We start from the raw sequence: 57,671 nt of genomic DNA, 5'->3' as shown, positions 1-57,671 counted from the left end.
CAACCCGGCGTCCGCGACTTTTATCGCAGACACCCTGGGACTATCCGCTGCAGGCGTCCGCCGTCATATTGACATTCTGGTGGACGAAGGTCTTGCCGAAACCGCTCCGGCACCCAGCACCGGCCCCCGGGGCCGAGGCAGGCCAGCAAAGTCCTATCGCCTGACAGATCGGGGCCGCGCTAGATTCGGGCACGCTTACGACGATCTTGCCAGTGCAGCTCTGACCGCACTGCGCAAGGCCGGTGGTGAGCAGGCAGTTGCCCAGTTTGCCCGTCAGCGCATTGATGACATTCTGCTCGGCGTCACGCCAGTGGGGCAGGACGCAGAGAAGGAAGAGGTCGTAGAGGCCGTCGTCGATGCTTTCCGACGGGCCGGGTACGCGGCAACTATCAACCAGAACACTGGCGGCGTGCAAATTTGCCAGCACCATTGCCCAATTAGCCACGTAGCCTCCGAGTTTCCGGAGCTCTGCGCGGCGGAGCATGAAGCCGTTAGTAAATTATTAGGTCAGCACACCCAACCGTTGGCGACTATCGCTGATGGAAACGGTATCTGCACTACGAATATCCCACTCACTCCCGTAACAAAGACACTTACTGAATCGCCACAAGAAAGGAGCGGAGAATGACCCTCGCCCATGAGAACTCCACCGACGTGGCTGAATCCACGAAGGCTGCCACTCCGCAGACTGACGAAGAGATTATCGAGTCCATTGGTGCCTACCAGTTCGGTTGGCACGACCCGGATACCGCTGGCGCTTCCGCGAAGCGTGGCCTGTCTGAAGCGGTCGTTCGCGATATTTCGGCTAAGAAGAACGAGCCGGAGTGGATGCTTGAACGTCGCTTGAAGGCTTTGGAAATCTTCGACCGCAAGCCGCTGCCCACCTGGGGCGCGGATTTGTCGGGCATCGACTTCGACAACATTAAGTACTTCGTTCGCTCCACCGAGAAGCAGGCCCAGACCTGGGAAGACCTGCCGGAGGATATTAAGAACACCTACGACAAGCTCGGCATTCCGGAGGCTGAGAAGCAGCGCCTGGTCGCAGGTGTCGCCGCTCAGTACGAGTCTGAGGTTGTCTACCACCAGATTCGCGAGGATCTGGAGGCCCAGGGCGTTATCTTCCTGGACACCGACACCGCTCTCAAGGAGCACCCGGAGCTGTTTAAGGAGTACTTCGGCACCGTCATTCCGTCCGGTGACAACAAGTTCTCCGCTCTTAACACCGCAGTCTGGTCCGGCGGCTCCTTCATTTACGTGCCGAAGGGCGTCCACGTGGACATCCCACTGCAGGCATACTTCCGTATCAACACGGAAAACATGGGACAGTTCGAGCGCACGCTCATTATTGTCGACGAAGATGCCTACGTGCACTACGTCGAGGGCTGTACCGCTCCGATTTACAAGTCCGACTCGCTGCACTCGGCTGTTGTGGAGATCATCGTGAAGAAGGGTGGCCGCTGCCGCTACACCACGATCCAGAACTGGTCGAACAACGTCTACAACCTGGTTACCAAGCGCACCAAGTGCGAAGAGGGCGCAACCATGGAGTGGATTGACGGCAACATCGGTTCCAAGGTCACCATGAAGTACCCGGCAGTGTGGATGACCGGTCCGCATGCCAAGGGCGAGGTGCTGTCCGTGGCTATGGCTGGCGAGGGCCAGTTCCAGGACACCGGCGCCAAGATGGTGCACATGGCTCCGCACACGAGCTCCAACATCGTGTCCAAGTCCGTGGCCCGCAACGGTGGCCGCGCTGCCTACCGCGGGCTGGTGCAGGTCAACAAGGGTGCCAAGCACTCGCACTCCAACGTCGAGTGTGACGCACTCCTGGTGGACACGATTTCACGTTCGGACACGTACCCATACGTGGATGTCCGCGAGGACGACGTCACCCTCGGCCACGAGGCAACGGTTTCCAAGGTCTCTGACGATCAGCTTTTCTACCTGATGAGCCGCGGCATCGAGGAAGAAGATGCAATGGCCATGGTCGTGCGCGGCTTTGTCGAGCCCATCGCCAAGGAGCTCCCGATGGAATACGCCCTCGAGCTCAACCGCCTCATTGAACTGCAGATGGAAGGTTCGGTCGGTTAATACCAATGACTACGACGATTAACAACGAAAACCAGGCTGCTCATAGCCGCCGCGTGCTGGCGAACAAGGGCGACGTTTTCTCATCCTTCAACGTGGAGGACTTCGCCGTGCCGCATGGCAAGGATGAAGAGTGGAAGTTCACGCCGCTGCGTAAGCTCCGCGGTCTCCACAACGGCACCGCAGCAGAGCCGGTTGCAGCCTCAATTTCGGTCGAGACTGCTGGTCAGGATGGCGTCGCTGTGGACGTCGTCAAGCGTGACGACGAGCGCCTTGGTCGCGCCGGCGCCCCAACGGACCGCGTGGCAGCACAGGCGTACTCCAACTTCGACGATGCGCACATCGTGACCTTCGCGAAGAACTCGGTTTCCAAGGAGCCTGTCGTCATCGACATCGACGGTCCGGGCGAGGACAACGTGTCCTACGGCCATATCGTCATTGACGTGCAGTCTCACGCCGAGGCCGTCTGCGTCATTAACTACCGAGGCAGTGGCACGTTCGCGGACAACATCGAGTTCGTAATCGGCGACGGCGCCAAGCTGGGTGTCGTGACCATGGTGAACTGGAACGAAGATGCCGTTCATGGTTCGGCGCACCACGTTCATGTCGGCCGGGATGCTACGCTGCGCCACACTGTCGCAACGTTTGGCGGCGAGGTTGTCCGTATCGTTCCGCGCGTTGCTTTCACGGCACCCGGCGGCGACGTCGATCTGCTGGGCGTGTACTTCGCCGATGCCGGTCAGTACTTTGAAAACCGCATGCTGGTCGACCACGCTGTGCCGAACTGCCGCTCCAACGTGATGTACAAGGGCGCGCTGCAGGGCGAGCCGAATGTCGCTCATCGTGAGGCCCGCACCGCGTGGGTGGGAGACGTGCTCATTCGTGCAGAAGCGACGGGCACCGACACCTACGAGCTCAACCGCAACCTGCTGCTCACCGAGGGCGCGCGTGCCGACGCAGTTCCGAACCTGGAAATTGAAACCGGTGAGATTGCCGGTGCCGGGCACGCTGCCACCGTTGGCCGCTTCGACGAGGAACAGCTCTTCTACCTGCTCTCGCGTGGTATTCCGGAGCTGGCCGCTCGCCGTCTGGTGGTTCGCGGCTTCTTCAGCGAGGTCATCAACCTGATTCCGGTCGAGTCCGTTCGTGAGAAGCTTGAAAAACTCGTTGACGAAGAGCTCAACACCGCTGGCTTCTAACCGCTTATCTTCTTTCTCACCCTTTCCGTCCTGTCACTCCGGAAGTGCCGGGGGACAGGCCACTTACACCGATTAAAGGAAAAGATTTCACTATGAGCACTTTGGAAATCCGTAACCTCCACGCGCAGGTGCTGCCGACCGACGAGTCCGCCGAGCCCAAGGAGATTTTGAAGGGCGTCAACCTGACGATTAAATCCGGCGAAACCCACGCTGTGATGGGGCCGAACGGCTCTGGTAAGTCCACCCTGAGCTACACCATCGCAGGTCACCCGCGTTACGAAGTCACCGAGGGCGAGATTCTCCTCGACGGCGAAAACGTGCTGGAGATGAGCGTCGACGAGCGTGCTCGCGCTGGGCTCTTCCTGGCAATGCAGTACCCGGTCGAGGTCACCGGCGTGTCCATGTCCAACTTCCTGCGCTCTGCAGCAACCGCTGTCCGCGGCGAGGCTCCGAAGCTGCGCCACTGGGTCAAGGAGGTCCGTGAGGCAATGGCTGACCTGGAGATCGATTCGTCGTTCTCCGAGCGCTCCGTCAACGAGGGCTTCTCCGGTGGCGAGAAGAAGCGTCACGAGATTCTGCAGCTCGACCTGCTGAAGCCGAAGTTCGCTATCCTGGACGAGACCGACTCCGGCCTGGACGTCGACGCTCTGCGCGTTGTCTCTGACGGCATTAACCGCTACCAGGACGAAAACGACGGCGGCATTCTGATCATTACTCACTACCAGCGCATCCTGAACTACGTGAAGCCGGACTTCGTCCACGTCTTCCACGATGGTCGCTTCATCACCTCCGGTGGCCCGGAGCTTGCAGACGAGCTGGAAGAGCACGGCTACGAGAAGTACATCAATGCCTAACGCCGAACTACTCAGCCCATCACTCCGCGAGGACTTTCCGATTCTGTCGCGCACTGTCCGTGACGGAAAGCGGCTGGTCTACCTGGACTCCGGAGCGACCTCGCAGCGCCCCAAGCAGGTCATCGATGCTGAGGTGGAGTTTCTGACTCATCACAATGCACCGGTGCACCGCGGCGCTTACGAAATCGCTGAGGAGGCCACGGATGCATATGAGGACGCCCGTGAGGCGATTGCGTCCTTCATCGGCGCCGACTACGACGAGCTGGTCTTCACCAAGAACGCCACCGAAGCGTTAAACACAGTGGCATTCGTGCTTGGCGACGACCGCGCAGGTCAGTACCAGGTCGGCGAGGGTGACGAGATTGTCGTCACTGAGCTGGAGCATCACGCGAACTTGGTGCCGTGGCAGGAGCTGGCTCGCCGCACTGGTGCGACACTGCGTTGGTATGGCGTGACTGAAGACGGCCGCATTGATATGGACTCGCTGGAGCTCAGCGAGAAGACCAAAGTTGTGGCCTTTACCCATCAGTCAAACGTCACCGGTGCAGTAACCGATGTGAAGGAAATGGTGCGCCGTGCTCGCGAGGTCGGAGCGCTGGTAGTCCTCGATGCCTGCCAGTCGGTGCCGCATATGCCTGTCGACGTCAAGGAGCTCGATGTGGACTTCCTGGCGTTCTCCGGCCACAAGATGCTCGGCCCCAACGGGGTCGGCGCGCTCTACGGTCGCCGGGAACTGCTCGAGGCACTGCCGCCGTTCCTCACTGGTGGCTCGATGATTGAGGTCGTCACCATGGAGAAGACCACCTTCGCGGCGCCTCCGCAGCGCTTCGAGGCGGGTACCATGATGACCTCCCAGGTCGTCGGCCTGGGTGCTGCGGTGAAGTACCTGGATGCCATCGGTATGGATAAGGTAGCTGCTCATGAGCACCACCTGACCGCGCTCGCACTGGAGAAGCTGCAGGAAATTGATGGCGTGACCATCATCGGTCCGACTACTCCAGAACAGCGTGGCTCTGCAGTCTCCTTCAAGGTTGAGGGCATTCACCCGCACGATCTTGGCCAGGTTTTAGACGACCAGGGCGTGTGCATCCGCGTCGGTCACCATTGCGCGTGGCCAATTCACCAAATCCTCAACGCCCAGTCGACCGCCCGGGCATCCTTCTACATCTACAACACGGAAGAGGACGTTCAGGCGCTTGCCGACGCAGTGCGCCATGCACAGAAGTTCTTCGGTGTCACCCCGTAACTTTAAGAAAGGAGAAGGACATGAAGCTCGAGCAGATGTACCAGGAAGTTATCCTGGATCACTACAAGCATCCGCAGCATGCGGGTTTGCGGGAGCCTTTCAATACGGAAGTGCATCACGTCAACCCGTCGTGTGGCGATGAACTCACGCTTCGCGTCACTCTGAACGACGACCTCACCGTCGTCAATGACGTCTCCTATGACGCCGTGGGCTGTTCTATCTCGCAAGCCTCCACCTCAGTTATGGCTGAGGAGATTGTCGGCAAGACTGTCGACGAGGCCATGGCCAAGCTTGCCGAGTTCGAGAAGATGGTCACGTCCCGAGGCAAGATTGAGGGCGATGAGGACATTATCGGCGATGGGATTGCCTTCGCTGGAGTTTCTAAGTACCCCGCCCGCGTGAAGTGCGCACTTCTCGGATGGAAAGCTTTCCAGGCCGCAACCGCTGAGGCCCTGGCCAACGCTGCTGAAGGCAACGGCGTTGGTACCGCGACTGTAACCGTTACCAATGACGAGGAAGGCCATCGCCATGACTGAACCAATCGCTAATGACGCCACCTCGCCCGCACAGCCTGATGCTGTCGACGAGGACACCATGACTACTGGTGCTCCCATTGATGAGGGGGATGAGTACGAGTCCATCACCGTCCCGCCGGCACCGGAGCAGACCGAAGCCGATAACAAGCTGGCTATCCAGGTTGAAGAGGCAATGTACGAGGTTGTTGACCCGGAACTCGGAGTCAACGTCGTGGACCTGGGCCTGGTATATGACATCTGGATTGAAGAAGGCGACATTGCCGCTATCTTCATGACACTCACGTCCCCGGCCTGCCCGCTGACCGATATGCTCACCGACCAGACTGCCTCCGAGGTTATGAAGGTCGAGGGTATCCGCGACTTCCGCCTCAACTGGGTCTGGTCCCCGGCATGGGGCCCACACATGATCACTGAGGACGGCCGCGAGCAGATGCGCGCTCTCGGTTTCTCGGTCTAGATGATCAGTGACAGCGGTGATTAGAGAACCGCTACGTTAAAAGTGCTTGGCGACGAGCTCCTGGCTCGTTCAGCTAGGCACTTTTTCGTTTGTTTTTTGAGTTGCTGACTGCGTTTATGGCCGGGATCGGTAGGGCGATGCGAGTTACTGACTGCATTTATGTCAAAAATGGCTCAAAAAATGGCCTGAAAGCGTCATAAACTTGCACAGTTTCACATCTGCAGCCCGTATTCACACGAGCATCCCCGCAATTTTTTCAAGCTGTCCGACTCGGAGCTAAAAACGACCCCACCTGGCACTGAAAAGTGCCAAGCGGGGTCGCTATTGTCTTCGACTGCTAATCCAAGTTGTGAGAGTTAGATGCGAGATGCATAGCTACTCGCATCTATTCACAGCTCTTCGCAGCTATTCGCGAGTCATGTCTGCGGTGGCCGGGTCAACGAGCTTGGAGCCCGTGACCTTCTTATGGATAAACCACAGCAGGACGAAGACCGGGATACCCAGGTACGGAGTGAGGATAGCGAAGATATTCTCGCCAGTGCGAATCGGATCAAGTGCCTGTCCGGCCACCACAAAGAAGCACATAATCAGTGCCAGCACAGCACCGGCGGGGAAAAAGTTCGCCTTGTAGGGAAGCGAATCCAACGGGATATTCTGGGCCTTCAGACACTTGCGGAAGCGGTAGTGGCTGAAAGAGATACCAAACCAGGTGATAAAGCCCGCGAGCGCAGACAGCGTCAGCAAGAAGGTGTACGCCACACCATCGCCTACCAATGAGGTAATGAAGCCAGCCATACCGATGACAGCGGTGGCAATCAGAGCGCGCAGCGGAACGCCATGCCCAGAAAGCTTGCCAAAGTAACGCGGAGCGTGTCCCTGACGGGCCAGGGAAAACAGCATACGAGTGGACACATACATACCGGAGTTACCCGCGGACAACACCGAAGTCAGAATAACGGCGTTCATCAGGCCAGCGGCAATCGCGATACCTGCGCGTTCAAAGACCAGGGTGAACGGTGAAATGGAAATATTGTCCTCGGCGGCATTCAGAAGATTCGGGTCCGTGTACGCAATAAGGAAACCAATAACAGCGATGGCACCGATGTAGAACAGCAGGATACGCCAGAAGATAGTGCGAATCGCGCGGGGAATCGTACGCTCAGGATCTTCAGCCTCACCTGCTGCTACGCCAACCATCTCGGTGCCCTGGAAGGAGTATCCAGCTACAACGAAGACAGCCAACAGTCCCATTCCGCCATTGACGAATGGGGCGTCGCCCGTGGTCCAGTTTTCGAAGCCGGGGGAGGACCCACCCAAGATGCCGAAAATCATGCCGACACCAAGAACGAGGAAGACGATGACGGTAATGACCTTGATGGTCGCAAACCAGAACTCACCCTCGCCGAATGCACGTGCGGACAGGGCATTCAGCCCGAATAGAATCGCGAGGAAGAGCGCGGACCAGATGATTGAAGGCACATCCGGGAACCAATAGCGCATCACCAGCGCAGCAGCGACGAGCTCTGCGGCCACAGTAATCGCCCAGTTAAACCAGTAGTTCCAGCCCATGGCAAAGCCGAAGGATTCTGAGACGTATCGGCGACCGTACTCCTGGAAGGAACCGGGCACCGGCAGGTAAGCGGCCATCTCGCCGAGAGACTGCATAACCAGCCACACCATGATGCCGATAAGAGCGTAAGCGATAAGCGCACCGCCTGGACCGGCCTGCGAAATGGTCGCACCGGAGGCAACAAACAGGCCCGTACCAATGGCACCACCAATGGCAATCATGTTCAGGTGGCGAGCTCTCAGCCTGCGCTGAAGCTTATGGTTTTGTGAGGAAGTCTCCTCAGATTGCGTCGAAGTCATTCATTTATCATAAGCGTTTGTACTCCGGTGAATGCAAAAACCACACCGCTTTAATTGTTGGTATCACCCCACAAATCGGCTGATGTATATACTCCCGGTCAACGAGTTCTCCATCTCCCAGGTCCCCGCACAAACCCTGCGATGAGCTTTCCGCACGTACGCGGACTCATTTTCAGCAAAGGCACGGCCACTTTCGCCATAGCGCGAAGCGTCGTCAGTGGGGATGTCCCTATCAAATAGGCAAACACGTCCTTTTCCGGCAACGAAAAGAACGCCCGAAAAAACGCACCCGTCTGTCGTGCATCGAACCCCAGCAACGCCGCGAGCCCACGTTCGCGTAGCCATCGCTGCAATCGCATGCTTAACGACGTCCCCAGCGTCCGGCTTCCCTTCTTTTCCATATCGGCCAAGAAGCGGTCGACATCTTCGATAACCGAACCCACCGAGTAACCAGTGGCAGGATGCATCCAACCACCAGCAAAGCCGAAGAGGGTGCCCATGGATGGTCCACTGTGCGTCAAGGCACCACAGCGAGAGGGAAGGTTTGCCAATAGGGGAAAGGACACCACTTCTTCGTCGATGGCCAGATCTTCCGAAAGCCCCAAGGACTTCAACCGTACACTTTGGCGTCTACGCAACAGCGCTAGAAGTACGGAGTCATCGGCCTCACCGCCGCTGCCGACTGGCGCACCGGCTTCGCCACGATACCCGTCAACCATAGGAGTCGGAGTAGCGAGGATAGTCTCTTCAATGAGGAAGGTCCTGTCATCCAAGAAAATGCGATAGGAGAAACTAGCCGGCTCTGTCGCTGGGTCAACCGGTTCAGCCGGAGTGAAGTCCATGAGGACTGCGCGGCGGTGGTCGCTGGGGACGTCGTCAAGCGAAAAGATGTGCCCGATGGCGAGCTGCCGTACCTGCCCACCTCGCCCGACTGCGGCGTGCGTGCGCCCGGTGGTGACAATTGTGATGTCAGTACCCGTGGTTTCGGAATCGGTGAGTGCGCGGCGTTCTATGTGGAAACCGCCAAGTTCTTGCAGGCAGTCCTTGTTAACAACGCCGTAGTTGCGGGCAAGCTGACGTTCGGTGCCGTCGGCAAGAATGACGCTGGGTTGAAAAGTGGCGGCGAGGAAGTCGCTGGGCAACCAGTCGGGGAGTTGGTCGCACCACAAGCCGATCGTCGAGGGCAGTGTGCCACCGGCGGGGTCATAAGCGGTGACATCCCAGCCGCGAGCGGATGCGCGGTGGGCGGCGATTCTTCCGGCGGGCCCGAGGCCGACGACGGAGGCGGTCACGGGAAATGAAGTCATAACTGGTAGGCTACTCGTTCGTGATTGTGACCCATGACCTTGAAGTCCGAGTCGGCGCCCGTACCCTGCTCACTGCGCCGGGTGAGCAGCTGCGCGTCCAGCCGGGAGACCGGATTGGACTCGTCGGGCGAAATGGTGCTGGCAAAACGACGACTATGCGTATTCTCTCCGGTGAAACTGAACCCTACGGCGGTTCAGTAGTGCGCTCTGGCTCGATTGGTTACCTGCCACAGGACTCGCGCGAGGGCAACATCGACATCTCCGCCCGCGACCGTGTGCTGTCGGCGCGAGGTCTTGACCAAATCCGCCGCAGCATGGATCGCCAACAGGAGATCATGGAGACCGCGACCACCGACACGAAACGCGATGCGGCGATTCGGAAGTTTTCGCGTCTCGAGGAGCGCTACCACGACCTCGGCGGCTACGAGGCGAACGCCGAGGCAGCCCGCATTTGCGACGCGCTGGGGTTGCCGGAGCGCGTACTCGACCAGCCGCTGAAGACGCTTTCGGGTGGTCAGCGCCGCCGCGTCGAGCTTGCTCAGATTCTCTTCGCCGCTACCGAAGGCTCGGGCAAGTCCGCCACGACGCTGCTTCTCGACGAGCCGACGAACCACCTCGATGCGGATTCGATTACCTGGCTGCGCGAATTCCTCAGTAAGCATGAGGGCGGCTTGATCATGATTTCGCACGATGTCGAGCTGCTCGAGGCCGTGTGTAACAAAGTCTGGTTCCTCGATGCGGTGCGCGCCGAAGCTGATGTGTACAACATGGGCTGGAAGAACTACCTGTCGGCACGCGCGACCGATGAGGCTCGACGTCGCCGTGAATTCGCTAACGCGGAGAAGAAGGCCAGCGCACTGCGCAAGCAGGCCGAGAAGCTAGGCGCGAAGGCGACGAAGGCTCGTGCGGCCAAGCAGATGGTGGCTCGTGCTGAGCGCATGATGGACAGTCTCGACGAGGTCCGTGTCGAGGACAAGGTCGCCCACATCTCCTTCCCAGAGCCTGCGCCCTGTGGCAAGACTCCGCTCAACGCCACGGGACTGACCAAGATGTATGGTTCGTTGGAGGTCTTCGCCGGTGTTGATCTTGCGATTGACAAGGGTTCCCGCGTGGTTGTCCTCGGCTTCAATGGTGCTGGTAAGACGACGCTGCTGAAGCTACTCGCCGGTGTGGAGCGCACCGATGGCGAAGGCGGCATTGTCTCCGGCCACGGCCTGCGCATCGGCTATTTCGCCCAGGAGCACGACACGATTGACCCGGACAAGACTGTCTGGGAAAACACGGTCTACGCCTGCCCTGACGTCAACGAGCCGGAACTGCGGAGCCTGCTCGGTGCCTTTATGTTCTCCGGCGACAAGCTGCAGCAGCCAGCGGGAACCCTCTCCGGTGGTGAGAAGACGCGTCTGGCGCTGGCGACGCTGGTTAGCTCCCGCGCAAACGTCCTGCTTCTCGACGAGCCCACTAACAACCTCGACCCGCAGTCCCGCGAACAGGTTCTCGATGCACTTCGCACTTACACCGGGGCCGTCGTTCTGGTTACCCACGATCCAGGTGCGGTCAAGGCGCTAGAGCCCGAGCGCGTCATCGTGCTTCCCGACGGCACCGAAGACCTCTGGAGCGACGACTACATGGAAATCGTCGAGCTGGCTTAAGACGGATCCATTGGCCCTGGCAGGTAACCGTCCTGCTGAGCGAGCCTATACATCTCCGACTTGTTAAGGCTGTTCTCGGCCCGGCCAGCTGCCGCATACTTGGCTCGAATACGACCCAAGTAGTCCAACACGGTGTTCGGTGTCAGCCCTGTCATCGACGCGACTCGCTTCGTCGACTCACCGGAGGCGTAAAGCTCCAGTACCTCACGCTGGCGTTCTGACAGATCGACAGAGTCGAGCAGGGGATCAGAGTCAACTACCGATGCCCATTCTGTAGTCAGCGCGCCCTTGCCAAGTGCCGCCAGCCGTACTGCAGACACGATTGTCTCCGGGGTTTCCGATTTTTGCACAACCCCCATCACTCCGGTACGCACTGCCTTTCGGACAAGGTATGGGCTTTCAGCTGACGAGAGGATGAGCACGTGATCGGTAACCAATTCCAGCGAGAGAACGTTCTGCGCTGGATCTGAATTATCCGCCAGCCGTAGATCCAGCACGACCACATCCAGGCGGTCATCGGTGCCCACATCGGCCAGTAGCTCCGGCACAGTTTGATAACAGCCGACGAGCTCAAAGTCTGGCTCTGCAGAAAGCAGGGTTTCGAGCCCCTGCAGAGTCAAGGCATGATCATCAATCGCAGCAACGCGAAGCAAACGATCCGACTGCACGCTGTAATCTCCGATGTTGTCGGAGTCAATTGCAGCCGAGACGTCGATGGAAGCATTGCTCATTCCCGCAATATTCTCCCTAGTCACGTGACATCACTATCCTCTCACCGGCTTCATCAAACCTTTGCACTCCATTGTCATCAGAAATAGATGCAAATGCACGTCTGCCCGGGGGCAATAGGCGAATTGTTACCGATCCTTCTTCGGCGTTATCGATTGCTTCGAGGAAGTTCGGCATCAACTTGGCCACCGCGGAATCGTCGTCGACAAGCGGGATACGGCGCACATCGGTGCTATCGGAAACGGCCTGCGTGTGATTGCGGTCATCGAGGAGCCGGACATGAACACCTCTTGCGCGGGCGTCCCAAACAGCTTGGTGAAGGGACCCAACATTTAGATGCGGCGAACGTAGGACGTCTCGGAGAAGCTGCTCTGTAAGCCGCGCACGCAACTGCAGTCGCGGGGTCGGTTCTTCCAAAACTGCAGCGGCGCTAAAAATGGGGCCGACCCGGCGCTGCAGCCATTCGTAGTTACTCTGGCTGCTAATTTCGTACTCTTTGGCGGCCCCGGCAGCGTACAGCGCACGATTATAATCCTGAATAGACTGCGGAACGGTGCGCATAAAAAAGCGGACCATGATGGACGTCAAAATTCCCGCGACCAACATCACGGAGCGAACTAACAGGTCAACTCCAGAGATACTGATGTGGGTCGTATCCGAGGGGGCAAAGGGGAAGAACTTGAGAAGCTCCACCATGATCGCGCCACCGAGCACTGAATTCAGCGCAACCCAGGGGCGGCCGCGGATGGCGAGCAATGCAGATGCAAAAGAAATTAAGCTAAAGTGCCAGAAATACGACCATTCCAAATTATTTGGAATGGGCTGGTAGAGCCCCACCACAGCTAATACAACGATCGCGACACCAGTTACGATTGCACGGGCTAACGGCAATTGTGAATGGCGGCCATACATAATCAGCCCGAGAAGGCCGATCGCTAATGCCAGACTGATTTGCCCGGCCGCGGTAAATAATTGTCCATTACTGACTAGAACCATGAACAACACGCCGACGATCGCGCCGTAGAACTGCCAGGAAAAAACAATTGACATTCCCATGAGGTCATACAGCGATGTCGTGTGAGCGGAGGAATCGACTACATCTTCCTCTTCCACAGGAGAGGTATTACCGTGCCATTTGAGAATAACCTGAGTACCTTTCCCAGGCGTTGAATTAACGAGAGCATCTCCACCGCGAAGGGCCTCCATTCGCCCTTTAACGCTCAACCGGATACCTGCACGATGCGGGTCAATTCCCTCGGGGTCGAACCCGGTGCCATCGTCACGAAAATCAATGGACGCCTCTCCTGAGGCAACACGAATGTGGCATTTCTTTTCCGCTCCGGCACCTGCGTGACGCTTGGCATTATTTGCCACCTCGGTTGCGGCTAATAGGAACGTGTTAGCAACTTCTCCTGGCAGCCGAACTGGACCGCCTTCTTCGCTGGTGTCTAGCGTTACCGAAATGTCGGGGCTCACCGACATCAATTGCGCCCGTACAGCCTCAGCAAAAGTTCTACCGCTTACTGTTTGCCGAGGCGAGAAAAACAGCCCAGTCTGCTCGTCTAGCGAGAAGTCAATCTTAGAGCCCTTACCAATTGCAGACAATGCGGCCAATACATAGTCATGGACATAGGCGTTGAAGCTGCTCATCGCCTCGCCGCGGACACGCATGCGCTCCGCTCTCTCATTCACCTTTCGAGAGTTCTCGTAGGTGAAGTCAATAAGCCTTGCGACGGGTTGTGCAGAGCCCGCAATAATCACAAATGGAAAAGTGTTGATGAGATTGAATCCGACATCCGACAACATGTCGAGCCAAAAAGTGTGTCCCAGCAACCACGAATTAATGACCGCAATAAGTCCGGGAACAAATACCATCACGGACAAACTGATGTGGAGTGGCACTGTCAGAGCAAATGCAGCGAGGGCTAAACCTGAAAATGGGCTATACCAGAGCGCATTTCCAACGACGTTATGAGGGAGATCCCAATAGGTTGAAACCAACATCAGGAAAACCAACATGATGTACATCGGCACACGCAGTGCGGTAATAAGGCCTCGCCGCGTATTATTAATCACAGCCCAAATCAGCAACATATCGCTGAGAATGAATATGAGCAGTGATGCAAAAGGGAACCAGTGGCTCAGAAAGTTTTCAAAGGGGACAGAACGAACAGCCGATTCAACCTGCCACAAAAAGCCGGTGACGGCAATAATAATCGCGCCGGATCGCAGCACAGACATTTCAATTGATGGTGACTGTCCGGCAAGTGCCGAATCGGGATTCCACCTCTCCATGCGACAATCACATTCCTTTTGCTTATTGCCACTAGATAAAACTAATTAGTCTCTACATGCGGTATGAAGCCGAGCGAAATTCTGAAGAATACGCCCACTTCGAGCAACATCCAACTGTCGCGCGGCCGACACCGCTTTAAGATCTGTTCCTGGTAAATAGTAGCCCTCATTTGCGTAAATCTGGAGACGCTGGGCAAACGTGTTGGCATCTAATTCCGGGTGAAACTGCGTCGCATATGCATTGCGGCCCAACCGAAACATCTGTACGGGGCAGTCCTTTCCAGTTGCCAACAACGTAGCGTCGCCAGGCAGTTCTTCGATGGCCTCCTTGTGGCCGACGATGGCGTGAAAGTGGGCCGGTAAACCATCAAGAATTGGATCTGATTCGCCATCTGGAGTTGCAGCTACTTCGATTACAGCTGCCTGCTCCCCGTGCTTGCGGGAGACACGGCCATGGCCAGCAGTACCGAGCAGGCCGACGCCATAACAAGCTCCGAAGAAGGGGAAGTCTCGTTCGAGCACTTCTGCCAACAAATCCTCGAACCAGGTCTCGACTTCCTTCTGTAGATAGCTCTTATCGTCATCAGAGGCGTTAAAGGGTCCTCCGCCAACGATTACGCCCGAGTAGTTATCTAGATTCAGATTCCCCGGACGAGACTGTTCCAGGCGAATTTGATGCAACTTTGCCGGCGCCAATGCACACCTCCTGGCAAATGAGAGATGTTCAGCGTGAGCTGCGGCATCTTCGCCGCGTGTGGAAAGCAAGAGGAAGGGCTTGGCGGAGGTAGACATTTGCGGGAACAAATTTCGTGAAAAAGGGAGCTAGAGGGGGACGGAGACTACTGCACCACTAGCAGGCTCGGATTGGCTGCATGCGTACATACGTGCATAAATCGGGGGATGATTGACGAGACGGCCTGGAGGTCCACATCAGATACCTTTAGTCGAATCGCGTCGACTTCCAACGGGTCAAAGTAACCGACGTCGGTGTAGAAAGACATTCTGCGGAGCAGTCCGTTAGCATTCATCTCCGGATGAAATTGGGTAACCCAGTTATTCGATCCGATCGAGTACATCTGCACCGGACAGGTTGGACCTGTGGCAAGCAAAGTTGCGTGATTGGGAAGTTCCGCAACGGATTCCTTGTGGCCAGTCAACGCATAAAAAACCGGAGGCAACACCGAAGCTATTGGATCTTGAGTGGCGGCTTCGGTGAGCTCTACCCGGGTAGAACCCGCTACTTCGCCGTGGCGCAGGTTAACCAAACCACCCGAAGTAAAGGCTGTGTAGCTAGCGCCGTAGCAGATAAGCAGTGCGGGGACAGGACTCCTAAGTACGTCGTAAAGCACATCGTGCGAATACTTCTGCAAACCCGAATGCTCAAGGTCGGTGATGTTAAATGGGCTGCCTCCGACAAATACGCCGTCATAGGAGGTCAGGTCGGGCAACTTAGCGCCGACAGCGTCGATGGTAAACAGATCCAACTGGCTGGGCTCAAGCCCGGTGGAATCCAGAAAGTCCTGGTACTCGGCTTGCCCCGCACCATCTGCGGGGCGGAGCGCCACCAACAAAAACTTACCCACACTCATAAATAGACAGCTTAGTCCATATTGAGTGAAATCTATGCATCTTCACCGGTCAAACGGGGTAAATGCACGGCAGAAAGCCGAAACCCGCTCCCGTATTAGGGGAGCGGGTGGTACGTAACGCTATCAGGCCTAGCCTGAGTGGCTAGTCCTTGCGCCGTAAGCTGTCTTCAACTAAATCAAGCACGGAATCCAATTCGTCGACAGTGCGACCAGATGCCAGACGAACGATGATGCCATCGAGCATCAGCTCGAGAAAAAGCTGCATCGTGCGAACCGAATAATCCGACCGTAGGGAGCCGGATGAGGATGTCTGGGTCAATCGGTGGGCAACAGCGTCATCCAATTGATCCTGATGGCCCAACCATTGGCCCTTAAACTCCGGATCGCTGCGAAGGCGACGGGCAATCTCAAGGCGAGTTCCCAGCCAGCCATGCTTGTCTGGGTTCGCCACGATATCACGCATTACTTCCACTAAGCCGGAAGCCTCCGCGACTTCCGCCATATTTGCGGCATCTTCTTCGGCCAATGCTAAGAACAGACCTTCTTTGGATCCGAAGTGATGGAAAATAGCACCGCGAGACTTACCGGTAGCGGACTCCAGACGAGAGACCGTTGCGCCGTCGTAGCCGAATTCTGCAAAGCACTGCCGAGCGCCGTCGAGAATTTCGTGCCGCCGTTGAGCTAAATCCTGGTTACTCACTTTTGGCATAAGGAAACTCTTTTCTTGCCGGCGACGCCCAGGGACATGTTTCACTGCATGACGTGGCAGCGCCATTCCTATACTTCCCAAGCCTCATTTTGGTTGGGGTAGAGAAACCCGAGGCCGGCAGGGCGCTAGCCCGTGGGGTATGAATCCGCGGGCTAGCGCTACCTACCGGCCTCTAGAAGCGCTGCTTGTAACAAGCCCTAGCGCGCACGAGTCAAAGGGAAACTAGTTGCCCTTGATCATGTTGCGCAGGACGTACTGCAGAATACCGCCGTGGCGGTAGTAGTCAGCCTCACCAGGGGTATCGATGCGGACCACAGCGTCGAAGTCGAAGGACTCGCCGTTTTCCTTGGTAACCGTAACCTTGACGGTCTTCGGGATGGAGCCGTTGTTCAGCTCCTCCAGACCAGCGATGTCGAAGGTCTCAGTGCCATCGATACCCAGGGACTTCCAGGACTCACCCTCCGGGAACTGCAGCGGAACAACGCCCATGCCGATGAGGTTCGAGCGGTGGATACGCTCGAAGGACTCAGCGATAACAGCCTTGACGCCCAGTAGCAGGGTGCCCTTAGCTGCCCAGTCACGGGAGGAACCGGTGCCGTATTCCTTACCACCAACGACGACCAGCGGAGTGCCAGCCTCCTTGTAGTTCATGGCAGCGTCGTAGATGAAGGCCTGCGGGCCACCCTCCTGGGTGAAGTCGCGGGTGTAGCCACCGGTAACACCGTCAAGCAGCTGGTTCTGCAGGCGGATGTTAGCGAAGGTGCCGCGCACCATGACCTCGTGGTTACCACGACGGGAACCCAGGGAGTTGTAGTCCTTGCGCTCAACGCCCATGGAGTCGAGGTACTGAGCAGCCGGGGTGCCCGGCTTAATGGAGGAAGCCGGGGAGATGTGGTCGGTAGTCACCGAGTCACCCAGGGCAGCAAGGACGCGAGCGCCCTTGATGTCGGAAACCGGTGCCGGCTCCATTTCCATCTCGTCGAAGTACGGTGCCTTGCGGATGTAGGAGGACTTGTCGTCCCAAGCGAAGGTCTTGCCCTCCGGGGTCGGCAGGTTCTGCCAGCGCTCGTCACCAGCGAAGACATCCTTGTAGTCCTCGTCGTACAGCTCGGAAGAGATGGAGGCCTCGATGGTTGCTTCGATCTCTTCGGTGGACGGCCAAATGTCGCGCAGGAAGACATCGTTGCCCTCTGCGTCCTGACCCAGGGCGTCGGTTTCAAAGTCGAAGTCCATGGTACCGGCGATCGAGTAGGCGATAACCAGGATCGGGGAGGCCAGGTAGTTCATCTTCACGTCAGGGGAGATGCGGCCTTCGAAGTTACGGTTACCGGACAGAACCGCGGTAGCAGCCAGGTCGGCCTCGTTGATGGCGGAGGAAATCTCAGCCGGCAGCGGACCGGAGTTACCGATACAGGTTGCACAACCGAAGCCGGACAGGTAGAAGCCCAGAGCCTCGAGGTCCTTCCACAGGTCAGCACGCTTGAAGTAGCCGTTAACAACCTGGGAGCCCGGAGCACAAATGGTCTTGACCCACGGCTTAGCCTGCAGACCCTTCTCGACTGCCTTGCGTGCCAACAGACCAGCACCAATCATGACCGACGGGTTGGAGGTGTTGGTACAAGAGGTGATGGAAGCGATAGCGACCATACCGTGGTCGAGCGTGTACTCGCCGCCCTTCGGGGAAGTGACGGTAATCGGGGAGCTCGGGCGACCTTCAGCGCCGTTAGCGGCGGACTCGCCGTGGCCCTCGCGGGACTCGTTGTAGTCTGCGGCCAGCTCGGAGGTCGGTGCGGAAGCCTTGACAGCGCCCTTAATCTCGCCGTCGGAGTAGTTGTGCAGGTCCTTGCGGAACTGCTCCTTGGCGGAAGCCAACTCGATGCGGTCCTGCGGGCGCTTCGGGCCAGCGATGGACGGAACGACGGTGGACAGGTCCAGCTCGAGGTACTCGGAGTACTCAGCCTCCGGAGTGTTCTCGTCCAACCACATGCCCTGAGCCTTGGCGTAAGCCTCGACGCGCTCCAGGGTCTCCTTGTCACGGCCAGTCAGGGCCAGGTACTTGACGGTCTCATCGTCGATCGGGAAGATTGCGGCGGTGGAACCGAACTCTGGCGACATGTTACCGATGGTCGCACGGTTGGCCAGCGGCAGCTTGGAGACGCCAGCGCCGTAGAACTCTACGAACTTGCCGACGACGCCGTGCTGGCGCAGCATATCGGTGACGGTGAGCACAACGTCGGTTGCGGTAACACCCGGCTGAATGTCGCCAGTCAGCTTGAAGCCAACGACGCGCGGAATGAGCATGGAGATTGGCTGGCCAAGCATTGCGGCCTCAGCCTCAATACCACCGACACCCCAGCCCAGGATGCCCAGGCCGTTCTGCATGGTCGTGTGAGAGTCAGTACCAACACAGGTGTCCGGGTATGCCAGGCCGTTGTTCTCGAAGACAACGCGAGCCAGGTACTCGATGTTGACCTGGTGGACAATACCGGTTCCCGGAGGAACAACGCGGAAGTTGGAGAATGCGCCAGTACCCCAACGGAGGAACTTGTAGCGCTCATCATTGCGCTGGTACTCAATTTCGACGTTCTTAGCCAGAGCGTCTTCGCTACCGAAGGCCTCGATGATGACCGAGTGGTCGATGACCATCTCTGCCGGGTTCAGCGGGTTAACCTGATCCGGGTCGCCGCCGAGAGTCTTAACAGCCTCACGCATGGTAGCCAGGTCAACAACACAGGCGACGCCGGTGAAGTCCTGCATAATAACGCGAGCAGGGGTGAACTGAATCTCGATCGACGGATCAGCCGAAGGAACCCAGTTGGCGACAGCCTTGATGTGCTCCTCAGTGATGTTGGCGCCATCTTCGTTGCGCAGCAGGTTCTCACCGAGAACCTTCAACGAGTAAGGCAGCTTCTCCATACCCGGCACGGCGTCAAGAGCGAAGTAGTCATAAGACTTGTCTCCGACCTCAAGCTTGCGCAGGGCGTTGAAAGAGTTCTTGCTTTCAGCCACAGTCAGCTCCATTTCTATTCGGGTGAATTGTCGCCTTAACTGAAGAGTCCGGCACTCGAATTTCGGCTCTCCACAAGGCATAGGTGCGATCACGCCGCCCCTTATCAACCAATTAAAGCAATAATCACGACGCGGGGCACACGAGCCCACACACACGTTTTTAAGGAAGCGTTACCGTCCTTGCATCAACAATAACAGTACGAACGTTCTGTATGTAGATTGCTCGCGGCGCGCCGAGTCACGCTACCCCCGTTCACATCCAGAGCAGGCCATTATAGATAGGACAAACGAAGCAGCATCTCCGCCAAATTGGGGCGCGTGGAAACCATTCTCACGCAAAACAGGAGCACGATACGGAAGGCAATTAATGCATACGCCAGCAGATTCACAGGCAGCGAAAGAAACCGTCGCGAAGGTGGTCGCTCAGCTACGCACCGACAACATCGTGACAAATAACCCACAGCTCCGAGAAGCGGTCCAGCCAATTGTCGACGATGCAGCAAATCGGGGGGTGCCCAATTTCAATATCATCTACCTAGATAGCGAGAAGATTTACCCCGTCGCCGAACAAAAGAACACCGACATCTTTTCCTTTGCCCGCCAAGTAGCGGACCAAGTCGGCGGAACGACTGTCGTGCGCACACCGGGCAATGTGGCCACCGCATCTGCCGATTTCCCCCGCGCAGCCATTGAACGCGCCGACCACGCAATGATGGAGACTCCGCGAGACTATCCGGCGGGTCTCGATGCCTATTTGCACGAGCTCACTAACTACGTCGTTCCGTGGACTCTTTACAGCCTCATCGCAGGCGTCGTTATCGTCGCACTCTTCGTCGGGCTGACGTTCTACTGGCTACACACACGCCCAACCGCCTAAGAGTTCGCTTTACGACGGACGCTGGAGTTAACGGCCCCACTGAATACATTCACCGTCCCCGGTTTTCCACCCCACGGCAAGGGACAGGGTAAATGCCCCAAAAACTGGTAGCAGTGGAGAACTCAGTCACTATCTCAATTGGATAACACTGTTGCAGTCGCCGTAACCGTGTCAACGATTTTCGCCAAGGTCAAGCATGAGCGCTTGACCTTTTCTTATGCCCGTTACCCCAGGTAAAGGTCCGCGGCAGTCCGGCACGCCGATAAGTCATCACATAGTGACATAATTCACACAGAAAACTGGGGCTCATCATAACCGCAGGCCACGGCATATAACGAAACGGTTACAAAGTGGGGGACAGTTGGTAATTTTGTTACTTATGTTTTTTTAGAGCTTTTTGACCCGTAAAGTGCTTCGTGATGCCAATAGTGGACTCAAGGGTCCAGTATTGACCAATGAAAACTCGCGGGAGCGCCGCTGTTGCTTTTGGTTCTGGTTTCGGTTCGACGTTTTTCGATGTTCCACTCAAGACCTGGAGGCAACAATGGGAAGATATCCAACGATGGGGAAGTCGCTGGTGTCGATTCTGAGGCGTGAACGCACCCATAGGAGAAATGTAGGAGTAACGCGGTGCCGAGTAATCGCAAAGTCCGTGCATCATATTGGACTCGTCCAATTGCCGGTATTATCACGGCGGGTCTTCTGGCGACGAACACTCAGGTCGCAGCTGCACAACCACTGAATCCGAGCGACGCCCAGATCCGTCAAGCGCGTGAGGCGGCCTCTAACGCCGAGTCGTACTTGCAGTCCCTGGTCGCCGAGGTAACTTCCAGCGAGCGCCGGGTATCTGACCTCGAGCTACGCATGGGCACTCTCCGCGAGGATGTCAACAAGGCCATGGTGGACCTTGAGAACGCTCGAGATGCCGCTAACCGTGCGCGCGAGGCGGTCGACGAGGCGCGAACCCAACTCGACCGTTCCCGCGCTGAGCTCGCTAGTGCCCAGAAGCAGTTCGACGAGCTAGCCCGCACCATCATGCGCCAGGGACGTTCCAGTGGCTCGATTCTCGAGGGTGCGCGAGATGCATCCGAGGCTATTAACCGCCTGTCCGCCTTGCGTCGCGAAGCGGATCGTCAAGAGCAGACCGTTGACTCTCTGGATAAGAATCGCACCGAGGCTGCTAACCAGGAGTCCACGCTTCGCAAGAAGAGTGACGAGGCTCAGCAGGCGGAGGCCACCGCAAATCAGCGAAACACCGATGCTCAGAACGCGTACTCCGAGGCAAACGAGGAGCTTCAGAAGGAGCAAGCTGATTACCGGCAGGCTCAGGTCGATCGCGATGCCGCAAAGGCATCTTTGGATGCAGCCCGAAACGCGGTCAACGAGCTGAACTCCCAGCGCCAGAATTATGAGAACGAGCAGGCCCGCAAGGAAGCGGAAGACGCCGCTGCCAAGAAGGCCGCTGAGGAAGCCGCAGCTAAGACTCGCGCAGAGGCGCAGTCGAACCAGACTGATGAGGATTCCTCTTCTGAGTCCACAGATGAAAGCTCTAGCACCACTGGCTCCACTGGCTCCACTGGTTCTAACAGCTCTACCGACTCGGCTGGTTCGAGCAGCTCCACCGGCTCCACTGGCTCTAGCAGCTCCACCGGCTCCACCAGTTCCTCTGAGACGACCGAATCTTCGGACTCCTCTGAGTCCACCGAGACTTCGGAATCGTCTAGCACCGGCAGCTCGTCGTCAAGCGGCACCCCGGCACAGACTGTGGCGCCAACGAATCCGGAGACCGGTCAGAGCACCTCGGGTTCTTCCAGCCAGAAGGTTGAGACTGTCATCGCACGTGCGATGGGGCAGCTCGGTGTCCCATACGCATGGGGTGGCGGCAACGCCAACGGCCCGACCAAGGGCATCCGCGACGGCGGAGTAGCTGACTCCCACGGCGACTACAACAAGATTGGTTTCGACTGCTCGGGCCTGACTCTGTACGCCTACGCCGCTGTCGGCATTGACCTGCCTCACTACACCGGCTACCAGTACCAGCGCGGAAAGCACTACCCGGCATCTCAGATGAAGCGTGGTGACCTGCTGTTCTGGGGCCCGAATGGTCATGGCCACGTCGCTATCTACCTGGGCGATGGCAAGATGATTGAGGCACCGCAGTCCGGTTCTGTGGTTAAGATCTCGCCAGTCCGTTATAACGGAATGACACCGAACGTTGTCCGCCTCGTCTAGTTTCTAACGACGTGTTCTACAGGTCGGGCGACCGACCTAAAGAAGGGTTTCTCTGTGACCTACCCAACGCCCACTGACCACACGGACCTCGAGCGCGCATACGCGGAGCTGGGGAAGGTTGTGGTTGGCCAGGAGCACCTGATTAAGCAGCTCTTCATCGCGATGCTCGCAGGAGGTCATGTCCTGCTCGAAGGTGTTCCGGGTGTTGCGAAAACTCTGGCAGTGTCTACTTTTGCCACAGTGATGGGTGGGTCCTACTCCCGCATCCAGTTCACTCCGGATTTGGTGCCATCAGATATTGTCGGCACCCGGATTTTCCGCCAGGACACCTCGGAGTTCATTGTCGAGCCCGGCCCGGTCATGTCAAATATCGTGCTCGCTGATGAAATCAACCGCGCACCGGCGAAGGTGCAGTCGGCACTGCTGGAAGTCATGGCAGAGCACCAGGTGTCCATCGCAGGGGAGTCCACGCCAGTACCGGAGCCGTTTTTGGTTCTGGCCACGCAAAACCCAATCGAAAACCAGGGTGTCTACCCACTGCCGGAGGCCCAGCGGGACCGTTTCCTATTTAAGGTCCTCGTGGGTTACCCCACTCCGGCGGAAGAGCGGGAGATTGTCTACCGCATGGGAGCCACCCCTCCAGTCGCGCAGCAGATTCTCACCCCAGAGAGTGTTCGGGAACTGCAGCGCGCTACCCGCGAAGTCTTTGTCCACCACACACTGATTGACTACATCGTGGCCGTCATCGAACTCACCCGCAATCCGATGCGGGCGGAGTTGAAGGATGTCGACCGCTGGCTTTCCTATGGCGCATCACCGCGTGCAACTCTTGGTGCTGTCGCGGCCGCCCGCGCCCACGCGCTGTTTTCCGGTCGCGACTATGTCGTGCCGGACGATGTGGTCTCCGTGCTTCCCGACGTACTGCGTCATCGCTTGGTCCTGTCCTATGAGGGCCTGGCCGATGGCGTTACTCCCGAACGGATTATTGACATCGTGTTGTCTCACGTGCGCCTTCCCCAAGGCGCGAGCACTGGCTCCGATGAGGGCACTGCCTCCTAATGTCAGCTCGTGAAGACGATCTTGCACGCGTCCTGGCGTACTTAGAGCTAACTGTTACGCGTAAGCTCAACGGGCTTTTGCGCGGCAGCTTTCTCTCCACCGCTACTGGAGATGGCTCTGAGCCGGTTGGCTCCCGCGAATATGTCATCGGCGATGATGTTCGCCAGATGAACTGGGCAGTGACAGCCCGCACTGGAGTGCCGCACGTTCGCACCTCCGAGGCCGAGCGTGAGCTGGAGTGCTGGATCGTCGCCGAACCCGCCGCACGTCTGTCCACGGGATTGGCCGATACCACCAAACGACATCTGCTCACCGCCGCTGCCGGCGCTGTGACTATGCTTAACGACGCCCCGGGGTCCCGAACTGGATTAATCGCCGGTGGCACTCCAGTGCCCGCGGGCCAGGGCCGTGCCCACAGCTTGATGCTGCTCAAGCAGTTGGCTGACGCGACTGCTGAGCATAACCTCGCAGCGGATATTGACACAGTAATGACTCAGGCTCCGCGCGCTGGGCTGTTGGTTGTCATCTCGGATTTCCTTGGATCACTCGATTGGGCGCGCCCGCTGCGCGTTGCCTCGGCCTCGACAGAGATTATGGCGATTCGCCTGGTAGATCCAGCCGATGAAGCCCTGCCCGGCGAAGGCCCGGTGGTCATGGCGGATTCAGCAACCGGCGAGACCATTGAACTCAACATCAACGACAAGACCCGCGCCGAGTATGCGGCTCAGGCTCGTGCCCACCACGAGCGTGTAATCAATGAACTGCGCAAATGCCGTGCTCGCGTTATTACCTTGCGTACGGATTCCGATTGGGTACTGGATTTTGCTCGACAAATTGGCCAACATTAGCGTCTGAGTAACCGTTTGTTAGTGCTATCTTTTTTGGGCCACCGACTAACCGGCTATAGCCACTGGTTTATACGCGGCTGTTTAGGCGACTGGATGTGAGGAAACTGATACCGCGATGACGTTCCTAAACTCAACTTTTGCGCACCCAGGGTGGCTGCTCGCACTCGCTCTGCCTCTCGTGGCAGCCGTGGCCTATTGGATCAGCACTAAGCAGCGAAAGCAACGTGCCATTGCCTTTGGCAACTTCACCATCGTTGGGTCACTGGGGAATAAGTCGTCGGCACGCCTGCGCCATGTCGTGGCTATCAGTGCGCTGTTGTCGCTAGTTCTGGTCATCATTTCATTGGCTGGTCCGATTTCGGAGACCAAAGTCGCCCGCAACCGAGCGACGGTCATGCTGGTGGTCGACGTTTCGCTGTCTATGTCGGCGACAGATGTTGCGCCAGACCGCATCACTGCCGCTAAAGAAGCCGGCCAAGAGTTCGTGGAGAACCTTCCCGACGACCTCAATATCGGCCTGGTGACGTTCTCTGGTCGCGCTCGCACTGCTGTTAGCCCGACTACCAACCATGACACCGTGAATCGAGCGCTCCAGGCTGCTGAGTTAGATCAGGCGACTGCGACCGGTGATGCCATCGCAGCCGCGCTCGATGCCATCAATCAGTTCAGCGACTCAGTTCAGGGCGGGGGAGAAGGCGCCCCACCAGCTACAATCGTGCTGCTTTCCGACGGCAAACAGACCGTCCCACAAGAACTCGACGATCCCCGCGGCGCATATACCGCCGCCGCCGAAGCCGCCAAGGCCGGGGTGCCAGTCAACACGATTTCGTTCGGTACCGCGCAAGGCGCAATCACGGTTCAGGGCGAATTAATTCCAGTGCCTAACGACGACGATTCGCTGCGAGAAATCGCCCGTCGAACAAAAGGTGAGTTCTTCAGCGCTGGCTCCCTCGAGCAGCTCCGCGATGCCTATGGCTCACTGGAAGATGACATCGGTTACGAACTCAAGCGGGCCGAGAATCCGAGGCCCTATCTGATCGCAGCCTTCGCGATGCTGCTAGTGACCGTGGGCTCACTGCTTGTGACCAATCGTCGAATTCCGCAGTAGGGCTGGGTTAGGGTGCCGTCGTAAAGCGATTTGTATGGAACCCGATTGGCAGGAGACGCCGGGGGCATTGAGCAGTCGTCTTATGGAGTCCTCAGACTGCGCTACTAACATGATTAGCTATGTCTTCTGATAATTTTGACGCTATTTTGCTGTTGTCTTTCGGCGGTCCCGAAAAGATGGCCGATGTGCGTCCCTTCCTGGAGAATGTCACCCGCGGCCGCGGAATTCCGCCGGAGAGGTTGGACGAAGTCGGTGCTCACTACGCGCACTTTGGCGGTAAGTCCCCGCTCAACGATTTAAACCGCGAAATTGTCTCCAACCTTAAGGCTGAGCTCACTCGCCGTGGCTATGACTTGCCTGTTTATTTCGGCAATCGCAATTGGCATCCGATGGCTGAAGACACCGCGGCAAAGATGGCTGATGACGGTGTTAAGCGAGCGCTCGTTTTCGCCACTAGCGCCTGGGGCGGCTACTCCGGCTGCCGCCAGTATCACGAAGACATTGCTCGGATGCGCGAATCTCTGGGCGACCGTGCTTTTGACATGGAGAAAATCCGGAGCTTCTACGATCATCCGCTCTTTATAAAAGCCTATGCAGACGCAGTGCGTGAGGCGTTTGCCAAGCTACCGGATGACCGCCGTGAGGACGCCCGGCTTATTTTCACCGCTCACTCTATTCCGGTCTCGGCGGACAAGGCATCCGGGCCGGTAGAGCTCGGCGGAAATCTTTACTCCCGCCAGGTCAACGAAGCAGCACGGCTCGTCGCCGACGCAGTGGGTATCACCGACTTTGACGTCGTCTGGCAGTCCCGCTCTGGCCCGGAGCACGTGCCGTGGTTGGAGCCTGACATCGTCGACCACGTTGAAGCGAAGGTCGCCAACGGCCTCCGATCCGCAATAGTGTGCCCGATTGGCTTCATCTCGGATCATGTTGAGGTCGCCTGGGATTTGGATGCTGAGCTACAGGATGAAATGGCTCATCACGACATCGTCATCGAGCGTGTCGCAACGCCTGGCCCGACGGCTACTTTCACTGACATGCTCGTGGAGCTCATCGAAGAGCGCATCGCAGATGCCGAACCCCGCCGCCTGGGAAGTGAACCGCTACTCGGCTCGGCCTGCAACGGCGCCCCCTGCGCCGCAGCCTGTTGCACCCCGGCAAAGCGCCGCCCACACTGATTCCTTTGGCTTCAATTGGGCCGCAGGGCAGGGCAAATCTCTAGCGGGTCCACTCCTGAATCGCGTATTCCACCGCGCTCATCCGCGCCTGCCGGATCTTTCGCCACAGCGGGATGAGCTGCGCATCAAACGCGGCGCTGCCGTGCCCCGACTCGCTGCCCTGTGCCACCGCCAGAATCGACGACACCCGATCAGCTCTGGCGAGCACTCCCAGTGCACGGCGCGGCACATCATCCGGCACAAAAGCCATGTCCAGGTGATCATCGAGCATGCCGACCATCAGCCGGGGATCCACTTTCGGGGCACCACTGCTTGACGACGTCAGCGGTGAACGCGGCATCGCCGCAATCGTGGCAGCCGCAACCCGCGCCGCATCTGCCAGCTGTAAATCCGCCTCGCCAGGGGAGAGATAGGCCGGCTCGGGAATGTGGCCTTCCAGTGTGTACCAATGCCACTGCGGTAGGCCTGGCACCGGCGTTGTCACTGGTATGAGCACATGGTTCCAGCCCGGCTCCGCATCCGCAATCACAATGGCCGAGCCTGCTGCGCGTGCAGCTTCAGCGGCGTCGGTTCCCGCAGGCAGTGCAGGTGCATCACCGGGCCCGGAGAGAATGAGGCGGACGAGGGGACGGTGGTCACTGTGCCAATCTCCCGCTTCAGTAACCGCTCGAAGAAGGCGGAGCATGTCGCTTCGATCGAGATCAGCGTCGCAATCGATGACATTCGGAACCGTGGCGTCGGCAAGCACGAACGTCCCCGGAACTGACGTGGGTCCGCCGAGCGAGTCTAGCGCGTCGAGGAGATGATCGTAGTTTTCCAAACCCGACAACCACGCGCCCAGCCAAAGGGCGATGTGCTGAGTTGGACTCCAGACCTGGTCGAGAACACTGCGCTGCATAGTGCAGCTCATCCTAGTGCAGCGTGTCGTTGGTCCCGTAACCGATGCTGTTAATCTCAGTACCCATGAGCTTTCAAGACCCGTACCGCAATCAGGACGTGTTCGCTGGCGCACGTGGCCACCGCCGTCGTATCCCACAGCCGGCACGCGAGGTGACAGCAGAAAATGGTGTTGTCGTCGAGGCGTCCTATGACGGATTCGTCGGTGCAATTATCGGGTTGGAGAAAACTTTCGACGGCTGGTGCGTCCGGCTGGAGGGCCGCCACGGCAAGTCTCGGCTGTTTCCCATGCACGAGCGCGGTTTTCTCATCGACGGCAAACCTGTGACTCTGGTGCGTCCGAAAGCACAACCCAAAAAGCCCTCGCAGGATCTGTCGGCATCGGGCTCGCGCAAGGTCCACAACGTCAAGGCGAAAGTTGCTCTCCCCAGCCGTATTTGGGTCGAGGGTATTCATGACGCGGCAATTGTCGAGAAGGTATGGGGCCACGATTTGCGTGTCGAAGGCGTAGTCGTGGAGTATCTGGAGGGCTTGGACAACCTTCCAGAACGCTTGGCCGAATTTGGTCCGGGTCCGAAGCGCCGCGTCGGAGTCCTGGCAGACCACTTGGTGGAGGGCAGTAAGGAAAGCCGCATGACTCAGCAGCTCGGCCCGCACGTGATGGTCACAGGCCACCCGTTTATCGATGTCTGGCAAGCGGTCAAACCCTCGTCGGTAGGCATCGAGGCATGGCCGGAAGTTCCCTACGGGGAGGACTGGAAGACAGGAATCTGCCGTCGCTTGGGCTGGGGAGACGACCCCAAGGAGGGCTGGCGACGTGTCTACGCAGGTGTACACACCTACCGTGATCTGGAGTCAGATTTGATTGGCGCAGTTGAGCGCCTGGTCGACTTCGTAACTGAGCCACATATGCAGTACTGACCCCGGAATACTGGCTCCACTCGCCCCACATTTGTTCTGCAAAGTAGGTAGGGTGAGGGCGTGATTCCTCTCCTTTGGCTCGGAGCAAGCCTCCTACTGGTTCTCGGTGAACTCGCAGTCGGAGATTTAGCACTGTTAATGCTCGGAGGTGGTGCACTGGCAGCGTCCGGTGCGAGCCAGCTTGGAGCGCCGCTTTGGCTATCAGTGGTTATCTTCGCCGTTGTGTCCGCCGCACTTGTGCTGACAGTTCGCCCTGTGTTGCGCAAAAAGATGGCAAAACCGGACAAGTCCGCCGAACTGGAGTCGCGTCCGGAATTGCTAGCGGGCCGTCATGCTGAGGTCATCGAGCCAGTTTCCTCGTCAGCGGGTCTGATTAAGGTCAATGGCGAGTTGTGGAGCGCGCGCAGTCTTCTGACTGCGCAGACCTTCGATGCGAAGGAAAGAGTCACGATTGTAGAGATTTCGGGCAATACCGCAGTAGTGGACAAGCTGCTCTGAGCAGCCAACTCACTTAAAGGGCGCTCGGAGCACTCTTAGTTACTGACCATTAAATAACTGACCACACAGTTTCTAGCTACGAGGGAATCCCATGGAAGGCTTTATCATCCTCGTCGTTTTCATTCTCGTGGTTGTTACCTTGGTTCTCAAAGCGATTGTCCTGGTTCCTCAGGGTGAAGCGGCAATCGTAGAGCGACTGGGACGATACACGCAGACACTGAACAGCGGCCTGAACTTCATCATCCCGATCATTGACCGAGTGCGCGAGAAGGTCGATACCCGTGAGCGTATGGTTACCTTCCCGCCACAGGCAGTGATCACCGAAGACAACCTGACTGTGGCTATCGATACCGTCGTGACCTTCCAGGTCAATGAACCGGATCGGGCAATTTACGGTATCGATGACTACATCTTCGGCGTCGAACAGATCACCACCGCAACGCTTCGCGACGTCGTGGGTGGCCTGACACTGGAAGAGACACTGACTTCCCGTGACTACATCAACCGCCGTCTGCGCGGCGAGCTGGACGAGGCCACTGCCAAGTGGGGTCTTCGTATCGCTCGTGTGGAGCTGAAGGCCATTGAGCCGCCACCGTCGATTCAGCAGTCGATGGAAAAGCAGATGAAGGCCGATCGCGAGAAGCGCGCCATGATTCTGACTGCGGAAGGTACCCGCGAAGCCGATATTAAAACTGCTGAGGGCCGTAAGCAGGCACAGATTCTGGCCGCCGAAGGTAACAAGCACGCAGCAATTCTGGCTGCTGAGGCTGAGCGTCAGGCAACCATTCTGCGCGCTGAGGGTACTCGCGCCGCTACCTACCTTGAGGCACAGGGTAATGCTCGCGCTATCCAGAAGGTCAACGCAGCTGTTAAGGCTTCACAGTTGACACCTGAGATTCTTGCCTGGCAGTACCTGGAGAAGCTGCCTGAGCTGGCAAATAAGGACGGCAATACTGTTTGGATGATTCCGTCGCAGTTCGGCGACAGTCTCGAGAGCTTCGCTAGGGCTTTCGGCAAGAAGGATGCCGACGGTGTCTTCCGCTACGAGCCTCCGGCCGTGAGCCGAGAGACCAAGGAAGAGGCTGAGCAGGGCCGCGACGAGAACTGGTTCGACATGTCGACTAACCCGGAGTTGGCTCGTGCAGTTGCCGCGGCGAACGAGGTCGCTAACCGCCCGGTTGATGATCCGGTAGCTGCAGCAGCTGGTAATACCCCTGAGAGGAAGAAGAATCGCCGCGCTGATTCGGCTCAGCCCGCTCAGCCTGAACAGTTGGGTGGCCAGAACGGCCCGGCAGCGGTTGAACCTGCGACACCGGCTGCGCCCGCTGCGCCGGCCACACCGGCTGCGCCGTCAGTTCCTTCCGGCAAACGTGACCTGCCCTCGGCTCCTGGCACCGGCAATACCAATGCAGGCGGCGGTACACACTCCGCCGAGCGTCCAGATTTTTCAGGATGGTCACGTGACCCTTACGCCCCAGAAAATGGGCAGTAAGCTTTTATAACTCATCAGCTCGCTGAAGCAGGTGGACGGCCAGGTTCCATCCGGCCAGCTCCGCCTGCCAGCCAGCTGCTGCGAGGCGCTGATTGACGGCCTGCTTTGAAACTCCCAATTCTTCCGCGGCCTCTACCTGTGAATAACCAGCGCGAACCAAACCAGTTGCCTCGCGGCCTTCGGGGGACCTGCGAGAGATAACGTGGTGCAGCAATGTGAATGCTGCACCAATATCCTCCGAGTAATCCTTACCACGCGGATTGTTAGTCCGAATGCGGGTTTTTACCGTGCCGGCCCTGCCTCCCTTACCGATGACTGAGCTCGATGCCAGATGCGCTTGCTCAATGTCGTCCTGAGGACAAACACCGATACCTATCGCCCAGTCACCTGCGGCCAATAGCGCCAGCACAAGCGTGGTGACTCCCACAGCATTTTCAGGAGCTGCGCGAAGCTCTTCGATACCTGCAACCTCAACAGTTCCTACGCCTTCCAGGCCGGAAAGTGCCTGCGCAGAGGCCTGAACGTGATCTGCCCTGCGAGTAGATCGACCGCGATACCTGGCAAAGACTGAATACATACGCTCTAGTCTAGCCCCACCCCTTGACAGTTGGGCTAAGACACTTTCCTTCCCTCCGCACACTCACGGGCGCCCCACACCAACTCGCCGAAAACTCACGTCTAGCTCAAGAGCGCCAAGCGGTGTTTTAACGTTTCGAAGAACCGGTTACGACAGGGAACTTGGCGTCCGCAAGAAGTCCCAGCAAGCCAAGCACGAGCAGAATTCCCGTGGCCACCGCAAAGCGCACGTCGAAGCCGACCAACAGCGCGTCGCCAAGCAGAACGACGGCGAGTGTGTTCGGCGCCGAACCTAGGGCAGTGGCGATGATATACGGCACGATGCGTATCGACGACAGTCCACAGGCGTAGTTGAGAAACGAAAATGGCACGCCAGCAATCATGCGCAAGCTGAGCACTGTGAGCCAGCCGCGTTGCTCCAACCGATGGTCGAGACTGAGAAGACGGCGGTTGGTCAGGTGCGTGCGAAACCAATCGCGTCCCAAAAACCGCACAATACAGAGGGAGAGAAGGGCAGAAACCGTCGTCGCAGTAATTGCCAGCAGGAAACCGAGCACTGGCCCGAAGAGAATTCCGGAAGCCAAAGTGAATACGGTGCGGGGGATTGGGAACTGAGTCAGTGCAACGTATGCGAGAAAGTAGAGGAGCGGGAACCAGTCACCGGCATCGATGGACCACTGCCGGATGGTAGCGACGGTGGGAACATCGACGTACAGCGTGACGACGACCCCCACACCTACGGCTAGCACCAGCAGAACCTTTTTGAGTGTAGGGGTAATTCGCACATCGGATACGTTCACCCATTTGAGGTTACCGGGGATTGCGGGGAAGCGTGTGACCTGCGCGTTGGAGGCTCTGCGAGGAGGGCTAGTCAGCGGCTAAAGGCGTTTGCCCATTATTTCACTAGGATGGGAATCAAGGTCACTATGCCTTGGCTCGAGCACTTGACGTGCCCGTCAGCACAAAACCGAACGTAAGGGTATTGCACAAATAGCTGAAAAGTTCAGTGCATGGACACTCGGGTGAGTCTTAGCGTCTGACTAGTGGCTCTTATTGACTATTGGAGGAAGCCAACGCCTTTAAATCCCTTTCCGTCGCGGAGAATTCGGAAATTGTCGCAGCCGAATTTCCTCGGTTATGGATTGATAGAGGCGTTGCTTAGAACATGTAAGGGAGAAGGTCTGTCGTGACTGACCGAACGACCCCCGAATCACCTTCCACGCTGCCACCAAACTTCGAGGAATTGCAGAATTCCTGGTATCAGGGCGTGGCCAAGGTATTCGCGCGGGTGCACAAGCAAGACGTTGCAGATGTACCGCTCGATATTTGGAAACGACTGATTCAGACCACCTATGACGGTGTCGATGTTCGCCCGCTCTACACCCACGCGGACGAGCTCGCGGAAAGCCCAGCTCCGGGCCAGTTCCCATTCGTCCGTGGCGCAAAGGTCACTTCGGACAACACCAACGGTTGGGGCGTTCGGGAAACCTTCGGTCGCCAGTACCCAGGTGAGGATGCACTTGACCCAAAGGCCGTCAACGAGACTCTGCTGACTGCACTGGAAAACGGCACCACGGACATCCGCCTGGACTTCACCGGCTCCCTCGAAGCCGCTGATGTGCCGGCTCTGCTCAACAACGTCTACGTCGACCTTGCTCCGATTGCCGTGCATGCCGGTAAGAAGACTGCGCAGGTTGCGGAAGCACTGACGTCCTACATCGAGCAGGCAAACCCGACTAATCCGGACGCCGTCGCAGTCGAGCTTTCCGCGGCTCCGCTGACCTCCGCTTTTGCCGGTATTGACGATATTTCTCTCGACGAGGCCACGCAGCTGGCCGTCAAGGCGGCTAAGCAGCCGGGCGACGTCCGTGCCCTGCTTGTCGACGGCGTTGTTTTCTCCAACCTGGGTGCAAACAACATCCAGGAGATTGGCTACAGTCTCGCCGTTGGTGTCGCCTACTTGCGTGCGCTGACCGAAGCGGGCTTGAGCGCTGAAGAAGCCCTCGGCCAGATCGCTTTCCGCTTTGCCGCTACCGACGACCAGTTCGACACCATTGCGAAGTTCCGCGCCGCTCGCGTTCTCTGGGCCCGCGTTGCTGAGGTTATCGGCGCCCCTGAAGCTGGCCGCGCTCCGATGCACGCCGTGACAGCCCCGGTCATGTTCAGCCAGCGCGATCCGTGGGTCAACATGCTGCGTGTGACTGTCGCCTCCTTCGCCGCAGGTGTCGGCGGTGCCTCCTCAGTTGAGGTTCTGCCGTTTGATTACGCAGTTGTCGGCGGCATGCCGAACGTCTCCAAGACTTTCAAGGCTCGCATCGCTCGCAACACCAATCTGTTGCTGCTGGAAGAGTCTCACCTTGGTTACGTCGCCGACCCAGCAGGTGGCTCCTACTTCGTCGAAGACCTGACCGAAGAAATGGCCGACAAGGCATGGGAGATCTTTACCGGCACTGAGGCCGGCGGCGGTTTCGCCTCCGCGGAGGCCGATATTCGCGCCGCCCTGGACGCTACCTGGGAAAAGCGCCGCGCCGACATCGCACACCGCCGCACCAAGGTCACCGCCATCAACGAGTTCCCGAACCTGGCTGAGGCCCCACTGGCTCCTGAGGCCCGCCCGGAGGGCGACCCGATTCGCCGTTGGGCCAGCGACTTCGAGGCGCTGCGCAACCGCTCCGATGACTTCCTGGCTGAAAAGGGCAACCGTCCGCTGATTGCCATGCTGCCGCTGGGTCCGCTGGCCAAGCACAACATCCGCACTGGTTTTACCTCCAACCTGCTGGCTTCCGGCGGTATCGCCGTCGCCAACCCCGGCCAGGTTGTGCCGGGCGAGGCAGGTTTCGAAGAGGCAGTGAAGGCCTCTCCGATTGTCGTGCTGTGCGCAGCCGACAGCGAGTACGAGGCCTCGGGCCAGGACGCTGTCAAGGCCGCCCGCGCCGCCGGCGCTAAGGAGGTCTTGGTGGCCGGCTCCGAGAAGAGCTTCGCCAATGCCGCTGAGGACGCTCGCCCCGACGGATACCTGAACATGACCATCGATGCTGTCGCGGAGCTGTCCCGACTGCTGAACGAACTGGGAGCGTGAAGGAAGTAATGACCACCATCCCAAATTTCGCTGACATCTCCCGCAACACCGACGACGCAGCCGCTGCCACCAACAAGGCAGCTGCCGCGGAAGCTGGTGAAGTGTGGACCATTCCAGAGGGCATCGATGTCAAGCGCGTCTACGATCGCGCTGACCGCGACGCCGCTGCTGCCGAGGGCCACCCGGTAGATTCTTTCCCGGGTATCGCCCCATTCATGCGCGGGCCGTACCCGACCATGTACACCAACCAACCGTGGACTATTCGCCAGTACGCTGGCTTCTCCACCGCAGCTGAGTCCAATGCCTTCTACCGCCGCAACCTCGCGGCCGGCCAGAAGGGCCTTTCGGTCGCTTTCGACCTGGCTACCCACCGTGGCTACGACTCGGACAACCCGCGTGTGTCCGGCGACGTCGGTATGGCCGGCGTGGCAATTGACTCGATTTACGACATGCGTGAGCTCTTCCAGGGCATTGACCTGGGCGGCGTCTCGGTGTCTATGACCATGAACGGCGCTGTGCTGCCGATTCTGGCCTTCTACATTGTCACCGCTGAAGAGCAGGGCGTTTCGACCGAGCAGCTGCGCGGTACGATCCAGAACGACATTCTCAAGGAGTTCATGGTTCGTAACACGTACATCTACCCGCCGAAGCCTTCGATGCGAATCATCTCCTCGATCTTCGAGTACACCTCGGCAAAGATGCCGAAGTTCAACTCGATTTCGATTTCCGGCTACCACATTCAGGAAGCGGGCGCGACGGCCGACCTTGAGCTCGCTTACACGCTTGCCGACGGCATCGAGTACCTGCGGGCCGGTATTGACGCTGGCCTGGAAGTTGATAAGTTCGCTCCGCGTCTGTCCTTCTTCTGGGGCATCTCGATGAACACCTTCACCGAGATCGCCAAGCTGCGTGCAGGCCGCATCCTCTGGTCCGAGCTGGTTGGCAAGTTTGGCCCGAAGAACCCGAAGTCCCAGTCCCTGCGTACTCACTCGCAGACCTCTGGTTGGTCGCTGACCGCTCAGGATGTCTACAACAACGTCGCGCGTACTGCTGTTGAGGCTATGGCCGCAACACAGGGCCACACCCAGTCGCTGCACACCAACGCACTGGACGAGGCTCTGGCACTGCCGACTGACTTCTCAGCCCGTATTGCTCGTAACACTCAGCTGCTGCTTCAGCAGGAGTCCAACACCACGCGTCCGGTTGATCCGTGGGCTGGTTCCTACTACATCGAGTGGCTGACTAATGAGCTGGTCAAGCGTGCACGCCAGCACATCGACGAGGTCGAAGAGGCCGGCGGTATGGCACAGGCCACCATCGAGGGCATTCCGAAGCTGCGTATTGAAGAGGCTGCAGCTCGTACGCAGGCCCGTATTGACTCGGGTCGTCAGGCTCTCATCGGCGTGAATAAGTACCAGGTCGAAGAGGACGAGGCCATCGAGGTTCTCAAGGTTGAGAACTCCCGCGTGCGCCAGGAGCAGATTGACAAGCTGGCTCGCCTGCGCGCCGAGCGCGACGAGGAAGAGGTTCAGAAGGCACTGGCCGCTCTGACCGACGCTTGCCGTAACCCGGGTGAACCGGGGGACCTGGACAAGAACCTTTTGAAGCTCGCTGTCGACTGTGCTCGCGCCATGGCCTCCATCGGTGAAATCTCCGACGCCATGGAAGAGGTCTTTGGCCGCCATCAGGCCGAGATCCGTACTCTCTCCGGCGTCTACAAGGACGAAGTTGGCAAGGAGGGAGCCGTGTCCAACGTCTCCAAGGCCATCGCCATGGCCGATAAGTTCGAAGAGCAGGAAGGTCGCCGTCCCCGTATCTTCCTGGCCAAGATGGGCCAGGATGGTCACGACCGTGGCCAGAAGGTCATCGCGTCCGCCTACGCGGACCTCGGCATGGACGTTGACGTGGGACCGCTGTTCCAAACTCCGGAGGAGGCCGCCAAGTCGGCAGTCGACTCGGATGTCCACGTCGTCGGTGTTTCTTCGCTGGCCGCCGGACACCTGACGCTCGTTCCTGCCCTGCGCGATGAGCTGGCAAAACTGGGTCGTGAGGACATCATGATTGTTGTCGGTGGTGTTATCCCACCGGGCGACTTCCAGGAACTCTACGATGCCGGCGCCGCGGCTATTTACCCGCCGGGCACTGTCATCGCTGATTCGGCAATCGACATGATGACCAAGCTCTCTAACGAGCTGGGCCTCGACCTTGCCGTTGACGAAGAGTCCTAAATAACTACCGCATCCGCGCTGGGCTGACTGTTCAGCTCAGCGCGTTGTCGGAATTGAGAAGTAGCGATGAACGAGTATCTTGAAGAAAACCTGGGCACCCTCGTCACTACCGCTGGCACGGTCGTTGAGGGAAAGACCGCTGTAGCCCCCGAAGTCGTCCGCCGTGCGCGACGACGGATCGATGTCGACGACCTCTTTGAGGGCGTGCGGGCTGGAAACCGCACTAAGTTGGCCCGGGCAATCACGCTGCTGGAGTCGACTGCTCCGGCGCATAAGGTGCTGGCTCAAGAGCTACTGGTGAAGTTGCTGCCATTTTCCGGCAAGGCCATGCGTGTCGGCCTTACCGGCGTCCCCGGCGTCGGTAAATCAACCACGATTGAAACCCTCGGACTGAAGCTGATCGAGGAGGGCCACCGCGTTGCAGTGCTGGCCATCGACCCGTCGTCGACGAAGTCCGGTGGTTCGATTCTGGGCGACAAGACCCGTATGTCCCGACTCTCGGCCGCGGATGAAGCCTTCATTCGTCCGTCGCCCTCTGCGGGCACACTCGGTGGTGTCGCCAAGGCAACGCGTGAGGCCATGGTGGTGCTCGAGGCCGCAGGCTACGACATTGTCATCGTCGAAACTGTCGGCGTCGGTCAGTCCGAGGTCGCGGTGGCCCAGATGGTGGATACGTTTGCGTTTCTGGCACTCGCCGGCGCTGGTGACCAGCTCCAGGGCATCAAGAAGGGTGTGCTGGAGATGGCCGACGTGATTTCTATCAACAAGGCGGATGGTAAGAACTTGCGCCCGGCAAAGCGCGCTGCGCGTGATCTGATGACGGCCATGAAGATGGTTCGTTCCTCAGACCAAGTCTGGACGCCACCGGTACTGACTATGTCGGCATTGGAGGACGACGGCATCGACAAGTTCTGGCAAGCCATCGAAGACCATGTCGAGGCTATGCACGAGAATCATCTCTTTGATGAAAACCGCGCTAACCAGCAGATTAAGTGGATGTGGTCCATGGTTCACGAGACGCTCTTGCAGCGGCTCAACACCAACGAGGCTGTGCAGACAGAGAGCACCCTGGTGGAAAAACAACTCCGCTCGGGGCTGCTCACACCGACGCTCGCCGCCCAGCGCATCATGGAGGCATTTGACCAGGGAAGGGCATCGAACGCCGGGCTCGCCAACTAGGTTCAGAAAGGCGCGGGGTTTTCGTCGTAAAGCGAGTAAAGCGGGCGTATCCGTGTGCGCCTACTGACCGCGGTGATGGGGCGGATCGCTGTAGAGCGTGTGTTCGGCGAAGTGGAGAGCGTTGACCACGAGGTTGGTAAGGTGCTCGTCGGGCTGAGAGTAGAAGCTAGACGTGCCCTCCTTACGGGTCTGCACCATATTGGCCATGCGCAACTTCGCCAGGTGCTGAGAAATCGCGGGGACGGGGCGATCGAGCGCGCTAGCGATGGCGGTGACGGTCATCTCCCCGTCACGGAGGAGCGACAGGATCGAGAGACGCGTCTTGTCGGCCATCAACTTCAGTACGTTAGTGGCAACGTCGAACTCGGTGCTCGTAGGAGCCTTCTCAGTCATTTGGAGGGGTAGTCCTTTCGAAGTCGACATGCCAAACGCTTGCGATGTTCAATGAGTTGAACCTTACTACGTATTGATACCAGTATTCAATTTCAGATGTCACAATAGGCTGTCACGAAAAGGGGAGAGTGCACCTAAGGGGCCGCGACCAAAGGTACTGAAAATTCCTTCAGTAATATCATCTGCATGGATTGGTTGATGGGTACCTTCCCGTGGCTGGTGGAGGACTTAACGTGGTGGCAAGTACTATTTTTCGCACTCGACTACACGATTAAGTTCATCGCGATTGGATGGGTGCCGGAAAACCGAAGCCCATCGGCTTCGACGGCGTGGCTGCTGCTGATTCTGCTGATTCCATTTATCGGCCTACCTCTGTTCCTCTTCCTGGGCTCGCAGCAGATTACGGGCCGTCGGCATGAGGTACAGGCACTGGCACAGGAGCTCATTGCGGAACGTACCGAGCATCTGCCCGACGTACCGGACGATGCCGAGATAGAAGATGACGTTGTCAACGTATTCAAGCTCTCGCGCCAGCTCACGGGAATGCCGGCAATTGCCAGCGCGGAAAAGGGACTTTTCACCGAATACGACGCCTCCATTGACCGCATGATTGAGACCATCGATGCGGCCCAGAAATCAATCCACGTGCAGTCCTACATCTTTGCACTGGATTCCAGCACGGAGCCTTTCATACAGGCTCTTGAACGCGCGCACGACAGGGGACTAGAGGTCAAGGTACTGGTCGATCCAATTGGTTCGTGGAAGTACCCCGGCTACTACAAGCTGAAAAAGCGCCTGGACCAGGCTAAAATCTCCTGGCACCCGATGCTGCCCGTGAGCTTGCTGAAGCTCACCTGGCGCCGCCTGGATCTGCGTAATCACCGCAAGCTCGTAGTTGTTGACGGCGACATTGTATTCATGGGCTCGCAGAATTTGATTGAGCCCGAATATCAGAAGAAAAAGAACCATAAGATCGGCCGTCGCTGGGTGGACACGTGGATTGAGCTCGAGGGCGATATTGCGCTGGCCTTCGACGCAATTTTCGCGGTTGATTGGACCAGCGAGCTATACAAGACCCCAGACGCCACCAGGGACTATTCACTCCACAACACCGAAGTCAACGACAACTACAACGTTGTCCAGGTGCTGCCGTCGGGTCCGGGCTTCAGCACGGAGCCGAACCTGCGCGTCTTCAATAACATGATCTACCAGGCACACGAGCGGATTATCGCCGTCAGCCCGTACTTCGTCCCCGACGAATCCATGCTCATGGCGCTGACCTCTGCCGCATATGGAGGCATCGACGTCCAGCTCTACGTCAACGAAGAGTCCGATCAGTTCATGGTCGGCCACGCGCAGCAGTCCTACTACCAGGCACTGCTAACCGCTGGCGTGAAGATCTACCGCTATCCGGCGCCTGCGGTCCTGCACTCCAAGTTCATGGTTATCGACGACCGCATGGCCATGTTCGGCTCCTCCAATCTGGATATGCGCTCGTTCGGCCTCAACTACGAGATCACGCTTCTTTCCGCCGCCGGTTCCATCGTGGACAAACTGATCACGCTTGCCGACGAGTACCGCGACAAATCTTTCCTGCTCACCCAGGAGGAATGGAATGACCGGCCCCTTCGTCAGCGCTACCTGGACTCTGTTTTCCGCTTGACCTCGGCGCTGCAATAGGGCAGTCCCATTGGTCCGACAGACAAAGCAAAAATCCCGAGAGCTGCACTAATTGCAGTTTCTCGGGATTTATCTTGTGTCCGGAGGGGGACTTGAACCCCCACGCCCGTTAATAGGGCACTAGCACCTCAAGCTAGCGCGTCTGCCATTCCGCCACCCGGACCGGGTAGGAAGCACTTCCGTGCTGACCTGTGATACTGTATCCCGACTACATAATGAAACACAAATTGGCAGGTCAGAGGGGCATTAGCGCGCCAAACCTGGGTGTAATTACATCAGCGGTGTTAGCCCCGCATCCGCCTTGGATTCGCACTGAGAATCAGGCCCTGCAGATAGGGAGTCTTGTAAAGTCCCTGCAGCGCGCTCATAAAGTAGGCACACTGGTAGTTATGACTACGAATTCCAACGACACCGCAAACGACACTGCAAATGCTCCGGTTTTCCCGGGACCAGATCCGTACGCACCGCTGAAGGATTTGCCAACCTTCGAGCTGTCCTCGCCAGATATCAAGGACGGCGAGAAGATTGCGGATGAATTCCGCGCTCCGTCGAATGTTTCCCCACAACTGGATTGGGCAAATCTGCCGGAGGGCACTAAGTCCATTGCCGTGACCTGCTTCGATCCGGATGCTCCGACCGCTTCGGGCTTCTGGCACTGGGCTGTCTTCAACATTCCAGCGACCGAAAAGGGTCTGCCACAGGGAGCTGGCTCCGAAGACGGCTCTAAGCTGCCAGAAGGCGCTATCCAGCTTGTCGGCGACTCGGGCATGCGTGGTCACTACGGAGCTAACCCACCGGCGCAGCATGCCCCACACCGTTACATGTATGCGGTGCACGCGGTCGACGTGGAGAAGCTTGAAGTTCCGGAAGATGCGACGCCGACCGTGCTTGGCTTCAATCTGTACTTCCACTCGATTGCGCGTGCCATCATCACGCCGTGGTGGGAGAACGTCGGGGAGTAGGGATACGCCGCCCACACGGGCAACTCAACCGACCGGGCACGCTACTCATACAGAAAACCCCGGGGCCAGCGCCTTCATGGCAGCTGGCCCCGGGGTCACGTGTTTATTGGGTTAGGAAGCCTCAACGGCTTTCAGCAATTAACCACGCCACGGCAGACCACAGCCGACTGCCTCCGAAATGGAGTAGAATCCCTGAGCTCGAATCTGGCGAGCCAACCCTTGGTGAATGTCACGAATCCAGTCTGGACCGCCATAAATCAACGGTGTGTAGCCCTGCAACAGGGAAGCGCCGTTGGCAATCCGCTCCCACGCCTGCTCAGCAGTTTCAATGCCGCCGACGCTGATGAGAACTAGTTTGTCTCCGACGCGCTCGTGCAGCAGCTTCAGCACCTCTAGTGACCGAGCTGCCACAGGAGCACCCGAGACTCCACCGGCCCCCATCTCCGCGACCTCATCCGCGGGCGTACGCAGACCCTCACGAGAAATGGTGGTGTTGGTAGCCACAATGCCTGCCAGCCCCAGGTCAACAGCCAGGTCAGCAACCGCGATGACATCATCGTCAGAGAGATCAGGAGCGATTTTGACCAGCACCGGCGAGTCGGTCTCCTCAGTCACCGCTGCCAGAATCGGGCGCAGTGACTCCACCGCCTGAAGGTCGCGCAGACCCGGCGTGTTCGGTGAGGAGACATTGACAACAACGTAGTCCGCCAAGCCGCCGAGCTGGCTGGCCGACTCTCGATAGTCATCGACGGCCTCTTCCAGCGGAGTCACCTTGGTCTTGCCAATGTTGATACCAATCACGTCGTCACTGCGACGCGACCGCAAGTTCTCCGCTACAGCAGCTGCGCCGGGGTTGTTGAAACCCATACGGTTCAAAATGGCGCGGTCTTCTTTCAGACGGAACAGACGCGGGCGATCATTGCCCGGCTGCGGCTTGGCAGTCACGGTTCCCAGTTCCGCGTAGCCAAAACCAATTGGCCCCCAGCAATCCGGAGCAATAGCAGCCTTGTCGAAGCCTGCGGCGAGCCCCAGCGGACGCGGGAAGTCCACGCCGAACACGGTTTGACGCAGCACAGCATCGTCAACAACGAGTAACTTGCTCACCGCCCGCTGTAGACTCTCCGACTTCTGCAGCCCCTTCAGGGTCTTCGAGATGGCCTCGTGAATCTGCTCCGGTGGGACCTGGAACATTGCCTTTAGCGCGAGTTGATAGGACTTGGCGCGAAGTTTCGAAGGCATCTACTTAGTCTCTCCCTCGGAGTCGTCTGCTCCCTTGGTGTCACCTGCACCGGTCGGTAGTTTATCGGCTGGTTCCCGAACCGACATCTCCTCACGAATCTTCTCTGCATCCTGCTTGAAATCAGCAATTGCCTTATCGACGTCCGCGGAGTCAAAAATCTGGGCCCCGTCACCGGTAGCCGAGAAGACGCCAATCTGGCCATCCTCGGTGGCAACAATCGACTGTGGATCTGCAACCGTGTTGATGTCCGCGACCTTGACTGGGGTACCCGAGCTGATGTCGTAGCCAGTCAGCTTGTTCACCTTCGTCGAAGTCACCCAGACAATTCCGCGCGATTCATCGACCGCTACCGCCCACGGAGCCTCCGGGGCCGGAGCTGCCTGGTGGAGGCGAATGACGTCAGTGGCAGTGTAAATAAGAAGCTGGTTGCCCTTGGTGTCTGCGGCAGCAATGACATGATCACCGGAAGCTACCTTGCCGACGCCGATACCCGCACGCAGCGCAGAGCCAGCGCGGGACTCATCGAGCTTGAGCTCATGCACCGAAGTCTCCGGACGGTTGACCTCTAACAGCTTGACGTCCGCGTCATTGTCCGCTTTGGGAATCTCAACGAGCTGCGACCCGTTATTGGCAGCCTTGAAGTCACTGGCCAACTCACCATCAGCGCCGAACACATCGACGACATTGCTATCCGCATGGGCACCGATGATGCGGCCGCCTTCCAGGCCAACTGCGGCGGAGTAGTTGGTGCCACGGCCGACAACGGCCGTTTCCGTAGCCTGGTCAGTAATGACGTGGATGCCATCTTCACACGGCAGCAGAGCGTTAGGGCCGCCCGGCGCGAGCTCACCACACTTCGCGCCCAGCTTCATTGATCGCTCAATTGGGTTATTCAGCGGACCGGCAAAGATTTTGTCCCCGGCCTTCAGGACAACTCGGTCGCCGACCAGCACGGCATCGGTAACGTCCTCATCAATCTTCTTGGCCCTCCCGATAGCAGTATCGGGAGCAGCGGGTGAAGCGGCCGGCACTGGCGTGGCGTTGCCCATTCCGGCATCGATGTCTCCTTCCACATCGGAGGAGCACCCTGCCAGGACCACTGCGCTAGCGGAAAGCCCCGCTAGAAGGGAGGTTATGACACGTCGACGACTGTTTTCACTCACGCTATAGAAACTACCACCCCGGCCTGATTACTTTGTGGACGCCTCCAGCCGTGGGAAGTTCTCGCATTCGTTGTGCCTTATAAGTCTTTATAAGAATGCGGTTACTGATTACAGCGTGACGTCGTCAAGCGCGTTGCAAATCTGCGGTGGCAGCGTGAGTTGTTCGGCGGTGAGGTTTTCGCGTAGCTGAGCGCGGTCTCGAGCGCCAACGAGGATCGAGGTGACGCCCGGCCGATCGCGTGCCCAGGAAATCGCTGCGACGGCAGCACTGACGCCGAGCCCCTTGGCTGCGGTGGTCAGCGCGCCTGCAACCGTGACGCCGCGCGTGTCGAGATAGTCCTGTACCTCTGCGTCGGCGTGTTCGGAAGCAGCGCGGGAGTCCTCGGGAATGATGTGCTGGTATTTGGCGGTCAATACGCCTTGGGCCAGTGGGGCGCCACCGATAAAGCCGAGCCCCAAATGCTCACAGGCGGGCAGTAGTTCAGCCTCAGGGCTTCGCTGGAGCAGCGAGTACTCATGCTGTGCGAACACCGGAGCGATTCGATCCGCGGCGGCATGCGTCACCGCCGCCTGCCAACCGCTGTATCCACGCACTCCGGCGTAACGTACTTTCCCCGTGCGCACAGCCCATTCCAGGGTATCGGCGACCTCTTCCGGTGGGGTCAGCCCATCCCAGTAGCCGGGCGACCACAGATCAATGTGTTCGACGCCGAGGCGTGCGAGCGTATCGTCGAGGTCCTTTTGCAGTGTCTTACGCGAGCAGTCCACGCGCCTGCCGACGGGCCGCTCGGGGTGTATGCCAGATGCGACCGAGAGCACCAATTCGTCGGCGACACCGCGCTTTGCGATGACTGCACCCAGCATGTCGGCAACAGTGTCGCCGCCGTGGAGTGGGGAAGCGTCGACAAGGTTGCCTCCGGCGTCGAGGAAGTCCGTCAGGATGCGTCCGGCTTCGTCTTGCCTGGTACCCGCACCCCAGGTGGCCGTACCCAGCCCCAAGGCGGAGACGCGTAAACCGCTGTTGCCCAGAATTCGTTGTTGCACGATTTTTACTTTAGGACACCCGTGTGCGGTCGCGGGAAAAGTTCCGCGGGAGAGGTCTCGCTATCGCCGCACCGAAACCTCGCTATAGCCACAACACAAACCGGACGAGTAGCCTATACACCCGTGACTATCATGACGACACTAAGCGCCTCAGCAGATACCGCTGCCGATACCGCCGGCACCGGTATGACCTGGGCGCAGACAATCATCCTGTCCGTAGTGCAAGGTCTGACGGAATTTCTCCCGGTGAGTTCCTCGGGGCACCTTCGGATTGTCTCCGAGCTGCTGTGGGGCCAGGACGCCGGTGCATCCTTCACCGCTGTGGTGCAGCTTGGCACCGAATTGGCTGTGTTGGTGTTCTTCGCCAAGGACATCTGGCAGATCCTCACTGGCTGGTTTGCCGGTCTGTTCAATAAGGAAGCCCGCGGTTTCAACTACCGCATGGGTTGGATGGTGATTGTCGGTACGCTGCCGATTGCCATCATCGGTGTGCTGGGGAAGGACCTCATCCGCGATAACCTGCGCAATCTCTGGATTACAGCCGCTGTGTTGGTGCTTTTCTCCTTTGTCTTTATCGCCGCAGAGAAGTTCGGCCGTCGTGAGCGCAACTATGAAGAGCTGACCATGCGAGATGCCATCGTCATGGGTTTCGCGCAGTGCCTGGCGCTCATTCCGGGTGTGTCGCGCTCGGGCGGTACGGTGTCTGCCGGCCTGTTCTTGCACTTGGACCGAGAGGTTGCAACGCGCTTTTCCTTCCTGCTGGCTATCCCCGCTGTTTTCGCTGCTGGAATTTTTTCGCTTCCAGACGCGTTTGACCCTGCGGCGGGACAGGCCGCTAGTGGAGCGCAATTGGCCATCGGTACGCTGATTGCCTTCGTCGTCGGCTATGCGTCTATTGCATGGCTGCTGAAGTTCGTGTCGAACCACTCCTTCGCTTGGTTCGCCGCGTACCGCATCCCGGTCGGTTTGATTGTTATGGTGTTGCTCGGCTTCGGCACGATCAACGCTGTTTAGTGAGGTAGTGAGTATTTAATGCATTCGTGGCCCCAACCACAGGTTCCCAGTCTCGGCGATGCGCGTTTCGATGTGTTCAACCGCGCCAGCAATACAGGTAAGGCGCATTCGCTTGACGACGAAAACTCAACATCGGTACCCCTACGCCTCTACGACACCGCGGATCAGAAGGTCTCCCAGGTGGAAGCGGGACCGGAGGCGACCATGTACGTGTGTGGCATCACACCCTATGACGCCACGCACCTGGGGCACGCAGCAACCTACCTCACCTTTGATCTGATTTACCGTCAGCTGCTGGACAATGGACACTCGGTGCATTACGTGCAGAACATCACCGATGTCGATGACCCGTTGTTCGAACGTGCGGAGCGCGATGGGGTGGACTGGCGCGAGCTGGGCACCTCGCAGATTGATTTGTTTCGTTCGGATATGGAAAACCTGTCGGTGATTCCACCGCGCGACTATATCGGCGCCATTGAGTCCGTGGGCGAGGTCGTGGAAATGGTCGAGAAGCTGCTGGAGAATGGCTCGGCCTACCAGCTCACCGATGACGAGTACCCGGATGTGTACTTCCGCAAGAGTGCCACTGAGAACTTTGGTTACGAGTCCAATTACTCGGCAGAGCAGATGGCGGAGTTCTTTGCGGAGCGCGGTGGCGACCCGGATCGCCCGGGCAAGGAGGACCCACTGGACGCGCTGGTGTGGCGTGCCGCTCGCCCCGGGGAGCCAAGCTGGGAGGCTCCTTTTGGTGCGGGCCGGCCGGGTTGGCACATTGAGTGCTCGGCGATTGCCACCAACCGCTTGGGTAAGAGCTTCGACATTCAGGGCGGTGGCTCGGATCTCGCGTTCCCGCACCATGAGTTTTCGGCGGCTCACGCTGAAGCCGCTACTGGCTGTGCACGTATGGCGCGCCATTATGTTCACGCTGGCATGATTGCGCTCGATGGCGTGAAGATGTCCAAGTCGCTGGGTAACCTGGTGTTTGTCTCCAAGCTGGTGGCCGCCGGCGTCGACCCGAGTGCTATTCGTATTGGCGTGTTCGCCAGCCATTACCGCTCTGATCGCGATTGGTCGGACGAGGTGCTGGAGGCGGCCAAGGCACGTCACGAGGCCTGGCGTGCGGCTTGCACAGCTACAAAGACTGCCACCGATGAGAAGGCTGTGAGCGCAGCAGCGGCACTGGTTGCCGATGTGCGCGCAAGCCTGGCCAATGACCTGGATACGCCGGCTGCTCTGGCCGCTATCGATGCCTGGGCTGCGGAGTGGTCCTCGGATACCAGCAACAAGGCAGATGCTGGCACAGTAACCGGCGCAGCGGGTGCCGGAGAATTCGTTGCCGCCGCGCTGGGCGCGCTGCTTGGCGTTAAAATTTGAGCATGAGCAACTCAGATCTGTCTGCTGTCGAAGTAACGCAAGAGAACATCGATAAGCTAGTTGCCGATTTGCGCATGTTTGCCACCGGCAGCTACCTGCAGCCCGAGGAACGCGAGTTCTGGGAGCCACTTTTTGACGAATCGGTAGCCGACCAGGTCGGGGAAGCCCTCCGTGAGGCCGCCGCTGGTATCGATCAGGCGGCGGAACTGGCCGTCGATAAGCGAGAAGAAGCCGCAACGCAGGCGGTAGAGAACTGCCTACAGCGCGTGGCTGCGATTGAGCATGAGCACGGTGGCTCGATTTTTGATGAGGAGCTCGACGAGATTCTCGCGATTATCAATTCCGCAACGAAGGCTGTCGGTTTGGACCTGCCTGCGGTGAAGGCGGAAAGCTACTTTGAGATCGAATAACCAGCCCGATTAACGGCGCGGTTATGAAAGTAGACTAAGGTGTCTATTCATGACTGATCGCCACTCTTCCGAGTTCCTCACCGCACTGCACAGCCGTGTACTCATTGGCGATGGCGCCATGGGTACCCAGCTGCAGTCTTTTGACCTCGACGTTGACGCGGACTTCCTCGGCTACGAGGGCTGTAATGAGATTCTCAATGACACTCGTCCCGACATCATCGAGACGATTCACCGGCGTTATTTCGAGGCCGGCGCCGACCTGGTGGAAACCAATACCTTCGGCTGCAACTTCCCGAACCTCGCGGATTACGACATTGAAGACCGTATCCAGGAGCTAGCGCACAAGGGCACCGCAATCGCCCGCAAGGTCGCTGACGAAATGGGGCCGGGGCGCGAGGGTATGCGACGCTTTGTCCTCGGTTCGCTGGGCCCGGGCACGAAGCTGCCATCGTTGGGGCACGCTCCGTACGCTCAGCTTCGCGACGCATACACGGAGGCCGGACTCGGCATGATTTCCGGTGGCGCGGATGCGTTTTTGATTGAGACCTGTCAGGACTTGCTGCAGGTAAAGGCGGCCGTCAACGGTGTCAAGGCCGCCATGCGACAGGCTGACAAAAAGATTCCGATCGTCGTCCACGTGACCGTCGAGACCACAGGCACCATGCTGATGGGCTCGGAGATTGGTGCAGCCCTGGCAGCGCTGCAGCCGCTGGGGATCGACATGATTGGTCTGAACTGTGCAACGGGTCCGGACGAGATGAGCGAGCACCTGCGCTACCTGTCCAACTTCGCCTCCATTCCTGTATCGGTGATGCCGAATGCGGGCCTGCCAGTGCTGGGTAAGAACGGTGCGACCTACCCGCTGACCGCACCAGAGCTAGCCACAGCGCTGCGCGGCTTTGTTGAAGAGTTTGGCCTGGCGATGGTCGGTGGCTGCTGTGGTACCACACCGGAGCATGTTTCCGCTGTGCGCGATGCTATTACCGGTGCAGGCGCCTACGCCGAGCAGGGCCCTGCTGTTCAGGCAGCACGCCCATCGACGGATCCGAATGCAAAGCCAATCGATGAGGTCGCTTCTCTGTACTCGGCAACCCCGCTGACGCAGACAACCGGCATCACCATGATTGGTGAGCGCACCAACGCCAACGGTTCCAAGGCTTTCCGCGAGGCCATGCTGGCCGGCGACTGGGAGAAGTGCCTAAACACCGCCCGCGGTCAGGTCACCGATGGCGCACACATGATCGACCTGTGTGTGGACTACGTGGGGCGCGACGGTCGCGATGACATGGCAACCCTGGCATCGCAGATCGCCACCTCGGTGACGTTGCCGGTCATGCTGGACTCCACGGAACCGGAAGTTTTGAAGACTGGCCTGGAGCACCTCGGTGGTCGCTGCGCGGTCAACTCTGTGAACTTTGAAGACGGCGATGGCCCGGACTCGCGCTACCAGCGCATTATGCGCCAGGTTGTTGAGCACGGTGCTGCCGTGGTCGCTTTGACTATCGACGAAGAAGGTCAGGCGCGTACAAAGGACAAGAAGATTGAGATCGCCGAGCGTCTCATCGCCGACATCACCGGCACGTGGGGACTGCGCGAGCAGGACATTATTGTCGACTGTCTGACTTTCCCGATTTCCACTGGCCAGGAGGAAACTCGCCGCGACGGCATCGAAACCATCGAAGCCATCCGCGAACTTAAGCGTCGCCACCCGAACGTGCACACCACGCTCGGTCTGTCCAACATTTCCTTCGGTCTGAACCCGGCGGCTCGCCAGGTACTCAACTCGGTGTTCCTCAACGAGTGCATCGAGGCCGGTCTGGACTCCGCCATTGCCCACAGCTCCAAGATCTTGCCGATGAACAAGATCGACGACAAGCAGCGCGAAGTCGCTCTCGATATGGTGTACGACCGCCGTCGTGAAGCGGGGCACCCCGACGGGGAGTACGACCCACTGCAGGTATTCATGGAGCTCTTCGAAGGAGTCTCCGCCGCTGACGCGAAGGACGCCCGGGCCGAAAAGCTCGCCGCCATGCCGCTGTTCGACCGCCTGGCGCAGCGCATCATCGACGGTGAGCGCACGGGTATCGAGGCTGACCTCGATGAGGGCATGAAGGAAAAGGAACCGCTGGCGATTGTCAACGAGGACCTGCTGCGTGGCATGCAGACCGTTGGTGACCTGTTCGGTTCTGGCCAGATGCAGCTGCCATTCGTGCTGCAGTCGGCCGAGACGATGAAGGCCGCGGTGGGCTACCTCGAGGGCTTTATGGATGCCGAGGATGCCACGGGCTCCAAGGGCTCGATTGTGCTGGCCACGGTGAAGGGCGATGTCCACGACATCGGCAAGAACCTGGTGGAGATTATTCTCTCCAACAACGGCTACACCGTGCATAACCTGGGCATTAAGCAGCCAATCGCTACGATTCTGTCCGCCGCCAAGGAACTGGATGTCGACGCCATCGGCATGTCCGGCCTGCTGGTGAAGTCCACTGTGGTGATGAAGGACAACCTGCTGGAGATCAACTCCGCCGGCGATGCCACCCGCTTCCCAGTACTGCTCGGCGGCGCCGCGCTGACGCGTAGCTACGTGGAAGACGACCTGTCCGAGCTCTACCACGGCGATGTCTACTACGGCAGGGATGCCTTCGAAGGACTGCGCATCATGGACGAGCTGATGGCAGCTAAGAAGGGCCTCGGCCCAGACGAGAATTCGCCAGAGGCCATTGCTGCCCGCGAGAAGAAGGAAGCTCGCCGCGCCCGCCGTGAGCGCTCCAAGCGCATCGCCGCGCAGCGCGCCGCCAAGGCTGCTGCTGAAGCCCCCGAGGTGCCGGAGCGTTCCGATGTCGCCGCTGATGTCCCCGTTGCGACACCGCCGTTCTGGGGAACCCGCATTGTCAAGGGCCTGCCCCTCGACGACTACCTGACCACCCTCGACGAACGCGCTCTGTTCATGGGGCAGTGGGGACTGCGCGGCACCCGCGGCGACGAGGGGCCGAGTTACGAGGAACTGGTCGAATCCGATGGTCGTCCACGCCTGCGCGCATGGCTGCAGCGCCTGCGCGCCGAGAACATCCTCCAGCATGTGGCTGTCGTCTATGGCTACTTCCCAGCAGTTTCTGAGGGCGATACCGTACACGTACTGCCGCTACCTGCGGAAGGGGAGCAGCCCGACCCCGCGGCAGAGCCAGTGGTGTCCTGGACCTTCCCGCGCCAGCAGCGTGGTCGCTTCCTATGCATTGCTGACTTCATTCGCTCGCGCGAAGATGCCATCGCCGCAGGACAGACCGACGTCATGCCGTTCCAGCTGGTGACCATGGGACAGCCCATCGCTGACTTCGCCAACGATATTTACGCCAAGAACGAATACCGCGACTACCTGGAGGTTCACGGTATCGGCGTGCAGCTCACCGAGGCGCTGGCCGAGTACTGGCACCAGCGCATTCGCTCCGAGCTCGCGTTCTCCGACGGCACAAGTGTTGGCGCGGAAGACTCCGACGATACCCAGGACTTCTTTGACCTGAAGTACCGTGGCGCTCGTTACTCCTTCGGCTATGGTTCCTGCCCGGATCTGACCTTCCGTCAGGGCATGATTGACCTGCTGCAGCCGGAGCGCATCGGCGTGGAGCTCTCTGAGGAGCTCCAGCTGCACCCAGAGCAGTCCACCGATGCGTTCGTGCTCTACCACCCGGAAGCGAAGTACTTTAACGTGTAGCTTCGCGCTATCCCTGCGGTCGCACCAGCAAGGTCTGCATGCTGCGGCCGATGGGGCCGTGCACATCGTAGAGCTCGCCCGCGGTCATGCCGATTCCGTCCGGCCCAATGGAACCGCGGGCGGCGATGCCCACCCAGCCGCCGTCTTCCGACTGCAACTCCGATTCCGCCGACTTCTCCGAGGCGCCGAGCTGGGGGAGTCGGTGCAGGTGAACCACTAAGTCGGTATTCATAAACGCCCACTGGTGCGGGCTCAGCGTGGCCCCGATACCGTTGGCGGTATCAGCTACCTGCATGACTCGCTCCACCGCAGTCGGCTCCTCCCCGAGCACGATTGGGTACTGCGCGCGAACCCAGTGAATTTGCGTCTCGGCCAGCTCTTCCGTCGCGCCGGCGCGGGCTTCAATTGATTCGATGTAGCCGCCACTCCAATCGTCGGTAAGCGGAATGTACTCGGCGCTGCATTCCTCGGGCCCGGGCACCTGCTTGTCGAATGCACGCTCAATATCCCGCGTATCCGCAGTGGCCATCATCCATGCGGACGCCGTGGCAACTGGCCGCCAGGCACCCTTGACGTCGGCAAGCAATTCGGCTTCGACCTTGGCGATTTGCCGCCCCGGGCGCGAGACCCATGAGCGCGCGCGGAGCTCCGTGTACGGTACAGCCGACAACAGATCCACGGCGATGCGAGTAATACGCATCCCCTCGCTTTCCAGACGGCGGCGCTCCAACATGCGCGTCAGCAGCGCCGACGGCGGCGCACCGTGCTGAAACGGCCCCCACGCCCCATAAGTGAAGCTAGTGGGCATGAAGCGCTCGTAGCTGAGCTCGCCTTCGGTGACCGTCCCTAGCGGAATGAAGTATGCCTCGGGTTGGTCGATAGCCTGGGCGAGCGAATCTTCAGTGGTTGTCATAGCGAGTCGATGCCTTTCATTCACGCGGAACACGTTCATGCGGTGGTTTCATGCAGCACCGCAACATACTTTCCTTCCTGAAACTCTAAACCTTCATCCGACGGTTTTGCTGACATAATCGCTAAATGCTTGATTGCCTGGCATAGTCGCATGGTGTGAAAGCAATTTTGTGGGACATGGACGGCAGCCTCATCAACACGGAACCTCTGTGGGAGATTGCCACGTACGACCTCTCGGAATTCGTAGGCCGTCGCCTGACTCCGGAGTTGCGCATGCAGTGCGTCGGCAACACGCTCTGGGACACGCTGTCGATTTGTGCTGATCATGCGGGACGCACGCTTGACGACGAGCTGTTTGCCTCGGGCTCCCAATTCGTCGAAGGTCGCTTCACAGAATTGGTTCTAGAACATGGGGTGGAGTGGCGCCCGGGTGTGCCGGAGATTTTGGACCAGGCCCGAGCTGGTGACATTCCGGTGGTGTTGGTGACCAATACCCGTCGGCACGTGGCGCAACCCTGCATTGATGTCATGGGGGAGCAGCACTTCGCCGCAACAGTGTGTAGCGATGAGGTGGCCAACGGCAAACCGGCACCGGATCCGTACTTGCGTGGCGCAGAGCTAGCCGGATTTGCGCCAGAGGACTGCCTGGCTATCGAAGATTCCTCAACGGGGGTGCGCTCTGCACTCGCTGCGGGATGCACGGTGGTGTGGAATCCAATGCCGGATGTGAGCGTTTCGCAGGCTGATGTGGGGACGTTAGTACCCCCGGCGCGCTTCATTTCGGGCAATTTGGATACCTCGAATTTGGGCTTTTTGCGGGCTGCTTTCGCGGGCGAGTAGACGACATGGAACAATAGACCGGGTGAAGAACTTTGATGACCTGTTTGCAGAGCTGAAGGAAAAAGCACAGTCGCGCCCCGAGGGATCGGGCACAGTCAAGGCGCTGGACGCTGGTGTGCATTTCCAGGGCAAGAAAATTGTCGAAGAGGCCGGTGAGGTCTGGCTTGCAGCTGAGCACGAATCTGACGAAGCCCTCGCAGAGGAGATTTCGCAGCTGTTGTACTGGCTGCAGGTGGTCATGGTCGGTCGCGGGCTGAGCCCCGAGGATGTTTACAAGTACCTGTAGGAGAAATCAACACCATGCTGCGTATTGCCGTGCCCAACAAGGGATCGCTGTCCGAGGCGGCAGTCGAAATCCTGAAGGAAGCTGGCTACCCGGGTCGAGGCGACTCCAAGAGCCTGACCATCCACGACGAAGCCAACGACATTGAGTTTTTCTTCCTCCGCCCGAAGGATATTCCCATCTACGTTGGCAACGGCCATCTGGATTTGGGCATCACCGGCCGCGACCTGGCCGCTGACTCGCTGGCTCCGGTCGATGAGGTTCTGAATCTGGGCTTCGGCGCCTCAACCTTCCGCTACGCCGCTCCGGCCGATGAGGAGTGGACCGTAGAAGCTCTGGAGGGCAAGCGCATTGCCACCTCGTACCCGAACCTGGTGCGCGAGGATCTGAAGGCTCGTGGCATTAACGCCACCGTCATTCGCCTTGATGGTGCAGTGGAGATTTCCATCCGCTTGGGAGTTGCCGACGTAATCGCCGATGTTGTCTCCACCGGTCGTACCCTGCGCAAGCAGGGATTGAAGCCATTCGGCGATGTTTTGGTCAGCTCTGAGGCAGTTGTTGTCGGACGCAAGGGCGTAGAGGTCACCGAGGAGCAGCAGGTGTTCCTACGTCGCATGACCGGCATTCTGCATGCCAAGACGTACTTGATGATTGACTACAACATCCGTGCGTCCGCGCTGGAAGAGGCATCCAAGCTCACCCCGGGCCTGTCTGGTCCGACCGTGTCGCCGCTGGCTAACGAGGATTGGGTAGCAGTTCGCGCGCTAGTTCCGAAGGCAGAGGCCAACCCGCTCATGGATGCCCTGGCGAAGATTGGTGCCGAGGCGATCTTGGCTTCGAATATCCGTATCGCGCGTATTTAAGTCACGCGAACCTTACACGCTATCCAGTGGGAGCTTCCTAGCTGAATCCACCCTTTACCTACGCTAGCGTAGGTAGTAATATTGACACTAAGAGTGCGCACGGCGTTAGCCGGACCGAAGCAGTAACTTTATGCCTGTACATGCGGCACATACGCCAGCACTGTAGTTTTGGCGGTGTAACCAATCATCGCCACTAAATGTGGCCCACAAGGCTGCGTCTACTAGGCCTGCTAAAAGGCTAGAAGGGATTGCTTCCACATGTCCGCAACACGTACCGAGGTCGACCTGCTTGGCTCTATGGAGGTTCCGGCAGAGGCTTACTACGGCATCCACACCCTGCGCGCAATCGACAACTACCAAATCTCAGCCAAGACCATCAACGACGTGCCCGAATTCATTCGTGGCATGGTGATGGTTAAGAAGGCCACGGCCATTGCCAACCAGCGCGTCCACACGCTGCCCAGCGATGTTGCAGACATCATTGTCGCCGCATGTGATGAAATCCTGGAAAAGGGACGCTGCATGGATCAGTTTCCAATCGATGTCTTCCAGGGTGGCGCTGGCACCAGTCTCAACATGAACACCAACGAGGTCATCGCTAACCTCGCTCTGGAACTGCTCGGTCTGGAAAAGGGCCGATACGACGTCATTCACCCCAACGATGATGTCAACCAGTGCCAGTCAACCAACGACGCCTACCCAACAGGTTTCCGTCTTGCTATCCACATGTCGCTACTGAGCTTGCAGAAGCACTTCGACTCCCTGGTTGAGGCCCTACACGCCAAGGGTGATGAATTCAACGACATCATCACAATGGGCCGCACGCAGCTGCAGGATGCCGTTCCAATGACCCTGGGACAGGCTTTCCACGCATTTGCCCACAACCTTGAGGAAGAGCAGGAGTCCATCGCAACTGCGTCGGCACGCCTGCTGCAAATCAACCTGGGAGCAACCGCTATCGGTACCGGCGTGAATGCGCCGGCAGGCTACCGCGAGGCCGTGACCCAGGCACTACGTGAGGTCAGTGGCTTTAAGGTGACCTCTGCGAAGGACCTAATCGAAGCCACCAGCGATACCGGCGCCTACGTCAGCGTGCATGCATCCCTGAAGCGCGCGGCCATGAAGATTTCCAAGATGTGCAACGACCTGCGCCTGCTGGCATCGGGTCCACGAGCCGGACTGAATGAAATCAACCTTCCGGAGCGCGCCGCTGGGTCTTCGATTATGCCGGCAAAGGTTAACCCGGTAATCCCAGAGGTCGCGAACCAGGCCTGCTTCAAGGTCTTCGGCAACGACGTGACCCTGACCTGGGCAGCCGAGGCTGGCCAGTTGCAGCTAAACGTGATGGAGCCTGTCATCGGCGCATGCCTCTTCGAGTCGATTGAACTGCTGCGCAGTGCTACCGACACTCTGCGCGACAAGTGCATTACCGGCATCACCGCTAACCCGGAAGTTTGCCGCGGCTATGTGGAAAACTCCATCGGTATCGTGACCTACCTGAATCCGGTCATTGGCCACCACGAGGGCGATATGATTGGCAAGGAAGCCGCTCGCACTGGCCGCTCCGTCCGGGACATTGTCCTCGAACGCGGGCTGATGGACGAGAAGGAGCTCAACCAGGTCCTGAGCACCGAGAACCTCATGCACCCGGAATACCGGGGGAAGCGCTACGTGGCAGGGGAGTCTCGCCTCGACGATTTGTCCTAAGCGGCAACAAGTCTAACGAGTGACTTTTCGGAGATACACATGTTAGTTGCCGTCCAAATCTCTATCGTTCTAGCAGCGATCCTCCTTGGCGCGCGTCTTGGTTCAATTGCTATCGGGTTCGCCGGTGGGCTGGGCGTTTTGGCGCTGGGCATCACCGGGGTTCCGGTCACCAAAGACGACATTCCGTTCGATGTCATCGGCATCATTATGTCGGTAATCGCGGCAATTGCCGCTATGCAGAAGGCCGGAGGCATGGACTATCTCGTCCACATTGCCGAACGGTTGCTGCGCAAGAATCCGCGACACATCACCTACTGGGCCCCGGTTGTCACCTACCTGATGACACTGCTCGCCGGCACCGGCCACACCGCATTTTCCACCCTCCCAGTTATCGCCGAAGTATCCAAGGAGGGAGGCGTTCGCCCGTCCCGCCCGCTGTCCGTGGCGGTCATCGCATCTCAGTTGGCGATTACGGCATCACCCATTTCAGCGGCTGTGGTGCTGATGGCTTCGCTCATGGAACCCCGCGGCGTTGGTTATCTCACACTCCTGGCGATTGTCATTCCTTCGACGTTCCTCGCCATCCTTCCGACCGCCTTTGTCACGAATCACCTAGGCAAAGAGCTTGACGACGATCCGGAGTATCAAAGCCGCTTGGAAAAGGGGTTAGTCTCCAAGCCACGTGGCCAGATGAGCGAATACGTGCCAACCAAGTCGGCCAAGTGGTCCGTGGCGGTTTTCCTACTCTCGATTCTCGCGGTGATGGTCTATGCGACCATCAGCACTGAACAGGTCGGCCTCATCGCTGATCCCACGCTCCCACGAAACGAGGCAATCATGTCAATCATGTTGACCGCCGCCACCGTTATCGTGCTGGCCTGCAAGTTGGACGCGGCAACCATTTTGAACACACCGGTGTTCAAATCGGGCATGTCCGCCAGCGTCTGCGTTCTCGGTGTGGCGTGGCTGGGAACCACAATTATCAACCACTACATCGACGACATTAAGGCCGCGTCCGGCAGCCTACTGACCACAATGCCGTGGATGCTGGCAATCGTGCTCTTCTTCGCGGCCGCATTGCTGTACTCGCAGGCGGCCACGGCAAAGGCCATCATGCCCGCTGCACTCGCGGTGGGAGTTTCTCCCATCACTGCGATTGCTTCCTTCGCAGCGACTTCCGCGCTATTCGTACTGCCTACTTACCCGACGCTCCTTGCCGCGGTGGAGATGGACGACACTGGCACAACCCGAATTGGCAAATACGTGTTTAACCACTCGTTCATCATCCCAGGCACCTTATGTATTGCCCTGTCCGTCGCGTTCGGTTTCGCCTTCGGCAGCGCACTGCTGTAGTGGGGGGCTACCTAGAACACCGCATAGAGAAACTGACTAGGTTTATGACAAAATCGAAGCGGTTAAGTCCATTCACCTGTCATAAACCTAGTCAGTAACTTGTACTGACACCGTTACCGCCGACGGTGGCACCCCGCGAAAGCTAAGTTCGCCGCGAGAGCCACCCCATCCGCAGCTTTTACTCAGTGCCGCCATCGCCGACAGCACCCGGCCAACCGGGGTACTCCGGTGTGACCCCGCCATAGGCAGGGCACATCTCCTGGAAAGAACACCACCCGCAGAGCTTGGACTTCTTCGGTACAAAGTCACCGTTTTCACCGTCGCGCACGATCGCCGACCACAAGTCGGCAATCTCCGCTTGGAAGGCCTCTAATTCTGTCGCGTTGGGACTCAGCACCAGGTCATCGGCAACCTTCAGGTACATCAACCGCAGCTGTTCCGGGATACGACCGGTGAGCCGCCACCACACCAGCGCGTAAAACCGCATCTGGAAGAGCGCCTCATCCTGGAAGCGAGGAGAGGGCTTCTTGCCCGTCTTGTAGTCGACAATCCGGACCTCACCGGTCGGGGCAATATCGACGCGGTCGATAAAACCACGAAGTGGCACTGACAATGGCACAGTCTGATCCGCATCCGGATCGATAACCAGCTGAACGAACTTTTCCATCTCGGCCGCATCGAAGCCCATGGGGTTTTCCATCATGAAATACCCCTTGAGCAGGCCGCGGCATTCGACCAGGAAGTCGTAGTAATCATCCTCCGGAACTAGCTCAATCAGTTCCTCGTCCTTTGCACGCATGTCCTCCCAGGTCGGCTTCAGCCGTTTCACCGCTGCGGGGTAAGTGCGTTCTTCACGGGGCCAGGCATGCATCTGTTCGAGCACAGCATGCACCAACGTGCCCTTGACCTGCGCGACAGTCGACGGCTCCGGAATCTTGTCAATCGCACGGAACCGGTACTTCAGCGGGCACTGGCGGTAGTCATTAGCTCTCGACGGCGACAGCGCCAACTTA

Annotated in this window: 48 protein-coding genes and 1 tRNA gene (2 of these 49 cut by a window edge); 31 read left to right on the top strand and 18 right to left on the bottom strand. The window is 58.7% G+C overall.

Annotated elements, in window-relative coordinates; all coding sequences use genetic code 11:
- The 7 genes from HMPREF2751_RS01910 to HMPREF2751_RS01880 form a co-directional block, all read left to right on the top strand.
- Positions 1–628, top strand: the 3' portion of a protein-coding gene (locus HMPREF2751_RS01910) for a helix-turn-helix transcriptional regulator (protein WP_048734176.1). The gene continues 71 nt to the left of window position 1, outside the view; the window shows 628 of its 699 coding nt (coding positions 72–699); the start codon falls outside the window, past its left edge; the stop codon is at positions 626–628.
- Entirely contained in the window at positions 625–2,091 is a 1,467-nt protein-coding gene (sufB, locus tag HMPREF2751_RS01905; RefSeq protein ID WP_016422750.1) for a Fe-S cluster assembly protein SufB, read from the top strand. Before HMPREF2751_RS01910 ends, sufB begins: the two co-directional genes overlap by 4 nt.
- A 5-nt stretch (positions 2,092–2,096) precedes the next feature.
- Positions 2,097–3,287, top strand: coding sequence for a Fe-S cluster assembly protein SufD (gene sufD, locus HMPREF2751_RS01900; protein ID WP_070595253.1), 1,191 nt, complete (start codon positions 2,097–2,099; stop codon positions 3,285–3,287).
- A gap of 92 nt (positions 3,288–3,379) precedes the next feature.
- The gene (gene sufC / locus HMPREF2751_RS01895) at positions 3,380–4,141 is read left to right on the top strand and encodes a Fe-S cluster assembly ATPase SufC (protein ID WP_049190726.1); all 762 of its coding nucleotides are present in this window, start codon (positions 3,380–3,382) and stop codon (positions 4,139–4,141) included.
- The gene (locus tag HMPREF2751_RS01890) at positions 4,134–5,387 is read left to right on the top strand and encodes a cysteine desulfurase (RefSeq protein ID WP_070595251.1); all 1,254 of its coding nucleotides are present in this window, start codon (positions 4,134–4,136) and stop codon (positions 5,385–5,387) included. The genes sufC and HMPREF2751_RS01890 overlap by 8 nt, the downstream gene beginning before the upstream one ends.
- Before the next feature lie 20 nt (positions 5,388–5,407).
- Positions 5,408–5,923: a Fe-S cluster assembly sulfur transfer protein SufU gene (gene sufU, locus HMPREF2751_RS01885; protein ID WP_016422754.1), complete on the top strand. Its 516-nt coding sequence runs from the start codon at positions 5,408–5,410 to the stop codon at positions 5,921–5,923.
- Complete coding sequence (locus HMPREF2751_RS01880; protein ID WP_070438420.1) at positions 5,916–6,380, top strand: metal-sulfur cluster assembly factor; 465 nt, start codon at positions 5,916–5,918, stop codon at positions 6,378–6,380. The genes sufU and HMPREF2751_RS01880 overlap by 8 nt, the downstream gene beginning before the upstream one ends.
- 405 nt (positions 6,381–6,785) lie before the next feature.
- Here HMPREF2751_RS01880 and HMPREF2751_RS01875 read toward each other — a convergent pair whose 3' ends face one another.
- Positions 6,786–8,249: an amino acid permease gene (locus tag HMPREF2751_RS01875; RefSeq protein ID WP_049190722.1), complete on the bottom strand. Its 1,464-nt coding sequence runs from the start codon at positions 8,247–8,249 to the stop codon at positions 6,786–6,788.
- 98 nt (positions 8,250–8,347) lie between these two features.
- Positions 8,348–9,556, bottom strand: coding sequence for a lycopene cyclase family protein (locus tag HMPREF2751_RS01870; RefSeq protein WP_070595248.1), 1,209 nt, complete (start codon positions 9,554–9,556; stop codon positions 8,348–8,350).
- 20 nt (positions 9,557–9,576) lie between these two features.
- On the opposite strand from HMPREF2751_RS01870, the gene HMPREF2751_RS01865 reads away from it, so the two are divergent.
- On the top strand, positions 9,577–11,208 hold the full coding sequence (locus HMPREF2751_RS01865; RefSeq protein ID WP_038625400.1) for an ABC-F family ATP-binding cassette domain-containing protein: 1,632 nt from the start codon (positions 9,577–9,579) through the stop codon (positions 11,206–11,208).
- On the opposite strand, the gene HMPREF2751_RS01860 is transcribed toward HMPREF2751_RS01865, so the two are convergent.
- The 6 genes from HMPREF2751_RS01860 to acnA form a co-directional block, all read right to left on the bottom strand.
- On the bottom strand, positions 11,205–11,963 hold the full coding sequence (locus HMPREF2751_RS01860) for a response regulator transcription factor (protein WP_224433497.1): 759 nt from the start codon (positions 11,961–11,963) through the stop codon (positions 11,205–11,207). The genes HMPREF2751_RS01865 and HMPREF2751_RS01860 overlap by 4 nt on opposite strands.
- Positions 11,956–14,232, bottom strand: coding sequence for a sensor histidine kinase (locus HMPREF2751_RS01855; RefSeq protein WP_070595246.1), 2,277 nt, complete (start codon positions 14,230–14,232; stop codon positions 11,956–11,958). The genes HMPREF2751_RS01860 and HMPREF2751_RS01855 overlap by 8 nt, the downstream gene beginning before the upstream one ends.
- Positions 14,233–14,277: 45 nt before the next feature.
- Positions 14,278–15,024 carry a glutamine amidotransferase gene (locus HMPREF2751_RS01850; protein WP_080969614.1) on the bottom strand — a complete coding sequence of 249 codons (747 nt, stop codon included), beginning with the start codon at positions 15,022–15,024 and terminating at the stop codon, positions 14,278–14,280.
- Positions 15,025–15,071: 47 nt separating this feature from the next.
- On the bottom strand, positions 15,072–15,821 hold the full coding sequence (locus HMPREF2751_RS01845) for a glutamine amidotransferase-related protein (RefSeq protein WP_016422762.1): 750 nt from the start codon (positions 15,819–15,821) through the stop codon (positions 15,072–15,074).
- A gap of 142 nt (positions 15,822–15,963) precedes the next feature.
- Entirely contained in the window at positions 15,964–16,530 is a 567-nt protein-coding gene (locus HMPREF2751_RS01840) for a TetR/AcrR family transcriptional regulator (RefSeq protein WP_016422763.1), read from the bottom strand.
- 222 nt (positions 16,531–16,752) lie between these two features.
- Entirely contained in the window at positions 16,753–19,539 is a 2,787-nt protein-coding gene (acnA, locus tag HMPREF2751_RS01835; RefSeq protein ID WP_080971469.1) for an aconitate hydratase AcnA, read from the bottom strand.
- A 367-nt stretch (positions 19,540–19,906) separates the two neighbouring features.
- Here acnA and HMPREF2751_RS01830 point away from each other — a divergent pair, with 367 nt between their 5' ends.
- The 6 genes from HMPREF2751_RS01830 to HMPREF2751_RS01805 all read left to right on the top strand — a co-directional run bounded on the left by HMPREF2751_RS01830 (position 19,907) and on the right by HMPREF2751_RS01805 (position 26,841).
- Complete coding sequence (locus HMPREF2751_RS01830) at positions 19,907–20,416, top strand: Rv1476 family membrane protein (RefSeq protein ID WP_070595244.1); 510 nt, start codon at positions 19,907–19,909, stop codon at positions 20,414–20,416.
- Between the two features lie 630 nt (positions 20,417–21,046).
- Positions 21,047–22,648: a DIP1281 family NlpC/P60 protein gene (locus HMPREF2751_RS01825; RefSeq protein ID WP_070595242.1), complete on the top strand. Its 1,602-nt coding sequence runs from the start codon at positions 21,047–21,049 to the stop codon at positions 22,646–22,648.
- 54 nt (positions 22,649–22,702) lie between these two features.
- Complete coding sequence (locus HMPREF2751_RS01820; RefSeq protein ID WP_016422767.1) at positions 22,703–23,707, top strand: AAA family ATPase; 1,005 nt, start codon at positions 22,703–22,705, stop codon at positions 23,705–23,707.
- Positions 23,707–24,555 (top strand): DUF58 domain-containing protein, encoded by an 849-nt coding sequence (locus tag HMPREF2751_RS01815; RefSeq protein WP_016422768.1) that lies wholly within the window; start codon positions 23,707–23,709, stop codon positions 24,553–24,555. Before HMPREF2751_RS01820 ends, HMPREF2751_RS01815 begins: the two co-directional genes overlap by 1 nt.
- Before the next feature lie 115 nt (positions 24,556–24,670).
- Positions 24,671–25,663, top strand: a complete 993-nt coding sequence (locus tag HMPREF2751_RS01810) for a VWA domain-containing protein (protein WP_049190713.1) — start codon at positions 24,671–24,673, stop codon at positions 25,661–25,663.
- A gap of 119 nt (positions 25,664–25,782) precedes the next feature.
- On the top strand, positions 25,783–26,841 hold the full coding sequence (locus tag HMPREF2751_RS01805; RefSeq protein ID WP_070595240.1) for a ferrochelatase: 1,059 nt from the start codon (positions 25,783–25,785) through the stop codon (positions 26,839–26,841).
- A gap of 40 nt (positions 26,842–26,881) precedes the next feature.
- Here HMPREF2751_RS01805 and HMPREF2751_RS01800 read toward each other — a convergent pair whose 3' ends face one another.
- Positions 26,882–27,739: a hypothetical protein gene (locus tag HMPREF2751_RS01800; RefSeq protein WP_016422771.1), complete on the bottom strand. Its 858-nt coding sequence runs from the start codon at positions 27,737–27,739 to the stop codon at positions 26,882–26,884.
- Positions 27,740–27,804: 65 nt separating this feature from the next.
- Here HMPREF2751_RS01800 and HMPREF2751_RS01795 point away from each other — a divergent pair, with 65 nt between their 5' ends.
- The 3 genes from HMPREF2751_RS01795 to HMPREF2751_RS01785 all read left to right on the top strand — a co-directional run bounded on the left by HMPREF2751_RS01795 (position 27,805) and on the right by HMPREF2751_RS01785 (position 30,649).
- A complete protein-coding gene (locus HMPREF2751_RS01795) occupies positions 27,805–28,659 on the top strand; it encodes a DUF3097 domain-containing protein (RefSeq protein ID WP_049170585.1) in 855 nt (284 codons plus the stop codon).
- A 60-nt stretch (positions 28,660–28,719) separates the two neighbouring features.
- The gene (locus HMPREF2751_RS01790; protein ID WP_042388696.1) at positions 28,720–29,157 is read left to right on the top strand and encodes an NfeD family protein; all 438 of its coding nucleotides are present in this window, start codon (positions 28,720–28,722) and stop codon (positions 29,155–29,157) included.
- 91 nt (positions 29,158–29,248) lie between these two features.
- Entirely contained in the window at positions 29,249–30,649 is a 1,401-nt protein-coding gene (locus tag HMPREF2751_RS01785; RefSeq protein ID WP_048734130.1) for an SPFH domain-containing protein, read from the top strand.
- Positions 30,650–30,653: 4 nt separating this feature from the next.
- Here HMPREF2751_RS01785 and HMPREF2751_RS01780 read toward each other — a convergent pair whose 3' ends face one another.
- Positions 30,654–31,226, bottom strand: coding sequence for a hypothetical protein (locus HMPREF2751_RS01780; protein WP_049190712.1), 573 nt, complete (start codon positions 31,224–31,226; stop codon positions 30,654–30,656).
- A gap of 127 nt (positions 31,227–31,353) precedes the next feature.
- Positions 31,354–32,025, bottom strand: a complete 672-nt coding sequence (locus tag HMPREF2751_RS01775) for a TVP38/TMEM64 family protein (protein WP_052317814.1) — start codon at positions 32,023–32,025, stop codon at positions 31,354–31,356.
- Positions 32,026–32,411: 386 nt separating this feature from the next.
- On the opposite strand from HMPREF2751_RS01775, the gene HMPREF2751_RS01770 reads away from it, so the two are divergent.
- The 3 genes from HMPREF2751_RS01770 (at position 32,412) to meaB (ending at position 37,711) form a co-directional block, all read left to right on the top strand.
- A complete protein-coding gene (locus HMPREF2751_RS01770; RefSeq protein ID WP_070595237.1) occupies positions 32,412–34,304 on the top strand; it encodes a methylmalonyl-CoA mutase family protein in 1,893 nt (630 codons plus the stop codon).
- Positions 34,305–34,312: 8 nt separating this feature from the next.
- Positions 34,313–36,532, top strand: a complete 2,220-nt coding sequence (scpA, locus tag HMPREF2751_RS01765; RefSeq protein WP_005510731.1) for a methylmalonyl-CoA mutase — start codon at positions 34,313–34,315, stop codon at positions 36,530–36,532.
- A 66-nt stretch (positions 36,533–36,598) separates the two neighbouring features.
- A complete protein-coding gene (gene meaB, locus HMPREF2751_RS01760) occupies positions 36,599–37,711 on the top strand; it encodes a methylmalonyl Co-A mutase-associated GTPase MeaB (RefSeq protein WP_048734122.1) in 1,113 nt (370 codons plus the stop codon).
- A 60-nt stretch (positions 37,712–37,771) separates the two neighbouring features.
- Here the strand turns inward: meaB and HMPREF2751_RS01755 are convergent, their stop codons facing one another.
- Positions 37,772–38,104 (bottom strand): ArsR/SmtB family transcription factor, encoded by a 333-nt coding sequence (locus HMPREF2751_RS01755; RefSeq protein WP_048734120.1) that lies wholly within the window; start codon positions 38,102–38,104, stop codon positions 37,772–37,774.
- 186 nt (positions 38,105–38,290) lie between these two features.
- Here HMPREF2751_RS01755 and cls point away from each other — a divergent pair, with 186 nt between their 5' ends.
- Entirely contained in the window at positions 38,291–39,784 is a 1,494-nt protein-coding gene (cls, locus tag HMPREF2751_RS01750; RefSeq protein ID WP_070567081.1) for a cardiolipin synthase, read from the top strand.
- Positions 39,785–39,861: 77 nt separating this feature from the next.
- Here the strand turns inward: cls and HMPREF2751_RS01745 are convergent.
- Positions 39,862–39,947 (bottom strand) — tRNA-Leu (locus HMPREF2751_RS01745).
- A gap of 226 nt (positions 39,948–40,173) precedes the next feature.
- Between HMPREF2751_RS01745 and HMPREF2751_RS01740 the strand changes: the two genes are divergently transcribed.
- A complete protein-coding gene (locus tag HMPREF2751_RS01740; protein ID WP_049170574.1) occupies positions 40,174–40,746 on the top strand; it encodes a YbhB/YbcL family Raf kinase inhibitor-like protein in 573 nt (190 codons plus the stop codon).
- A gap of 138 nt (positions 40,747–40,884) precedes the next feature.
- On the opposite strand, the gene HMPREF2751_RS01735 is transcribed toward HMPREF2751_RS01740, so the two are convergent.
- The 3 genes from HMPREF2751_RS01735 to HMPREF2751_RS01725 form a co-directional block, all read right to left on the bottom strand.
- The gene (locus tag HMPREF2751_RS01735) at positions 40,885–41,985 is read right to left on the bottom strand and encodes a quinone-dependent dihydroorotate dehydrogenase (RefSeq protein WP_049189276.1); all 1,101 of its coding nucleotides are present in this window, start codon (positions 41,983–41,985) and stop codon (positions 40,885–40,887) included.
- Positions 41,986–43,149 carry a hypothetical protein gene (locus HMPREF2751_RS01730; protein WP_179078157.1) on the bottom strand — a complete coding sequence of 388 codons (1,164 nt, stop codon included), beginning with the start codon at positions 43,147–43,149 and terminating at the stop codon, positions 41,986–41,988. It lies immediately after the preceding gene.
- A gap of 108 nt (positions 43,150–43,257) precedes the next feature.
- Positions 43,258–44,193 carry an aldo/keto reductase gene (locus HMPREF2751_RS01725; protein ID WP_070437473.1) on the bottom strand — a complete coding sequence of 312 codons (936 nt, stop codon included), beginning with the start codon at positions 44,191–44,193 and terminating at the stop codon, positions 43,258–43,260.
- Between the two features lie 132 nt (positions 44,194–44,325).
- Between HMPREF2751_RS01725 and HMPREF2751_RS01720 the strand changes: the two genes are divergently transcribed.
- Genes HMPREF2751_RS01720 through metH form a run of 4 tightly spaced genes read left to right on the top strand, consistent with a single transcriptional unit; the run spans position 44,326 to position 50,700 of the window.
- Positions 44,326–45,207 (top strand): undecaprenyl-diphosphate phosphatase, encoded by an 882-nt coding sequence (locus HMPREF2751_RS01720; RefSeq protein WP_040361409.1) that lies wholly within the window; start codon positions 44,326–44,328, stop codon positions 45,205–45,207.
- 18 nt (positions 45,208–45,225) lie between these two features.
- Positions 45,226–46,581, top strand: coding sequence for a cysteine--1-D-myo-inosityl 2-amino-2-deoxy-alpha-D-glucopyranoside ligase (mshC, locus tag HMPREF2751_RS01715; protein WP_070595235.1), 1,356 nt, complete (start codon positions 45,226–45,228; stop codon positions 46,579–46,581).
- Positions 46,582–46,583: 2 nt separating this feature from the next.
- Positions 46,584–46,991, top strand: coding sequence for a hypothetical protein (locus HMPREF2751_RS01710; protein WP_049189278.1), 408 nt, complete (start codon positions 46,584–46,586; stop codon positions 46,989–46,991).
- 49 nt (positions 46,992–47,040) lie between these two features.
- Positions 47,041–50,700 (top strand): methionine synthase, encoded by a 3,660-nt coding sequence (gene metH / locus HMPREF2751_RS01705; protein ID WP_070595234.1) that lies wholly within the window; start codon positions 47,041–47,043, stop codon positions 50,698–50,700.
- 7 nt (positions 50,701–50,707) lie between these two features.
- Here the strand turns inward: metH and HMPREF2751_RS01700 are convergent, their stop codons facing one another.
- Positions 50,708–51,613, bottom strand: a complete 906-nt coding sequence (locus HMPREF2751_RS01700; RefSeq protein WP_016422790.1) for a thioesterase family protein — start codon at positions 51,611–51,613, stop codon at positions 50,708–50,710.
- A 155-nt stretch (positions 51,614–51,768) separates the two neighbouring features.
- Here HMPREF2751_RS01700 and HMPREF2751_RS01695 point away from each other — a divergent pair, with 155 nt between their 5' ends.
- The 5 genes from HMPREF2751_RS01695 (at position 51,769) to HMPREF2751_RS01675 (ending at position 56,658) form a co-directional block, all read left to right on the top strand.
- The gene (locus tag HMPREF2751_RS01695) at positions 51,769–52,452 is read left to right on the top strand and encodes an HAD family hydrolase (RefSeq protein ID WP_083304390.1); all 684 of its coding nucleotides are present in this window, start codon (positions 51,769–51,771) and stop codon (positions 52,450–52,452) included.
- A gap of 22 nt (positions 52,453–52,474) precedes the next feature.
- Positions 52,475–52,738, top strand: a complete 264-nt coding sequence (locus HMPREF2751_RS01690) for a phosphoribosyl-ATP diphosphatase (RefSeq protein WP_005510825.1) — start codon at positions 52,475–52,477, stop codon at positions 52,736–52,738.
- A gap of 14 nt (positions 52,739–52,752) precedes the next feature.
- The gene (hisG, locus tag HMPREF2751_RS01685; protein WP_016422792.1) at positions 52,753–53,598 is read left to right on the top strand and encodes an ATP phosphoribosyltransferase; all 846 of its coding nucleotides are present in this window, start codon (positions 52,753–52,755) and stop codon (positions 53,596–53,598) included.
- A gap of 258 nt (positions 53,599–53,856) precedes the next feature.
- Complete coding sequence (gene aspA / locus HMPREF2751_RS01680) at positions 53,857–55,305, top strand: aspartate ammonia-lyase (protein WP_016422793.1); 1,449 nt, start codon at positions 53,857–53,859, stop codon at positions 55,303–55,305.
- A gap of 39 nt (positions 55,306–55,344) precedes the next feature.
- On the top strand, positions 55,345–56,658 hold the full coding sequence (locus HMPREF2751_RS01675) for an anaerobic C4-dicarboxylate transporter (protein ID WP_070429706.1): 1,314 nt from the start codon (positions 55,345–55,347) through the stop codon (positions 56,656–56,658).
- 178 nt (positions 56,659–56,836) lie between these two features.
- Here the strand turns inward: HMPREF2751_RS01675 and HMPREF2751_RS01670 are convergent, their stop codons facing one another.
- Positions 56,837–57,671 carry the 3' portion of a RecB family exonuclease gene (locus HMPREF2751_RS01670; protein ID WP_049170646.1) on the bottom strand. Its footprint extends 53 nt past the window's final position, so 835 of the gene's 888 nt are visible here — the last part of the coding sequence; the start codon falls outside the window, past its right edge; the stop codon is at positions 56,837–56,839.

This window comes from Corynebacterium sp. HMSC063G05, assembly GCF_001810555.1.
In the GTDB taxonomy this organism is placed as follows: Bacteria; Actinomycetota; Actinomycetes; order Mycobacteriales; family Mycobacteriaceae; genus Corynebacterium; species Corynebacterium jeikeium_D.
This window is presented reverse-complemented; position numbering and strand designations above follow the sequence as displayed.

Bases quoted from the DNA above. Each gene is read 5' to 3' on its own strand.
- sufB (WP_016422750.1), top strand. From the start codon at position 625: ATGACCCTCGCCCATGAGAACTCCACCGACGTGGCTGAATCCACGAAG.
- sufD (WP_070595253.1), top strand. From the start codon at position 2,097: ATGACTACGACGATTAACAACGAAAACCAGGCTGCTCATAGCCGCCGC.
- sufC (WP_049190726.1), top strand. From the start codon at position 3,380: ATGAGCACTTTGGAAATCCGTAACCTCCACGCGCAGGTGCTGCCGACC.
- HMPREF2751_RS01890 (WP_070595251.1), top strand. From the start codon at position 4,134: ATGCCTAACGCCGAACTACTCAGCCCATCACTCCGCGAGGACTTTCCG.
- sufU (WP_016422754.1), top strand. From the start codon at position 5,408: ATGAAGCTCGAGCAGATGTACCAGGAAGTTATCCTGGATCACTACAAG.
- HMPREF2751_RS01880 (WP_070438420.1), top strand. From the start codon at position 5,916: ATGACTGAACCAATCGCTAATGACGCCACCTCGCCCGCACAGCCTGAT.
- HMPREF2751_RS01875 (WP_049190722.1), bottom strand. From the start codon at position 8,249: ATGACTTCGACGCAATCTGAGGAGACTTCCTCACAAAACCATAAGCTT.
- HMPREF2751_RS01870 (WP_070595248.1), bottom strand. From the start codon at position 9,556: ATGACTTCATTTCCCGTGACCGCCTCCGTCGTCGGCCTCGGGCCCGCC.
- HMPREF2751_RS01855 (WP_070595246.1), bottom strand. From the start codon at position 14,232: ATGGAGAGGTGGAATCCCGATTCGGCACTTGCCGGACAGTCACCATCA.
- HMPREF2751_RS01850 (WP_080969614.1), bottom strand. From the start codon at position 15,024: ATGTCTACCTCCGCCAAGCCCTTCCTCTTGCTTTCCACACGCGGCGAA.
- HMPREF2751_RS01845 (WP_016422762.1), bottom strand. From the start codon at position 15,821: ATGAGTGTGGGTAAGTTTTTGTTGGTGGCGCTCCGCCCCGCAGATGGT.
- HMPREF2751_RS01840 (WP_016422763.1), bottom strand. From the start codon at position 16,530: ATGCCAAAAGTGAGTAACCAGGATTTAGCTCAACGGCGGCACGAAATT.
- HMPREF2751_RS01830 (WP_070595244.1), top strand. From the start codon at position 19,907: ATGCATACGCCAGCAGATTCACAGGCAGCGAAAGAAACCGTCGCGAAG.
- HMPREF2751_RS01815 (WP_016422768.1), top strand. From the start codon at position 23,707: ATGTCAGCTCGTGAAGACGATCTTGCACGCGTCCTGGCGTACTTAGAG.
- HMPREF2751_RS01810 (WP_049190713.1), top strand. From the start codon at position 24,671: ATGACGTTCCTAAACTCAACTTTTGCGCACCCAGGGTGGCTGCTCGCA.
- HMPREF2751_RS01805 (WP_070595240.1), top strand. From the start codon at position 25,783: ATGTCTTCTGATAATTTTGACGCTATTTTGCTGTTGTCTTTCGGCGGT.
- HMPREF2751_RS01800 (WP_016422771.1), bottom strand. From the start codon at position 27,739: ATGCAGCGCAGTGTTCTCGACCAGGTCTGGAGTCCAACTCAGCACATC.
- HMPREF2751_RS01795 (WP_049170585.1), top strand. From the start codon at position 27,805: ATGAGCTTTCAAGACCCGTACCGCAATCAGGACGTGTTCGCTGGCGCA.
- HMPREF2751_RS01785 (WP_048734130.1), top strand. From the start codon at position 29,249: ATGGAAGGCTTTATCATCCTCGTCGTTTTCATTCTCGTGGTTGTTACC.
- HMPREF2751_RS01780 (WP_049190712.1), bottom strand. From the start codon at position 31,226: ATGTATTCAGTCTTTGCCAGGTATCGCGGTCGATCTACTCGCAGGGCA.
- scpA (WP_005510731.1), top strand. From the start codon at position 34,313: ATGACCACCATCCCAAATTTCGCTGACATCTCCCGCAACACCGACGAC.
- meaB (WP_048734122.1), top strand. From the start codon at position 36,599: ATGAACGAGTATCTTGAAGAAAACCTGGGCACCCTCGTCACTACCGCT.
- HMPREF2751_RS01755 (WP_048734120.1), bottom strand. From the start codon at position 38,104: ATGACTGAGAAGGCTCCTACGAGCACCGAGTTCGACGTTGCCACTAAC.
- cls (WP_070567081.1), top strand. From the start codon at position 38,291: ATGGATTGGTTGATGGGTACCTTCCCGTGGCTGGTGGAGGACTTAACG.
- HMPREF2751_RS01740 (WP_049170574.1), top strand. From the start codon at position 40,174: ATGACTACGAATTCCAACGACACCGCAAACGACACTGCAAATGCTCCG.
- HMPREF2751_RS01735 (WP_049189276.1), bottom strand. From the start codon at position 41,985: ATGCCTTCGAAACTTCGCGCCAAGTCCTATCAACTCGCGCTAAAGGCA.
- HMPREF2751_RS01720 (WP_040361409.1), top strand. From the start codon at position 44,326: ATGACGACACTAAGCGCCTCAGCAGATACCGCTGCCGATACCGCCGGC.
- mshC (WP_070595235.1), top strand. From the start codon at position 45,226: ATGCATTCGTGGCCCCAACCACAGGTTCCCAGTCTCGGCGATGCGCGT.
- HMPREF2751_RS01710 (WP_049189278.1), top strand. From the start codon at position 46,584: ATGAGCAACTCAGATCTGTCTGCTGTCGAAGTAACGCAAGAGAACATC.
- metH (WP_070595234.1), top strand. From the start codon at position 47,041: ATGACTGATCGCCACTCTTCCGAGTTCCTCACCGCACTGCACAGCCGT.
- HMPREF2751_RS01700 (WP_016422790.1), bottom strand. From the start codon at position 51,613: ATGACAACCACTGAAGATTCGCTCGCCCAGGCTATCGACCAACCCGAG.
- hisG (WP_016422792.1), top strand. From the start codon at position 52,753: ATGCTGCGTATTGCCGTGCCCAACAAGGGATCGCTGTCCGAGGCGGCA.
- aspA (WP_016422793.1), top strand. From the start codon at position 53,857: ATGTCCGCAACACGTACCGAGGTCGACCTGCTTGGCTCTATGGAGGTT.
- HMPREF2751_RS01675 (WP_070429706.1), top strand. From the start codon at position 55,345: ATGTTAGTTGCCGTCCAAATCTCTATCGTTCTAGCAGCGATCCTCCTT.